Raw genomic sequence first — 57,671 nt, 5'->3', positions numbered from 1 at the left:
CCTTCCCCAACGGTCCGACGTACCTGAAGGACATGCTCAACTGGCCCAAGGGTTACGAGGGCCCGTACAAGTCCAAGGACGTCGACTTCAGCTCCGCGATCGAGACGCCCGACGACAAGACGATCATCTTCCACCTGACGCAGCCGTACAGCGGCTTCGACTACCTGGCCCAGATGTCGCCGACGATGCCGGTGCCGAAGGCCAAGGACACGGGCGCGAAGTACCGCGAGCACGTGATCTCCTCCGGGCCGTACATGTTCGAGAAGAACGAGATCGGCAAGGGCTTCACGCTGGTCCGCAACCCGCACTGGGACCCCGCGACCGACCCGAACCGCCCGGCGCTGCCCGACCGGATCGAGGTCCAGACCAACGTCAACGCCGACGACCTGGACAACCGCCTGATGTCGGGCGACATCCACATCGACGTCGCCGGCACCGGCGTCCAGCCGGCCGCGATGAGCAAGATCCTGCCCGACCCGAACCTGAAGGCGCAGACCGACAACCCGACGCTGCAGCGTCTGTGGTACACCTCGATCAGCCCGACGGTGAAGCCGCTGGACAACATCGACTGCCGCAAGGCCGTCCTGTACGCCGCCGACAAGACCGGCTACCAGTCCGCGTACGGCGGCGAGTTCTCCGGCGGTCAGATCGCCACCAACCTGATGCCGCCGTCGATCCCGGGCGCGCAGCCGTTCGACCTGTACCCGAGCGGCCCCGACGGCACCGGCGACCTGGCCAAGGCCAAGGAGCACCTCGCGGCCTGCGGCCAGCCCAACGGCTTCGAGACCAACATCGCCTACCGCGCCGAGCGGCCCAAGGAGAAGGCGACCGCCGAGGCGCTGCAGCAGTCGCTGGCCCGCGTGGGCATCAAGCTCACGCTCAAGCCGTACCCGCAGGCCGACTACTTCTCCCTGTACGCCGGCAAGCCGCCGTACGTCGTGGAGAACAAGCTGGGCCTGGCCGTCAACGGCTGGGGCTCCGACTACCCGGACGGCTACGGCTTCCTGCAGCAGATCACCGACAGCCGCGTGATCCGTGAGACCGGCGGCTCCTCCAACATCTCCGTCCGCATCCCCGAGGTGGACAAGATGTTCGACCAGTCCCTCCAGGAGGCCGACGCCAAGAAGCGCGAGCCCATCTGGAACGCCATCGACAAGCGCGTCATGGAAGAGGCGGTCATCCTGCCGGGCGTGTGGGCCAAGAGCCTGCTGTTCCGCCCCAAGGGCCTGACCAACGTCTTCATCAGCGACTCCCAGCAGATGTACGACTACGTCGCGCTGGGCGTCCAGTAACCTTCCTTTTCGCGCAGCAGACACGAGCATTAAGGCAGGTGAGGGCATGAGGGCGGCCGGCACGGGCGAACCCCGCGCCGGCCGCCCCGGCCGCGCACTGTGGTCACATACATCATCAGGCGCCTGATCGGCGCGGTGATCATGCTCCTGATCGTGAGCATGGCCACCTTCGCGATCTTCTTCCTCGTGCCGCAGATCGCGGGCGCGACGCCCGAGGGCATGGCGAGCCGGTACGTCGGCCGCACCGCCTCCGCCGAGACCGCCAAGCTGGCGGCCGAGCGCCTCGGCTTCAACGACCCGCTGATCGTGCAGTACGGCCGGTTCGTCAAGGGCGTCGTCGCGGGCGCGGAGTACGACTACGGACCCGGCGTGGAGAAGTGCCCGGCGCCCTGCCTGGGCTACTCCTTCATCACCCGCCAGCCGGTCTTCCCCGACCTGATGAACCGCCTGCCGGTCACGTTCTCGCTGGCCATCGGCGCGGCGGTGATCTGGCTGCTGGCCGGGGTCGGCATCGGAGTGCTGTCGGCGCTGCGAAGAGGCAGCTTCTTCGACCGGGCGGCGATGACCGTCGCGCTGGCCGGGGTGTCGTTGCCGATCTTCTTCACCGGCCTGGTGTCGCTGCTGGTGTTCGCCTACGGCAACCCGTTCTCCTGGGCGGCGCAGGGCGGCCATTACACGACGTTCCTCGACAGCCCGGTCCAGTGGGCCTACAACCTGATCCTGCCGTGGGTCACGCTGGCGTTCCTGTTCGCCGCGACCTATGCGCGGCTCACCCGGGCGGGCATGCTGGAGACGATGAACGAGGACTACATCCGCACCGCGCGGGCCAAGGGCCTGGGCGAGCGGAAGGTCATCGTCAAGCACGGCCTGCGCGGCGCGCTGACGCCGATCATCACCGTGTTCGGCCTGGACTTCGGCCTGCTCATCGGCGGCGCGGTGCTCACCGAGAGCGCGTACTCGCTGCCCGGCCTGGGCAAGTACGCCGTGGACGCGATCACCAACCAGGACCTGCCCAAGGTCATGGGCGTCACGCTGCTGGCCGCGGTGTTCGTGGTGATCGCCAACCTGATCGTGGACCTGCTGTACGCCGTCGTCGACCCGAGGGTGAGGCTGGCGTGAGCTTCCTGGAACTGAAGGACCTGCGCATCCACTTCCCGACCGACGACGGCCTGGTGAAGTCCGTGGACGGGCTGTCGTTCTCGCTGGAGCGGGGGAAGACGCTGGGCATCGTGGGCGAGTCGGGGTCGGGCAAGAGCGTGACCAGCCTGGGCATCCTCGGCCTGCACAAGGGCGGCCCGGCGCGGATCTCCGGCGAGATCTGGCTCGACGGGGAGGAACTGGTCAGCGCCACCCCCGAGCACGTGCGCGGGCTGCGCGGCAAGAAGATGGCGATGATCTTCCAGGACCCGCTGTCGGCCATGCACCCGTACTACACGGTCGGCGACCAGATCATCGAGGCGTACCGCATCCACCACAAGGTGTCCAAGAAGGCCGCGCGCAAGCACGCCATCGACATGCTGGGCCGCGTGGGCATCCCCGAGCCGTCCCGGCGCGTGGACGACTACCCGCACCACTTCTCCGGCGGCATGCGGCAGCGCGCCATGATCGCGATGGCGCTGTCGTGCGACCCCGAGCTGCTCATCGCCGACGAGCCCACCACCGCGCTCGACGTCACCGTGCAGGCGCAGATCCTCGACCTCATGCGCGACCTGCAGCGCGAGTTCGACTCGGCGCTGATCATCATCACGCACGACCTGGGCGTCGTGGCCGAGCTGTCCGACGACATCCTGGTGATGTACGCCGGCAAGTGCGTGGAGTACGGCAGTGCCGACGACGTGTTCTACCGCCCCGAGCACCCCTACACCTGGGGCCTGCTCGGCTCCATGCCCCGCCTCGACCGCGAGCCCACCGACCGGCTCATGCCGATCAAGGGCACGCCGCCGTCGCTGATCAACGTGCCGCCCGGGTGCGCGTTCCACCCCCGCTGCCCCTACTCCGACCGCACCGCGGGCCGGGCCTCCACCGAGGTGCCCGAGCTGCTGGAGACCGAGGGCGGGCACAAGGTGCGCTGCCACATGCCCAAGGCCGAGCGCAGGTCGCTGTGGGAGAACGAGATCAAGCCCGTCGTGCACTGGGAAGACGAGATCACCGCCGTGGAGACCCCATGAGTGAGCCGCTGCTGTCGGTAACCGGCCTGGAGAAGCACTTCCCGGTCACCAAGGGCCTGCTCAAGCGGCAGGTCGGCGCGGTCAAGGCCGTCGACGGGGTCGATTTCGACGTCTACAAGGGCGAGACCCTGGGCCTGGTGGGCGAGTCGGGCTGCGGCAAGTCCACCACCGGGCGCCTGGTGACCCGGCTGCTGGAGCCCACCGGCGGCAGGATCGTCTTCGAGGGCCAGGACATCACCCACATGCGGCAGGGCCGGCTGCGCCCGCTCCGCCGCGACATGCAGATGATCTTCCAGGACCCGTACTCGTCGCTCAACCCGCGGCACACGGTCGGTGCCATCGTGGGCGCGCCGTTCCGCATCCAGGGCGTCAAGACCGAGCACGGCGTGCGCAAGGCGGTCCAGGAGATCCTGGAGCTGGTCGGGCTCAACCCCGAGCACTACAACCGCTACCCGCACGAGTTCTCCGGCGGCCAGCGCCAGCGCATCGGCATCGCGCGCACGCTCGCGCTCAAGCCCAAGCTGATCATCGCCGACGAGCCGGTCTCCGCGCTCGACGTGTCCATCCAGGCCCAGGTCGTCAACCTGCTGGAAGACCTGCAGAACGAGCTGGACCTGACCTACGTCGTGATCGCGCACGACCTGTCGGTGGTGCGCCACATCAGCGACCGGGTGGCGGTGATGTACCTCGGCAAGATCGTGGAGATCGCCGACCGCAAGAGCCTGTACGCCTCGCCGATGCACCCCTACACCAACGCGCTGCTGTCGGCGGTGCCGATCCCCGACCCCAAGGCGCGCCTCGGCCGCGAGCGCATCCGCCTGTCGGGCGACGTGCCCAGCCCGCTCAACCCGCCGCCGGCCTGCCGCTTCCACACCCGGTGCTGGAAGGCCCAGGAGGTGTGCAAGACCGTCGAACCGCTGCTCACCGAGCTGGCCAGCGGGCACCGGGTGGCCTGCCACTTCCCCGAGAACGCCCCGGAGAACACCCCGAAGCCGGCGAGCACGGCCGAGACGGCGCCCAACGAGACGGCGGCCGGCAAGACGGCGCCCGGCGAGACGGCGCCCGGCGAGACGGCGCCCGGCAAGACGGCGGCCGGCGAGACGGTGGCCAAGCCGTAGCGTCAGAAGATAACGTCAGGAGATCGCCCCGGGCGTGATCAGCCCGGTCTCGTACGCCAGCACCACCGCCTGCACCCGGTCGCGCAGCGCCAGCTTGGTCAGCACGTTGCCGACGTGCGTCTTGACCGTCGTCTCGCTGACCACGAGCTTGGCGGCGATCTCGGCGTTGGACATGCCCCGGGCGATCAGCCGCAGCACCTCCAACTCGCGCTCGGTCAGCCGGTCGAGCCGGGCGGGGGTGGCCTGCTGGTACGCCGACGGCAGCCGCGCCGCGAACCGGTCCAGCAGCCGCCGGGTGACGCTGGGCGCCACGATGGCGTCGCCCGCGGCGACGACCCTGATGGCCTGCACCAGCTCGTCCGGCGGCACGTCCTTGAGCAGGAACCCGCTCGCGCCCGCCCGCAGCGCCTCCACGATGTACTCGTCCAGGTCGAACGTGGTCAGCACCAGCACCTTGGGCACGTGCGCCCCCGCCGACGCCTCGCGGACGATCCGGCGGGTGGCGTCGATGCCGTCCACGCCCGGCATGCGGATGTCCATCAGCACCACGTCGGGCAGCAGCGCCCGCGACTGGTCCTGCGCCGCCTTGCCGTCGCCGGCCTCGCCGACCACGGTCAGGTCGGGCTCGGCCTCCAGGATGAGCCGGAAGCCGGTGCGCAGGAGCGGCTGATCGTCCACCAGCAACACCCGGATGGTCACAGCCACACCTCGTACACCATGCGTTCGCCCGTCATGCGTCATCCTTGAGCGGGAATCTGGCCCTCACCTCGAACCCGCCTCCCGGGCGCGGGCCGATTCTCAGAATTCCACCATAAAGCGCCACTCGCTCGCGAATTCCCACCAGGCCGTGGCCGGTGCGGCGGCCGCCGTCGGGGGAGGTGACGGCCGGCGCGCCCGCCTTCATGCCGGTGCCGTCGTCCTCGATGTGCACGCTGAACTCGCCCGGCTCGTGCCGCACCGTCACCCACGCCCGCGCGGCCGGCCCGGCGTGCCGCAGCGTGTTGGTCAGGGCCTCCTGGACCAGCCGGTACGCCGCCAGGTCGATGCCCGGCGGCAGCGGCACCCGCTCGCCCTCCACCCAGAGCTGGGTGTTCAGCCCCGCCTCGCGCATCTGCTCCACCAGGGCGGGCAGCTCGCGCACCCCCGGCTGCGGGCCGCGCTCGGCCGGCCCGTCCTGCCCGTCGGTGCGCAGCACGCCGACGATGCTGCGCATCTCGGCCATCGCGGTACGCCCCATCTGCTCGATCGCCGACAGGGCCTCCTCGGCCCCCTCGGGGTTGCTGGTCAGGATGCGCCGCGCCGCCGCGGCCTGCACCGTCATCACGCTCACGTGGTGGGCCACCACGTCGTGCAGCTCGCGGGCGATGCGCGAGCGCTCCTCGGCGCGGGCGGCCCGGGTGTCGGCCTCGCGGGCGCGCTCCAGCCGCGCCGCCCGGTCCCTCAGCTCGCTCAGGTACGCCCGGCGCAGCCGCACGCTGCGTCCGACGACCCACGCCGTCATGGTCAGCACGACCCCGAACACCTCGCCGGTCAGGTTCAGCCCGCCCCCGCTCACGGCGAGGACGAGCAGGAACGCCACCAGGTCCAGGGCCAGCGCGGTCAGGCTCAGCGCCAGCCCCTTGGCCGACGCCACGGTGTAGATCAGGACCAGCAGGGCCACCCCGGCCAGCGAGGCGTTGTGGTGCAGCGCCGTGAGGACGGTGTGCGCGGCCTCGGCCAGGCACAGCATCGCGAACGGGCGCCGCCTGCGGAAGGCGAGCGCCAGGCACGCCACGGCGATCAGCGTCAGGCTGAGCGCGCTGGGCGGGCGCGGGTCCGGCCACTCCGGCGAGGGCGGCGCGCCCGCGACGAACGCCAGCGGGATGGCGGCGGCGGTCAGCAGGACCGCGAGGACCGCGTCGGGGACCAGCGGATGCTCGCGAAGCCAGGCCCTCGGGCCGCCGTGGGTGGTGCGCACGCTCCTAAATCTAGAACTTCGGTCCGTACGGCCACCCTGCTCAGGGCGGATAACGCCCTCATCCTCCGGGAGGACGCGGCGCGCGGCCTCACAGCTCGTCGGTGGCGGCCCGCGGGCGGCGGGTGGAGGCGACGGTGTCGCCGGGGCTGCGCGGCGGCAGCGGCGGGGGAGTGCCGCCGAACTCGGGGCAGATCGCCTGGTGGTCGCACCAGTCGCACAGCCTGCTGCGCCGCGCCCGCCACTCGCCGGTGGTCAGCGACCGCTCGATGGCCTGCCACAGCGCCATCACCTTGCGCTCGGTGGCGCGCAGGTCGGCCTCGTCGGGCGCGTAGCGCAGCACCTCGCCGTTGCCGAGGTACATCAGTTGCAGCAGCCGCGGCACGGTGCCGTGCAGCCGCCACAGCACCAGCGCGTAGAACTTCATCTGGAACAGCGCCCTGCCCTCGAACTCGGGCCCCGGGGCGCTGCCGGTCTTGTAGTCGACCACCCGCACCTCGCCGGTGGGGGCGACGTCGAGGCGGTCGATGTAGCCGCGCAGCATCAGCCCGCTGTCGAGCACGGCCTCGACGTACAGCTCGCGCTCGGCCGGTTCGAGGCGGCGCGGGTCCTCCAGGTCGAAGTAGCGGCGCAGCATGCCGCGGGCCTGGTCGAGCCACTGCGCCTGCCCCTCGGCGTCGGGGAACATCGCGGCGTACTCGGGCTCGGCCTCCAGCAGGCGCAGCCACTGCGGCTCCAGCAGCCCCAGCGCGGCCTCCACCGTGCGGGCGCCGGCCGGCAGGTCGTACAGGCGCTCCAGGACCGAGTGCACCACCGTGCCGCGCACCGCGGCCGGGGACGGCTTCTCCGGCAGCCGGTCGATCACCCGGAACCGGTACAGCAGCGGGCAGGTCATGAAGTCGCCGGCCCGCGAGGGCGACAGCGCCCCCACGACCTCCCGCGGCCGCACGCCGGTGACCTCCGGCGGCCGTACGCCGGTGACGGCCTGCTCGGGCGGCTCCGCGCCCTCGGCCGGCAGCGGGGCGCTCATCGCCCGCTCCCCGCGCCGCCGGTCCGCCGTGACCCCCGGCCGCCCCCTTCGGTACGGCGGGTACGGGGCCGGCGGGGGAGGGTTCGCAAGAGCATGCACCGCACTGTAGGCCACCCGGCCGACACTTCGTGCGCCGCGTACGGCGGAATGCCGCCCGCGAGGCGCGTAGCATCAAGGCCAAAGGTCATATGGTGGCGCGGCAGAAGGCGGAGCAAGGCAAGTGAGCAGCGAGAGCCCACGTCAGGATTCCCCCGGACTGCGGATGGGCCGCCCGTTCGGCATTCCCGTCTACGTTTCGCCGACCTGGTTCATCGTCGCGGCGTTCATCACCTTCACCTACAAGGACAGTGTGCAGATCAGCCTGCCCGGCCTGAACGAGGCGGCCAGCTACGCCGTCGCCTTCGCGTTCGCGGTGTTGTTGTACGTCTCGGTGCTGCTGCACGAACTGGCCCACTGCGTGGTCGCCAAGAGCTACGGCCTGCCGGTGCGGCGGATCACGCTCTACCTCCTCGGCGGCGTCTCCGAGATCGAGCGCGAGCCCGACTCGCCCGGCAAGGAGTTCCTGGTCGCCTTCGCCGGGCCGCTGCTGTCGCTGGCCCTGGCCGCCGCGGGCTTCCTGCTCGACGTGTTCGTGATCCCCGACGACGGCATCCTCGGCGTGCTGACCTGGCAGCTCTGGGTGGCCAACCTGATCGTCGGGGTGTTCAACCTGCTGCCCGGCCTGCCCCTCGACGGCGGCCGCATGCTGCGCGCCGGGGTGTGGAAGGCCACCCGCAGCCCCGGCTCGGGCACTGTCGCCGCGGCCTGGGTGGGCCGCGGCCTGGCCGTCGCCATGGTGGTGGTGCCGTTCGCCCTGTCGCTGTCCAGCGGCCAGGCGCCCAGCACGTCCTTCGTGCTCTGGTCGGTGCTGCTCGCGGTGTTCATCTGGTACGGCGCCACGCAGGCGCTCCGCTCGGCCCGGGTCCGGGCCCGCATCCCCCAGGTGAACGCGCGCAGCCTCGCCCGCCGCGCCATCCCGGTGACCGCCGACGTGCCGCTCGCCGAGGCGCTGCGCCGCGCCGCGCAGGCCCAGGCGGGCGCCATGGTGGTGGTGGACCACGACGGCCGCCCGATCGCCATCGTCAACGAGGCCGCGGTCGAGGCCACCCCCGAGCAGCGCAGGCCGTGGGTGACCGTCGGTTCCCTGGCCCGCACCCTGGAGCCCTCGCTGGTGCTGGCGGCCGACCTGTCCGGCGACTCGCTGATCGACGCCATGCGCGACACCCCCGCGGGCGAGTACCTGTTGGTCGAGCGCGGCGGCGAGGTGTACGGAGTTCTGTCCACCGCGGACGTCAACAAGGTGTTCAGCGGAGTGTGACGAGAACCCGCGAACCATTACTCTTCTTTAGACGTCTGATCAGTAGTGCTAGGGACAGAGGGGGATGGTGCGGGGGGAAGATCGCACCGTTTTGTCCCACTCGTTTTCAGCACGCTCCAGGACTAGTGTTTTGGTCAACCGATCAGGTTGGCCAGGTTACTTAGGGAACGAATTTGGCTACCCCCCACGTACCGGCCGCGGCCGGAGACCTGACGCCGGAGTTGCTCGGCACACCGGAGTGGACCGACCAGATGGTCGCCGCCGCCGGCATCCCGATGCACGACATCCCCTTCCTGACGGCAGGGGGTGGCATCGGCTCCTTCGTAACGGTCGACTACCTGCGCATCTACGGTGTCCCCACCTCGCACATCCGGGTGGTTTCCAACATCGACTACCCGTGGCAGACCTACGAGTTCCTCACCCGGTGCTCGCAGATCCCACGGCCCGAGCGCATCCGCTCCGACTCCTCCTCCCGCCCCGACAACATCTGGGGCTTTCCCTCCTACGCGCTTGAGGAGGCGTGGAAGGAGAAGAACCCGCGCTACCTGTGGAATGTGCTCACCGAGCCGCTCCTGAACGACTACTGGACCCCGCGCGCCGGCACCGTCTTCGAGAACCTGGAGCGCGAGGCCAAGCGCATCGGCTACTGGGACATGCTGGTCAAGGGCCAGGTCCGCATGGTGCGCAAGCGGGTCGGCGGCGGCTACTTCACCGTGGTCACCCCGCCCGAGGGCACCGCGCCGACCAAGCGCATCGTGTTCCGCTCGCGCTTCGTGCACCTCGCCGTCGGCTACCCGGGCCTGAAGTTCCTGCCCGACCTGCAGGAGTTCCGGCAGAAGTACGGCGACTACCAGCACGTGGTCAACGCCTACGAGCCGCACGAGCAGGTCTACGAGTTCCTCAAGACCCGCCCCGGCACCGTCGTGATCCGCGGCGGCGGCATCGTGGCCTCGCGCGTGCTCCAGCGCCTGTTCGACGACCGCGAGAAGTACAACCTGCAGACGCAGATCGTGCACATCTTCCGCACCTTCATCACCGGCTCCCACGGCCCGCACATCTGGATGCGGCGCAAGGGCGGCGACGGCTGGGCCTACCAGGGCTTCAACTACCCCAAGTCGGTGTGGGGCGGGCAGCTCAAGGCCGAGATGCGCAAGCTCGAAGGCGCGGCGCGGGCGCAGAAGTACAAGGACATGGGCGGCACCAACACCCCCAAGCGGCGCCGCTGGCAGGAGCAGATGGCCCAGGGCCGCGCGGGCGGCTACTACCACGCCTTCCAGGGCGTCGTCGAGAAGGTGGAGCCCGCCCCCGACGGCCGGCTGGTCAGCCACGTCCGCAGCAAGGACGGCACGATCCGCCAGCCGGTGGCCGACTACATCATCGACTGCACCGGTCTTGAGGCCGACATCGCCGAGCACCGGGTCTTCGCCGACCTGCTGCAGTACAGCGGCGCCTACCGCAACCCCGTCGGCCGTCTGGAGGTCGAGCGGCACTTCGAGGTCAAGAACACCGCGAGCGGCGACGGCGCCCTGTACGCCTCGGGCTCGGCCACTCTCGGCGGCTACTTCCCCGGCGTCGACACCTTCCTCGGGCTCCAGGTCGCGGCCCAGGAGATCGCCGATGACCTGGCGAGACGCGGCTTCTGTCGGAAGATGGGACCAGTGCGGTCAACGACGCAGTGGTTCAAGTGGGCCTTCAACTCGCCGGTGTAAGGGAGATACGACCGTGGTTCCGACCTTGTTCGGCCGCATTCAGACGCGGCTGTTCCTCCTCGCCACCGTGGGCGTGATCGTCACCCTCATCATCGTGCCCTTCCTGCCGGGCACCAGCGGCCCGATCGGCGACCTGTACGCCACCGGCTTCATGGTGCTCGTGTCCGTGGCGGTCCTGGGCGTCATCTGGGAGTTCATCTACCACTTCCTCATGCAGTTCCGCTGGGAGAAGGACTGGCCGACCCTGTTCGGCCTGCTCACGTTCATCAACGAGGGCCTACTACTGTTCTTCTTGCTGAGGACCGGGATACTGGACTCCATCGCCGACGCTCCGCCCGCCGGCGCGTTCTGGACGCACTTCATCGTCGTCTGGCTCTGCGTGTGGCTGGTGGCCAACGGCCCCATGCGTGTCCCGTTCATCCGGTGGCGTTTCCGGGGAGGGAGAGTTCTGTGACCGACCAGGGCTTCGGAGTGGTGCGTCCGCTTCCGGGCAACGGGCTGGTCGCCCATGTGGGCGGCCTGCTCCTGGTGTGCGACGCGGCCGAGGCCGTCGTGTCCGAGCTGCTCGGCGCGGTGCGCGAGACGGCGGCGTCCGGAGGCGACGGCAGGGCCCTGGCCCGCCGCGCCGCCCAGGTGCTGGCCCGGGCCATGGCCGCCGCGGCCGAGCCCGCGTCGTGTGCGGTCGCCGGGCCCGCCGCCGGAGGGGTCGCCGTGCTCGTCAGCGGCGAGGCGTCCGCGACGGTCCTGGCCGCCTCCGGTGAGGTCGCCCTCGCCGGGCACGACTCCCTCACCTGGACCGACCGGCTGGTCCCCGGCCCGGTCGAGCGCGTCGAGCTGCGCCTCCCCGGCGCGGGCGAGGCGCACCCGCAGGTGCGTCTCGACGACGGCGTGGTCGTCGGCGGCGGCGCGGCCTGCGACTACACCGAGGCCGGCGCGGCCCGGCCCGGGGCGATGAGCGCCGGCCAGGATCAGATGGCCCGTGACAACATGCACGACCACATGCATGACCACGTGCATGACCACATGCATGACCACATGGGCCAGGACCACATGCACGACCACGCGGGCCGTGAGCACGAGGCCCCCGCCCAGCCGCCCATGCCGGTGACCGGGGCGTCGGCCGCCATGCCCGACCCGCAGCCCGTGCGCGACTCCATGCACGGGGCCGAGCCCGAGCGCCAGCCCATGATGCAGGCCCCGCCGCCCGCCCCGGTCCAGCAGCCCCAGCCGCAGCGGCAGCCTCCCTACCCGCTCGGCGGGGCGGGCGACCCGATGGGCCCCGGCCCGGCGCCCCAGCCGCCGGTTCCGATGCCCCAGCCTCCGGTCCCGATGCCTCCGCCGCCGCAGCAGCCGCCGGCCGGTGGCCCGGCCTACGGCCCGCCGCCGTCCGAACCCTTCCACATGCCGCCTCCCCAGGCGCCGGCGGAGCCCGCCCGCGCCATGGCACACGAGGAGGGCGAGCACGCCGGCGCCAACGGTGCCCCCGGCGAGGGCAACGAGCGTCCGTTCGAGTCGGTCCTGCTGCTGCCCGACGGCGGCGGTTCCGAGCCCGAGCCCGAGGCCCCGGCCGAGCACTCCGAGCCGGAGTCGCGGCCCCTGGTCTACGGCGTCGACTGCAAGAACGACCACTTCAACGACCCGCGCGTGCCCTACTGCGCGGTGTGCGGCATCGCGCTCGTGCAGCGCACGCTGGTCCCCTACAAGGGCCCGCGCCCGCCGCTGGGCGTCCTGCTGCTCGACGACGGCATGACCCTGCGCCTCGACACCGACTACCTCCTGGGCCGCGACCCCGAACGCGCCGCCGAGGTCTCCTCCGGCGCCGCCAGGCCCGCCAAGGTCACCAGCCCCGACGGCTCGGTCTCCCGCCGCCACCTCCGCGTGGCCCTGGACGGCTGGGACGTCAACCTGATCGACCTCGGCTCGGTCAACGGCACCCAGATCCAGCCCCCCGGCGACCCCAACTTCTACGACATCCCGCCGAACGAGCCGGTCGCCATCGCCCCGGGCACCACCGTACGCATCGGCGTCTCCCGCACGATGCGCTACGAGTCCCACCGCAACCGCTGACCCCCGCCCCCCGCCGCCCTCCCCCCGAGCCTGCCCTCCCCGGCAGGCTCAGCCTGCCCTCCCCGCCGAGCGCCCGTCTGCCTCCCCGCGGACGCGCGCTCCCGCACGTCCACGGCCGCCACCTCCTCCCTTCATGCGCAGGACGCCAGGACGCGCCGTGCAGGGCGGCCCGCAGCGCCACGCAGAGGGCCGCACCCGCCAGTGGGTACATCTCCACCCGCTCCATCACACGGAGCCCTCACGCGCCGCCACGCCCCCAGGCAGGGCACGTCGCCGCGGTCGCGTGCACCCGCTTCAGCCGGCGAGCAGCCCGGAGATCGCGGCCTCCAGCCGGGAGGCCCGCCCGGCCGGGGTCCTGGCCTTCAGCAGTGGCAGGATCAGCAGGTAGCGGGCCGTCTTGTCCAGGGCGTCGAAGCGGGCGGCGGCCTCGGGGCAGGCTGCCAGCGCCTCGGCCAGATCGGGCGGGACCACGGCATCGCGCTGGGCGGCGTACGCCGCCGCCCACCGGCCGTCGGCGCGCGCGGCGGCCACCTCGGCCAGACCGGCCGGACGCATGCGCCCGGCGGCGGTCAGCGCCTCCACCCGCTCGACGTTGATCCGGGACCAGGGGCCGCCCTTGCGGCGGCGTGAGTACCGCTGCAGGTAGAAGTGCTCGTCGTACGCCCGGCGGTGACTGTCGATCCAGCCGTGGCACAGCGCGGCCTCAAGGGCCTCGGTGATGGTGACCGAGGCGACGGGCGCCCCCTTCTTGGCGATCTTCAGCCAGGCGCCGCCCCCGTCCGCGTGGTGCGCGGCCAGCCACGCCTCCCACCCCGCGGCGTCCGCGAAGTGCATCACCGGCTCAGGGCCCCGATCCGGGAAGCCGCCGGCGGCCGGTCCTCGCTCCATGTCCTGCTCCTTTCGTCGTCACCGACGTTAGGAGCCGTTGCGGAACGTGCGTTTCCGCAATGTCCCGGCCGCCGCGGCAGGTCAGGTCGCGGCGGTGGGGGCCGGGCGGAGCGCGGTCACGGCGGCGGCCCAGTCGACCGGGTCGGCGTCCTGCTCCGGGCGGACCAGGAGGTGGACGCCCTCGGGGGCCGGGTCGTCGCCGTCGAGGGCGATCACGGCCGCGCCGGGCGGGGGCTCGGAGGACGAGGTGGCCTCGACGCCCAGCTTGGCCAGGCGCTGGGCCAGGGCGTTCGCCCGGCCGCCGCCGACGATGACCAGGGGGCGAGACTCGCTCAGGGCCAGGATCAGGGCGACGTGGGCCGGGGCGTCGGCGGAGGTGTGGTGGACCGCGATCGGGCCGGTGGCGCCGGGGGCCAGCGGGGCGTACGCGGGCGGGGGGACCGTCAGGACGGTTCCCCCGGCGGCGGGCTCGGCGGTCGCGGTGGCGGAGACGGCCAGGGCGTCGGGGCGCACGGTCAGGACGCGGCCGGGGGTGTTGGCGCGGATCTCGGCGTAGCCCGGGGCGCCCTCCAGCAGGAGCACCAGGTCGGGCTGGGCGGAGGCGACCAGGGTGGGCAACTCGGCGGCGGTGTCGCCGGAGAAGCGGCTGACCACGCGGGCCTCGGCGCCCTGGGCGCGGGCGTGGGCGGCGAGGTTCTCCAGGTCGCCCATGCTCTCGGCCATCTCGGCCAGCTCGGACGACAGGCCGGTGCCGACCTCGATGCGACCCGCCGGGAACGGGTGCAGGTGGCCGATGATGACCTCGGCCGGGGACTTGGCCTTGGCCAGGTCGGCGGCCAGATCGACGATCGGGGTGCCCTCGGCGGGGCGCTCGGGCACCACGGTGAGGACGCGGTGGGCCGCGGTGACCCCGAGGGCGGCCCGCTCGGCGTCGGCGATGTCGCGGGCCACGCGGCGGTCGGGGTAGACGCGGCGCAGCAGCGGCCCGGTCATCGCCGTGGTGACCAGGGCCATCACGACCATGAGCGAGTACAGCTCGCTGCTCAGCACGCCCTTCTGCAGGCCGACGCTGAGGATGACGATCTCGGTCAGGCCGCGGGTGTTGAGCAGGGTGGCCAGCGCCCACGACTGGCGGCCGGGCAGGCGCTGGCTGCGCGCCGCCGCGTACGAGCCGATCATCTTGCCGCCGATGGCGACCGCCAGGATCGCGGCCAGCACGCCGAAGCTGGAGACGTCCAGCTCGCGCAGGTTCACGTTGAGCCCGGCCACCACGAAGAACATCGGCAGCAGCAACAGCACGGCGAGCTGCTCCAGCCGCTCCAGGATCTGGTGGTTGAGCCGCTCGGCCCCGGTGCGCGGCATCACCGCGCCGAACAGGAACGCGCCGAAGATGAAGTGCACGTGCATCCACTCGGTGGCCCAGGAGGAGGCGAGCAGGCCCACGAGCACGATGGCCAGCATCTGCGGGGTGAGGCGCCCCTCGCGCTCGAAGACGGGCACCAGGCGGGCCAGCAGCGGGCGTACGACGAAGAACATCACCAGCGCGTACGGCAGCGCCAGCAGCACCTTCCACTGCCCCTCGGCCTCGCCCGCGCCCGCGATGGCGACCACGACCGCCAGGACCGTCCAGGCCAGCACGTCGATCACGGCGGCCGAGGCGAGCGAGAGCCCGCCCAGCGTGGTGCGGTGCATGCCGCGGTCGGTGAGGATGCGCGCCAGCACCGGGAACGCGGTCGCCGACATGGCCGCGCCCAGGAACAGCACGAACGGCAGTGTGCGGCCCGGCTCGGCGTGGTCCTCGGCCAGCATGTAGGCCAGCCCGAGCCCGAGCACGAACGGCAGCATCGTGGACCCGAGCGCCACCGTCGCGGCGATCTTTCCCTTGCCCTGCACCAGCTTCTGGTCCAGTTCCAGGCCCACCACGAACATGAACAGCACCAGGCCGACGTTCGCCAGCGCCTGCAGCGGCGCGCGCATCTCGTCGCCGAACAGGTCATCGCCGATCCACGGGCCGAGCAGCGTGGGGCCGAGCAGGATGCCCGCCACGATCTCGCCGATCACCGGCGGCTGGCCCAGCCGTCTGGCCAGCGCGCCGAACAGCCGTGCCGCGGCCAGGACGATCACCAGATCCAGCAGCAACACATCGACTTTGAGCATCGGCTACTACACTTCCCGCAAAGCAAAGGAATTCCCTGTCAATGACCACGGTGACGTTACCGTGTGGGGGATGCCCGCCGCGACTGAACGCGGGCAGGGGAGGGAGACGCGTCAGTGGAAGGCATCGCTGACTACGAGTTCGTCCGCTCGCTGGGTGCGGGCAATCATGGTGAGTTCTTTCTGGCCAAGCGTCCCGGCAGGCTGCCGGTGGACGCCGAGTACGTCGCAGTGAAGGTGGTGGGCGGCACCGGCCAGGACGCGTTCCGCCGCGCCACCAGGGAGCTGAAGGCCTTCGCGGCCGTCCGCTCGCCCTTTCTGGTGACGCTGTACGACGCCGGCCAGCAGGGGGGAGTGTTCTATTACTCGATGGAGTACCTTCCGGGCGGCTCGCTGGCCAGGCCGGCCGAGCCCCCCGCCCGGAACGCCGCGCTGCGGGCCATCGCCTGCGCCGCCAGGGCCGCGCAGGCGCTGCACGAGGAGGGCATCGTGCACCGCGACATCCGGCCCGGCAACGTGCTGCTCACGCCCGACGGGGGCAAGCTGTCCGACCTGGGGCTGTCCCAGGTGCTCACGCCGGGGGCCACGGTGACCGGCATGGGCGGCATCGGGTCGGTGGAGTTCACCGATCCGGCGCTGCTGCAGGGCGACAAGCCCACCCCGGCCGGCGACGTGTGGTCGCTGGGCGCGACCGTGCACTGGGCGGTGACCGGCATGGGCCTGTACGGCGAGCTGCCCACCCATGACCCGCTGCTCACGCTGCGCAAGGTCTACAGCACTCCGCCGGAGGTGCGGCCCGACCTCGATCCCGAGGTCGCCGAGCTGGTGCACGCGTGCATCGGCGACGCCGCCAAGCGGCCGACCGCCTCGGGGGTGGCCGACCGCCTGTACGCGCTGGCCCTCTGACCGAGTCCGCCGTTATCCGCTGTGAATCCACGCCGAACGAATCCGCGCTGAACGAATCCGCGCTGAATCCGTGCTGAATCCCTGCTGAATCCGGTCTGACCGTCACGGCCGCTCCGGCCGGGCCCCATCCCTCCCCGTTGCCACGGGCCCGGCCGCCGCCTCACGAGGGCGTGGCGGCCAGCCGGTCCAGCTCGGCGGTGAGCAGGCGTTCCAGCCGTTCCGCGCCGAGCACGTCCGGGTAGAGCAGCCGGCGCACGCTCAGCCCGTCCACCAGCGCGAGCAGCCTCTCGGCGACGTCGTCGAGGTCCTCCCCAGTGGTGATCTCACCGGCCTCGGCGGCGGCGCCGAGCAGGCTGCGCACGAGGTAGCGCAGCTCGGCGGCCTCCTCGCGCTGCACCTCAAGCAGCGCGGTGCTGGTCAGGCTGCGGCTCCAGAAGCCGACCTCCAGCCCGGTCTCCCTGGCCCGCTCGTCGTCCAGGGGCAGGTTGTCCAGCAGCAGCTCGCGCAGCGCCGCGTACCCGGTGCGCCCGGCCAGCTTGCCGCGCAGCCGGGCCACGATCCGCCGGTGCGAGGAGCGCAGCGCCGACAGCAGGATCTCGTCCTTGTCGGCGAAGTAGTGGGTGAGCACCCCGTTCGAGTAGCCGGCCTCCCTGGCGATGGCCCGGGTCGTGGCGGCCTCGATGCCCTCGCGCAGGATCACCCGGCATGCCGCCGCCACGACCTCCTCGCGGCGCTCCTCGTGATCGACCATTTTCGGCACCGGCGTCCCCTCCCTCTGTTGACATTTTAGTCGGTCGCCCGTCTATTATCCCGCTACCGTACGCATGACGCGTCAGGAGGCGCCATGGCCGTGGTCACCCTCGGAGTGCACATCGTGGACGTCCTCGCCAGGCCCGTGGAGTCGATCCCCGCCGGGCAGGACACCCACCTCGTGGAGCAGATCAGGATCACCGCGGCCGGCGCGGCGGCGGGCACGGCGGTGGCCCTGGCCAAGCTCGGCGTGCCGGTGGCCAGCATGGGCGCGGTCGGCGACGACGAGCTGGGCGACTTCCTGTTCATGATCATGGCCAGGCACGGCGTGGACGTCTCGGGGCTGGCGCGCAAGCCGGGCGAGCAGACCGCCGCCTCGATCCTGCCGATACGCCCCGACGGCGGCAGGCCGTCCTTCCACTCGCCGGGCGCGAACCTCGGCCTGTCCCCGGCCGACCTCGACCCCGCGCGGATCACCGCGGCGAAGGTGCTCCACCTCGGCGGCATGGACGCCACCTTCGGCCTGTACGACGAGGAGTTCTTCGCCGTGCTCCGCAAGGCGCGCGCGGGGGGGACCGTCATCACGATGGATCTGCTGTCCCAGATGCCCGACCTCATGCAGGGGGCGCGCGCCTTCCTCCCGTACGTCGACTACGTGCTGCCCAACGAGGAGCAGGCGCTGATGATGTCCGGCGCCGCCGACGCCGAAGCCGCGGCCGAGGCGCTGCTGGCCGAGGGGCCGAAGGCGGTGATCATCACCCAGGGCGCGGCCGGCAGCCTGGTCGTCACCCCCGGGGGGACCACCCGCGTCCCGGCGCTGGACGTGCCCGTGGTGGACACCACCGGCTGCGGCGACGCGTACTGCGCCGGGTTCGCAGCCGGGCTCCTCGCCGGGCACGACCCGCTGCGCGCCGCCAGGACGGGCACCGCGGTCGCGGCCCGCGTCGCCCAGGGCCTCGGCTCCGACGCCTGTCTGGACGGCGTGAGCCTGCGCGATCTCGACGCCGCGATCGACGACCACCGGAAAGGGGAGCCCGATGAGTGAGACGAGCACCGACGCCGCGCTGCGGGAGCGGGCGGCGCGCGTCATACCCGGCGGCATGTACGGCCACCTCAACGCCGCGATCTTCGGCGAGGGCTACCCGCAGTTCTTCGTACGCGGCGAGGGCTGCCGCCAGTGGGACGCCGACGGGCGCGAGTACGTGGACCTGATGTGCAGTTGGGGGCCGATCATCCTCGGGCACCGGCACCCGGCGGTCGAGGCCGCCGCCGCGGCCCAGCAGGCGGCCGGCGACTGCCTCAACGGCCCCGGCCCGATCATGGTGGAGCTGGCCGAGCTGCTGGTGGACATGATCCCGTCGGCCGACTGGGCGATGTTCTCCAAGAACGGCACCGACGCCACCACCCAGGCGCTCATGGTCGCCCGCGCGGCGACCGGGCGTACCAAGGTGCTGGTCGCGCACGGGGCCTACCACGGCGCCGACCCCTGGTGCACCCCCAGCCTCGCCGGCACGACCCCCAGCGAGCGCGCCGACCTGATCGAGTACACCTACAACGACCTGGCCAGCGCCGAGGCCGCCGCCGCGAGCGCCGACGGCGACGTGGCGGCGATCATCGCCACGCCGTTCAAGCACGACTCCTTCGAGGACCAGGAGCTCGCCGACCCGGCGTTCGCGCGGGGCCTGCGCGCCCTGTGCGACCGCATCGGCGCCGCGCTCGTGATCGACGACGTGCGCGCCGGGTGGCGGATCGACCTGCGCGGCACCTGGGAGCCGCTGGGCGTGCGCCCCGACCTGACGGCGTGGAGCAAGGCGATGGCCAACGGGTACGCCATCGCCGCCGTGACGGGCGTGGACGCCCTGCGCGGCCCGGCCCAGATGCTGTACTCCACCGGCTCGTTCTGGTTCTCCGCGACCGCCATGGCCGCGGCCAAGGCCACCCTGGAGACGCTGCGCGAGATCGACGGCCCCGCGCTGATGGAGCGCGCCGGCACCCGCCTGCGCGAGGGCCTGGCGGCGCAGGCGGCCGCGCACGGCTTCCAGATCAACCAGACCGGCCCGGTGCAGATCCCGTGGCTGTCCTTCGCCGGCGACTCCACGCTGGAGATGGCCACCCACTGGTCGGTGGCGTGCCTGGCCGAGGGCGTCTACCTGCACCCCTGGCACAACTGGTTCCTCTCGGCCGCCCACACCGACGCCGACATCGACCGTGCCCTGCAGGGCACCGACGCCGCCTTCGCCAAGCTGCGCGCCAGGTTCGGCTGACCCCCGGGAGCGGCCGGGAGCCGTGCCGCCCGGCTGCGGCCGGCTGGGGTGCGGCCGTGCGGGGCCAGGGCCCGGCTACGGCGGCCGGGGCGGCGGCTCCTGGGGCGGGACGGGCGCGAAGGCGTGCACGGCGCGCAGGAGCCGGGCGGCGGCCTCGAAGCCGCTCGCCGCCTCCAGCGCGCGGGCCGCCGCGGCGGCGAAACGCACCAGCAGGTCCTCGTCCTGCTCCCCGAACCGGCGCCCGGCGACCCACAGGTACGCCTGCCGCCGCGTCCCCAGCGGCAGCGGCACGCCGAGGAACCCCGGGTCGTTCAGGGCCGGGTCGCGGGGGAGGAGCACCGGATCGGAACCCGCGGCGAGCATCTTGAGCACCCCGCTGTCGGCCAGCCAGCGGCGCACGTCCAGCGGGTCGCCGGGCGGGGTGAGGGTGTGGACCGGGAAGGCGTGCTCGTCGGCGGGCACCACCTCCACCAGGCCCCCGCAGCCGGTCCCGCACAGCGTCGCCGCGGCGGTGACCAGCGTGGCGGCCAGGTCGTCCGGATCGTGCCCGGCGAACCGTTCGATGAGAACGCGCAGCGGCTCGCGGCCGGGCGCGGGGCGGGCGCGCTCGGATGTGCCCATGGTCGATCCCTCTCTTCGCCGAGCAGGGGCGGGACGCGCCCGGCGGCGGGCTGCCGGGCGCGGCGTGCATGGGACTTCAGGCGTGCATCGGGACTTGTTCGCAGTATCGACGCCGCGCGCCGCCTTGACCACCCCCTGGGCGGCGGCGCGGCCCGGGGGGTCAGCGGCGCGTGCGGGCCCACTGCAGGTCGTCCAGGCGGGTGCCGCCGGGACCGGGGATCAGGCCGCGGATGAGGGCCTCCCTGGTGAACCCGGCGCGCTCCAGCACCCGCTGGGAGGGCGTGTTGTCGGGATTGGTGCCCGCGATGATCCTGGACAGGGAGGTGTGCGCGAAGGCCCACTCGACGAGCAGGTTGACCGCCCGGGTGGTGAAGCCCTTGCCGCGGTGCTCGGCGAGCAGCGAGTAGCCCACCATGGCCTGGCCGAGCGGCGGGATGATCTGCATGAGCTGGATGTGCCCGGCGAAGGCCCCGGTCGCGGCGTCGCGGATGGCCAGCTCGGCCCGCTCGCCGGCCAGCCACCAGGTGCCGGTCCAGCGGCACCGCTCGGTGAGGTCGGCGAGCGGCGGGGTCTCGGGCGGCACGTGGTAGCGCCGTACGTCGGGGTCGCACATCATGCGATGGAACTCCGGGGCGTCCTCCACCGTGATCGGCGTCAGGCGTACGACGCCGTCGGTCAGCTCGCCGCCGGGCAGCGGCGGCAGGAACGACAGCAGCGGGTAGCCCGGGTCGGAGGCGAGCCTGGCGAAGGCCACCAGGTCCTCGCGCCGCCCGTCGCGGGACAGGCCGCCCCCGCGGCGCACGCCCTCGCGGTGGAACCCCGCGCCCATCGCGACCCGCTGGCCGGCCAGGTTCTCCACGTCGGCGAGCAGCTCCACCCGGCCCACCCCGCGCCGGTGGGCCCACTCGGTGACCGCCCGCGTCGCCGCCGTGGCCACGCCCTGCCGGCGGGCCCACGGCGCGACCAGGTAGCCCACCTCGCTGACCGCGCGGGCCCCGGGCGCGGTCAGGCCGATGTTGCCCACCCAGTCACCGGTCGCCGGGTCGCAGATCGCGAACTGGGCCGCCCCGGAGCGCCACCCCTCGGCCGCCGTCTCCAGGTAGGCGCGGGCGTCGCCGAGGGTGTAGGGGACCGGGACCGAGGGGATGTAGCGGGCGATCAGCGGGTCGGAGCAGGCACGGGCGATGGCGGCGGCGTCGCCGTCGCGGTGCGGGCGCAGCTCGACGTGCCCGGCGGGAATGACGTCCTGGGAGAACACCCTCTCTTGCTACCAGTCCCGCATCAGCCGCGCGAATCACTCCATCCGGTAAAGCCCTATAGCCTTTCCCACATGGGTTTTCGCAGGCACGGGCCCTTCCAGCCCGGAGATCAGGTTCAGCTCACCGATCCCAAGGACAAGCGGCACACGGTGACGCTGCGTGAGGGCGCGGTCTTCCACACCCACAAGGGGTCGATCCCGCACGACGACCTGATCGGCCTGCCCGAGGGGTCGGTGGTGCGGTCGTCCGGCGGCACGGCGTACCTCGCCTTCCGGCACCTGCTGCGCGACTACGCGGTCTCGATGCCGCGCGGGGCGGCGGTGGTCTACCCCAAGGACGCGTCCATGATCGTCGGCATGGCCGACGTGTTCCCCGGCGCGCGGGTGGTCGAGGCGGGGGTGGGCTCGGGCGCCCTGACCTGCTTCCTGCTGCGGGCCGTGGGCGAGGGCGGACGGGTGACGTCGTACGAGCGGCGGGCCGATTTCGCCGAGGTGGCCAAGAAGAACGTCGAGAAGTTCTACGGTGGCCCCATGGAGCAGTGGCGGCTGGTCGTGGGCGACTTCGTCGACGCTCTGGACGAGACCGACGTCGACCGGGTGATCCTGGACATGCTGGCGCCGTGGGAGTGCGTGGACGCCGCGGCCAAGGCGTTGACCCCGGGCGGTGTGATCTGTTGCTATGTCGCGACCACCACCCAGTTGTCACGTACGGTGGAGAGCCTCAGGGACCACGGGAGTTTTACCGAGCCGCATTCGTGGGAGACCTTGATCCGCGACTGGCATGTCGAGGGGCTCGCGGTCCGGCCCGACCACCGGATGGTCGGGCACACGGGCTTCCTCGTCACGTCGCGTCGCATGGCGGACGGGGTGACACCACCTCCCCGCCGCAGACGACCGGCGAAGGGGGCATATGGGGATGAAGGCGCCGGAGCCTGACGGTGACGATTCGGCCACGACGGTGAAACGAGTTCGACACGGGAACAGACCGGCGTGTTCGTATGCTGCCAGTACTAAACGCACTTTAGGGGATTAATCACCGACCACCGGTTGTAACTAGACGAACACTGCCCGGCCAGGTTACGGAAAGCCCCGAGATAGGTAGGGTCATTAGTAGTCGCTCTTGACTGGGAAGGAGGTGACGGGGCGTGGCAGCTCGCGACGACGCTGAGGCTCGAGCCGCGCAGCGCGAACGGGAGGTCGCCGATCTCACAACACAGGTCTCCTTCCTCCAGGAGGAGATCACCGCGCTGCGTCGGAAGCTCGCGGAATCACCCCGCCAGGCACGGGTCCTGGAAGAGCGTCTCCATGAGGCACAGGCGAATCTGGCGGCGGTCACCGGCCAGAACGAGCGCCTTGTGGCCACTCTCAAGGAGGCCAGGGACCAGATCGTCGCCCTGAAGGAGGAGGTCGACCGGCTGGCGCAACCGCCGTCCGGGTTCGGCGTCTTCCTGGACGCGAGGGAAGACGGCACCGTGGAGGTGTTCACGGGAGGCCGTAAGCTGCGCGTCAACGTCAGCCCCGCGGTGGATGTGGCGTCTTTGCGGCGTGGCCAGGAGGTCATGCTCAACGAGGCGCTCAACGTGGTCGAGGCGCTCGGCTACGAGACCGTGGGCGAGATCGTGATGCTCAAGGAGCTCCTCGAGGACGGGGAGCGTGCCCTCGTCATATCCCACGCGGACGAGGAGCGCGTGGTCAGGCTCGCCGAGTCGCTGCTCGGCCAGCCGGTGCGCGCCGGCGACTCGTTGCTGCTGGAGCCCCGCTCCGGCTACGTCTACGAGCGCATCCCCAAGTCCGAGGTGGAGGAACTGGTCCTCGAAGAGGTCCCCGACATCTCGTACGACGAGATCGGCGGGCTGTCCAGGCAGATCGAGCAGATCAGGGACGCCATCGAGCTGCCCTACCTGCACGCCGACCTCTTCCGGGAGCACGAGCTGCGCCCGCCCAAGGGCGTGCTGCTCTACGGGCCGCCCGGATGCGGTAAGACGCTCATCGCCAAGGCCGTCGCCAACTCCCTGGCCAAGCAGGTCGCGGAGAAGACCGGCCAGTCCGGCAAGAGCTTCTTCCTCAACATCAAGGGCCCCGAGCTCCTGAACAAGTACGTCGGCGAGACCGAGCGGCACATCCGCCTGGTCTTCCAGCGCGCCCGCGAGAAGGCCTCCGAGGGCACCCCGGTGATCGTGTTCTTCGACGAGATGGACTCGATCTTCCGTACCCGTGGCTCGGGCGTCTCCTCCGACGTCGAGAACACCATCGTTCCCCAGCTCCTGTCCGAGATCGACGGCGTCGAGGGCCTGGAGAACGTCATCGTGATCGGCGCCTCCAACCGCGAGGACATGATCGACCCGGCGATCCTGCGGCCCGGCCGCCTGGACGTCAAGATCAAGATCGAGCGGCCGGACGCCGAGGCGGCCAAGGACATCTTCTCCAAGTACATCACCACGGGCCTCCCGCTCGCCGAGGACGACCTCGCCGAGCACGGCGGCTCCAGGGAAGCGACCGTGCAGGCCATGATCCAGCGCGTCGTCGAGCGGATGTACACCGAGAGCGAGGAGAACCGCTTCCTCGAGGTGACCTACGCCAACGGTGACAAGGAGGTCCTGTACTTCAAGGACTTCAACTCCGGTGCGATGATCCAGAACATCGTCGACCGCGGCAAGAAGATGGCGATCAAGGAGTTCCTGGAGACCGGCCGCAAGGGCCTGCGAGTGGCACACCTGCTGGCGGCCTGCGTGGACGAGTTCTCCGAGAACGAGGACCTGCCCAACACCACCAACCCCGACGACTGGGCCCGCATCTCCGGCAAGAAGGGCGAGCGGATCGTCTACATCCGCACGCTCGTCTCCGGCAAGCAGGGCACGGAAGCCGGCCGCTCCATCGACACGGTCGCGAACACCGGCCAGTACCTCTGATCCCCGGGCCGCACACCACCGCGGCCCCCCGGTCACGAGCAAAGGCGCGGTCCCTCCCAGAGGGACCGCGCCTCCTCGTCTCCCCCCTGCAGTACACCAAGCCCACCCCTGCTTCCGGGGTGTGCCGAACCTGCCCCACCCCGCCCCTCGTGGTGCGCGGAGTCCGCCTCACCCCCGGTGATGTGCCGAGCCTGCCCCGCCCCTGTTTGCGGGGTGCGTCGAGCCTGCCCCCACCCTCGCCTGTCGTGGTGGGCGGAGTCCGCTCCGCCCCCGGTGGTGCGCTGAGCCTGCCCCGCCCTGCGTCGAGCCTGCCCCCACCCTCGCCTCTCGTGGTGGGCGGAGCCCGCCCCACCTCCCGTGGTGTGCCGAGTCTGTCCCATCCCGCCCCCTGGTGCGCCGAGCCCGCCCCATCCCGCCCGCCCTCTCCCGCTTCCGCCCCTGCGGTATGGCGAAGTTCGGCGCCTTCCGCCCCCCGTCGCATGCTTCGTCCGCCGTGCGCTGCCGCCGTTCCCACCGGTCACCCCCGCGCTCCTCCTGCCGCCTCCTGTGCGGCGGGCGGAGTCCGGCACAAAGCGCCCACAATCGCGTGCCGTTCCCCGTCTTGCCCGGCGCTCCGCCGCGCACCATGTGCCGCTTCCCGTCGTATCCCGCGTCCCGCCGCACAGTGCGTGCCGCTTCCCGTCGTGTCCCGCGTCCTGCCGCGCACGGTGTCCCGCTCCCCGCCGGGCCCCGTGCTCCGCCGCACACCGCGTGCCGCTTCCGCCGCGTGCGCTCCCCGTCTCCGCAGCCCTTTCCCGTGCGATCATCCGCAGCGTGCCGTCCCGCCGAGCGCGCTGCCGCCCGCCGTCCCCCTGAGCGCCGGGCAGGGTCCGGCACAAAGCGGGCCCAATCGCCCGTCGCACCCCGTCGTGCTGAGCGGCGGGGCAGGGGTCGGCACAAGCGGGCCCAATCGCCCGTCGCACCCCGTCGTGCCCCTGTGCTCCGCCGCACAGCGCGTGCCGCTTCCGTCGTGTGCGCTCCCAGCCTCCGCCGCTCTCCGCGGCCCTTCGCCGTGCGCGCATCCGCAGTGTGCCGGCCCCGTCGCACGTTGTGGGTGTCGCTCCTTTCGGTGGCTGTGCCCGCGCTCCTCTCGCCGGCCCCTGAGTGGCGGGCGGTGGCGGCGGGGGATATGTCGTTACTGGTGTGACTCGTGGGGAAGTAGGGGAACCGGAGGGAAAGGTAGATCGTCCAAGGGGCGTGGGTGGTGAATTCGGGCCGGTTCGGTCGTGAGCGAGGGGGCCCGGGGGTTATCCCGGGGAGCGGGGCGTGGCGGGCGGCTGGCGGAGCTGGATCTGCTGCGGTTCCTGGCGGCGTTGGCCGTGGTGGCGTTCCACTACCTGGTCGCGTTCGCCTCGGTGTGGGGGCAGCGGCCCAGTTCGCTGTTCCCGGCGGTGGCGGCGCCGGCGGGGCTGGGCATTCTCGGGGTGGAGCTGTTCTTCGTCATCAGCGGGTTCGTGATCCTGATGACGGTCTGGGGGCGGGGGATCGGCGGGTTCGTCCGGTCCCGGGTGGTGCGGCTGTTCCCGGCGTACTGGCTGTCGGTGCTGGCCGTGATGGGCGTGTACGGCCTGACGGGCGCGACCGCGCTGGACCCGAAGCTGTCGCCCGGCGAGTACGCCCTGAACTTCACCATGATCCAGCGTGCCTTCGGGGTGCAGGACGCCAACGGCGTTTACTGGTCCTTATGGGCGGAGCTGAGGTTCTACGTCCTGATCGCGGTGCTCGTCCTCATCGGCGTGACCGTACGCCGGTGCCTGGTCTTCATGGGGATCTGGCTGGCCGGGGTGCTGGTCGCGGTGTTCGCCTTCCCCGGCGACCCGGTGCTCGACCTGCTGCTCATGCCGAAGTACGCGCCGTACTTCATCGCGGGCATGGCGTTGTACCTGATGCATCGCCTCGGCCCGTCGCTGGTCCTGGCCGGGTTCGTGATCGCCGGCTACGCGCTGGCGCTGCGCTCGGCGCTGGACCGGGTGCACGGCAGGATCGAGCTGGCCGGCAAGGCGGCCATGCCGGTCGAGGACTGGATGGTCGTGGCCGTGATCACGGTGATGTTCGCCGTGATGGTCCTGGTCGCGCTCGGCGGCCTGTCCTGGCTGAGCTGGCGCGGCCTGACCACGCTCGGCGGCGTGACGTACCCCCTGTATCTGTTCCACACTCCCGTCGCCGTCCTGCTCGTACCCGCCCTGGGCGGCCTGATGCCCCCCTGGGCGGTGGCCACGGTCACCACGCTGGCCGCCATCGCGATCTCGTACGCGGTCTACCGGCTCGCCGAGCGGCCGGTCCAGCGTCTGTTCCGGCCCCGCCCCCGGCGTGCCGCGGCACGACACGCGGCGCCCCGGAGCCCCTTGCCCGCCGGGGAAAAGGCATCTGTGCCATAACTGTCTGGTCGCAGCCATCGGTGAAGGGTCTAGGCTCGGGGATATATACGGCGGAACGACAGCCCCGGATGAACAGAGGGTGCGCATGACGGTACGGCGGGTGATGGGCATCGAGACCGAATACGGGATCTCCGTGCCCGGACAGCCGGGGGCCAACGCGATGGTGACCTCATCTCAGGTCGTCAACGCCTACCTGGCCGCCTCCGCGGCGCGGGCGCGCCGGGCACGGTGGGACTTCGAAGAGGAGAACCCCCTGCGCGACGCCCGCGGCTTCGACCTGGCCAGGGAGGTCGCCGATCCGAGCCAGCTCACCGACGAGGACCTCGGCCTGGCGAACGTGATCCTCACAAACGGCGCGCGCTTGTACGTCGACCACGCGCACCCGGAGTACTCCACGCCCGAGTGCACCAATCCCCGGGCCGCGGTGATCTGGGACAAGGCGGGCGAGAGGGTGATGCACGACGCCGCGGTGCGCGCGTCGGCGATCCCCTCGAACGCCCCGATCCAGCTCTACAAGAACAACACCGACAACAAGGGCGCCTCGTACGGCTGCCACGAGAACTACCTCATGCGCCGCGCCACGCCCTTCGCCGACATCGTGCGGCACCTCACCCCGTTCTTCGTCTCCCGCCAGGTGGTCACCGGCGCGGGCCGGGTGGGCATCGGGCAGGACTCCCGGGGCGAGGGGTTCCAGATCAGCCAGCGCGCCGACTTCTTCGAGGTCGAGGTCGGCCTGGAGACCACGCTCAAGCGGCCGATCATCAACACCCGCGACGAGCCGCACGCCGACCCGGAGAAGTACCGCCGGCTGCATGTGATCATCGGCGACGCGAACATGTCCGAGATCTCCACCTACCTGAAGCTGGGCACCACGGCGCTGGTCCTCGCCATGATCGAGGACGGCTTCCTGACCCGCGACTTCGCGGTGGAGAACCCGGTCGCGGCGCTGCGGGCGGTCTCGCACGACCCGACCTGCAAGTACGAGATCCAGCTCCGCGACGGCCGCAAGCTGACGGCCGTACAGCTCCAGATGGAGTACCTGGAGCAGGCCCGCAAGTACGCCGAGGAGCGCAGCGGCAACGGCGTGGACGAGCTGACCAAGGACGTCCTGGACCGCTGGGAGTCGGTGCTGACCCGCCTGGCCGAGGACCCGATGCAGCTCTCGCGGGAGCTGGACTGGGTGGCCAAGCTGGAGCTCCTGGAGGGCTACCGGAGCCGCGACGGGCTGTCCTGGGGCCATCCGCGGCTCCAGCTCGTCGACCTGCAGTACTCCGACATCCGGCCCGACCGCGGCCTGTACAACCGCCTGGTCGCCCGCGGGCGCATGCAGCGCCTGGTGACCGAGGAGGAGGTCGAGCGGGCGGTCGAGCAGCCGCCGACCGACACCCGGGCCTACTTCCGCGGGCGCTGCCTGCGCCAGTACAGCGACTCGGTCGCCGCGGCCTCCTGGGACTCGGTGATCTTCGACATCCCGGGCCGCGACTCGCTGCAGCGGGTGCCCACCTTGGAGCCGCTGCGCGGCACCAAGGCGCACGTGGGCGAGCTGTTCGACCGCTGCCGTACGGCCGCCGACCTGGTCGCCGCGCTGACCGGCGACTCCTGACCCTCACACGCACCGCGGGCGGTGTCCGGGCGCACAGGCACCCGGGCGCCGCCCGCGGCATGTGATCTACTTTGTAAAGGCGTCGGGCGGCAGCTCGACCGCCGGCAGCCGGTACGGCGCCATCGGGATGCCCTCGGCGCGCAGGATCTCGGTCAGCAGCACCGAGGCGTGCTCGGCCGGCATCCGGTGGCCCGGGTCGCGGTGCAGCAGGCCCTCGATCACCGGCAGCAGCGGGCCCGCCTTGGTGGGGACCGGCGGCTTCTTGGTCAGCGCCAGGCCGAGCACGGTCACCATGTCGGCGCCGACGTAGGGCGGGCGGCCCTCCACCGCGAAGTACAGGCACGCCGCGAACGACCACAGGTCGGCGGCGGGGGAGACCGGGCCGCCGCGCAGCCGCTCGGGGGCGGTGTAGGCGGGCAGGTCGTCCACCGGGATCGAGTTGGGCGAGGTGTGGTCGCCGTTGAGCGCGGCGATGCCGAAGTCGGTCAGCACCACCCGGTCGCCGGTGAGCAGGATGTTGGCCGGGTGGATGTCACGGTGCAGCACCCCCTCGCCGTGGGCGTGGCGCAGCCCCGACAGAAGCTGGTAGCCGATCCAGGCCGTCCAGTGCACCGGCAGGGGGCCGACGTGCTTGACCGTCTCGTCCAGCGTCAGCGCCTCCAGCAGCTCCATCACGATCCACAGCCGGCCCGCCTCCTCCAGCAGGTCGTGCACCGTGATGATCGCCGGGTGGCTCAGCCGCCCGGCCGCCCGCGCCTCGCGCAGCGCGCGCCGCCGCGCGCCGGTGAGATCGACCTCGTTGGAGCGGAACTGCGGCTGCACCTCCTTGATGGCCACGTCGCGGCGCAGCCGTGCGTCGTGCGCCCGCCACATGATCCCCGTCGCCCCGTGCCTGATCGGCGACAGCAGGCGATAGCGCCCCCCGAGCAGCCGTGCAACGTCCTCATCCATGAACCACCCGTTCCACGCCGAAACCGGGCCCCTCAGTCACCACATCCCCCATTGTGGCGGGAACCCGAGGTGGTTGCGCTCGCTTCGACCACGCGCCGCGGCGGGACGGGCGCGTACGGCGTTCAGAGCAGGCCGATGCCCAGGGTGAACGTGCCCACGGCGAGCCCCGCGCCGCCGAGGGCGGTCAGCCAGATCAGCGGGTTCGGCCTGGTGTCGCGGGGGCGTACCACCGACAGGAAGAAGCCGAGCGGCATCAGGATCGGCGCGGCGACGAGCAGGACCCGGACCATCGTCTTCAGCCCGTCGCTCAGGTCGGTCTGGTCGATGTAGAGCATCGCGACCAGGGCGAACAGCACGAGTACGCTGGCGTGCGCGTGCCCTGCCCGCCAAAGTCCCCTTCTGGTGGGATTGTCCATATAGCCGGGTATGTTGCGCATGATGTGGGCCAGCAGGGACGCGCCGCCGAAGGCGATCGTGGGAACCAGGATCAGCAGCACGCCGGCGGTGCTGAGAGAAGAGGGGGACATGGCGTCTCCGGGACGAGTTGGTTGGGTAGTGGAGCTATCCAAGTATTGGATAGTGCTGCTATCTACGTCAAGCGCGTAAAGATCGCTGGGCCACGGGCGCGCAATCCATCCCACTTCGGGGAAGATAAGACTCAGAGACGTCCCCCAACGGGAGGTAGGACACATGGCGAGCAGGGACACCGGCGGCCAGAAGCAGACCGGCCGCCGCGACACCGAGGTCGAGGAGACCGAGGTCCAGGCGTCCTCGGACGTTCAGGAACGGCAGGAGAAGCTCACCGACGACGTGGACGCCATCCTCGACGAGATCGACGAGGTCCTTGAGGAGAACGCCGAGGAATTCGTCCGCTCTTACGTGCAAAAGGGTGGTCAGTAGGACACACCCTCCGGCAACGCGGCCGCGGCCACCTGGCTGCGGCTCATCGCGGATCGCGAGCCACGCGATCCGCGGGCGCGGCTCCGGCGCGGGCGGCCGGGTTCGCGCGGACACGCGCCGACCGCGACCGAACGCCGGGCGGACCCGGCCGGCCACACCAGCCCCGGCACCGGAGCCGGCCAGCATCCGGTCCCGGCACCGCCCCCGGCCCCGGGCGACCCGGCCAAGGGCTACGAGCGGCCCCGGCCAAGGGCGACCCCGGCCACCGAGGCCGGTGCTCGACCTCGGGACGCCGCACGGCCCCCGGACAGGCCCCGGCCGGACGCCGGCCCCGCCCCGAACCGGCAACCAGCCCTGCACCAGCCCGGCGCTGCCCCGGGACCGATCGAGCGCCCGCCCAGCGCCGATCCAACGCCGCTCCCGGAAACGGGCGGCATGACCCGCCGAGGGCCCGCCACACGCACCGGCCACCGCGTGGCGGGGCCCGGGGCCGGTAAGTCTTCGTCGCGCCGAAGCGCTGAGAGGCGCTCGTGCGGACCCCGGCTGAGCGGTTCGCCCCCGATGACCGGTTGACGGTCCTGCCCCCGGTTTCCCTGAACGACATCCACCGCTCCGGCGACGCCCAGCACACCCTGTTCGGCTGGCCTGGCGGTCTTGGCCCGCTGCTCGCTGGGGTGGGTCTCCGTTGGGGTGGCTCAGCGGCCCTGGCCTTGCTCTTCGCTGGGGTGGTCCCCGGTTGGAGGAGGAGGCGGTGGGGGCGTCGGGCGCGCGCGGTTCCAGCCCTCACCCCCTCCCCGGCATGCGGAGGATCCACGGCTGCCCGGTCACTTCCCCCGCCGCGGCAGAGCGTACCGGGCACCCTCCCGGGTGGCGTCGCCACGGCAGGTGGGAGCGGGCTACGGGCGGAATCCGTCTGGATCGGCCGGCAGTGGGGTGGCCAGGTGCAGGGTCACGATCTCGAACGGGCGCAGGGGGAGACGCAACTCTGACATCGGTGCCGGCGGGGACGACGGCGCCGGGCGTTCCAGGGGCTCTGGCGAGTCGGCGGTGACCGGGGGCGTCGTGGTGAGGGTGAGGGGGAGTGCGTCGCCGGTGGCGCCTACGATGTCGGCGCGGTGGGCGGCGGTGAAGGGGCCGGTGAGGACGGCCTCGGTGGGGGACGGGTGTTCGGCGACCAGGCGGGCCTCCAGGAGGCCGTCGCGTTCGCGCAGGGCGGCGAGGACCACGCCCTCGCCCGTGAGTGAGAGCGGGCCGGTGAGCGGGGCGGGGGTGGGGGCGGAGGGGGCGGTGCCGGGGACGGCCAGCAGGTCGTGGCGGTAGTCCTCGGCCAGGTGGGGCAGGGCCGCCTCGTGCCAGGGGGGCGTGTGCAGGTGGACGGCGAAGCGGGTGGTGATGGGGCCGGGGCACTGGGCGCCGGGGGTGGCCACTTCCGGGCCGGCGGGCTCGTCGCGGTAGGGGTTGCGGTTGCGCGACAGGTGGCCGACCGAGCGGACCAGGGTGATGGCCAGTTCGGGGCCGTCGGGGATCAGCTCGTACTCGGTGGCCTGGTCCAGCAGGAGCGCCAGGCCGCCCGCGGTGACGAAGGACTCGGCGGGGAAGGTGGGCAGCGGGCGCTCGCCGCCTCCGCCCTCGGCGGTGGTGCCGCGGCGGACGACGGCGAACTGGCCGGCGGCGTACGACTCGGCGGCCGGGGCGGGCAGCGGGGCGTGCCAGCGTACGCGGTGGTCCAGCGCGCGGTTGTCGAAGCCGACCTCCAGACGCAGGAACGGCTCGCCCGCGCGCAGTTCCGCCCGCGTGGTCACGACGACCGGGACCGTCTCGGCCGAGCGCTCCTCGGGGGTGGAGGAGCGCGGCCAGGAGTACTCGCGCACGATCTCCGCCGCCCACACCAGCGGGCCGCGGCAGACCTCCTCGACCTTGACCCAGGCCGGGGCGGAGACGAGGCGGTCGCGCGCCGGTGGCGCGTGGTTGTAGGTGTCGCCCGCGTCGCCGCCGTCCACGATCCGCCCGACGCCGCGGGCCTCCAGCCCGTCGCGCGAGCGCAGGGTCAGCGTGCCGTCGTCCTCGATCGCCACCGTGAGCAGGCCGTTGCCGGCCCCCCTTCCGCCCGCCGGGGCGACGGCGCCGATCCCGGCGGGGCCCCGGCCGACCGGCGGCGCCCACGCGGCCGAGGTGAGCGTGGCGCGGCCCAGCGGCGGCACGGTGACCAGCGCGGCCACGGTGACGACCGGCTCGGCCAGCGTGCGCACCGTCCACGGGCCGGGACGGGAGGCCGCGGCCTCCAGCACCGCGGCGCGCAGGTCGGCGTACTCGTACGCCGACGCCGCGTGCCGGCCCACCACGACCGTGAACACGCCCGGCTCGGCCACCTCCCAGGACAGGATCTCAAAGCCGAACAGCTCCCGCTCGTGCACCCGCCCCAGCAGCCGGGTCAGGTCGTCCATGACGGTCTCGTCCAGCAGCGTGGGCGCCAGTTCCAGGCGTTGCAGCGGCACGGGCGCACCGTCGGCGTCCACCAGCCGCGCCCGGTTCTCCGGCAGGTCCGCGAGCACCAGCCCGGAGCGCTCGTACGGGGCGGGGTTCACCACCGTGATCGCCCCTCGGGGCGTGCGCGCGGCCAGGGAGGCGGCGACCATGTCCACCACGGCCTGCCCGATCTGCCCCGCCTCGGCGATCCGCGCCTCGACCTGCTGGGCGGTGTCGTCGGCGCCGCACCCGGTGACGGAGTCGTGCCCGCTGCACGCGATCAGCCTGCGCCAGGCCATGTCCAGCAGCGTGGCCGCAGCGCCGCGCCCGGAGCCGCCCAGCCACAGCGTGGCCAGCGGCTCGGCGTAGCGGGTGACGACGCGCTCGGCGCGGGCCATGGCGGCCTTGGCGGGCACGCGGGCCGACAGCACGCCGGGCAGGATGTTGGCGCGGGCGTGGGAGCGCAGCTCGCCGCGTACGACGGGCAGCCCCTCGGCCGAGGGCGGCTGCGCGGTCACGTACTCGCCCAGCGTGGCCAGGCGCAGCCCGGCGGCGGTGATGCCGGCGGCGGGGGCGCTGTGGTCGGCGCCGTACATCGCCAGCATGGGGCCCTCGGGCCGCCACGGGCGCATGGCGGCGGCGAACGCGGCGAGCCGGTCGGGCAGGCCCTCGGCGGGGCCGCCGAACAGCGCCACGGCGTTCCCGTAGCCGCCGGGCAGGTACTGGGTGCGGATCACGGTGCCGTCGGCGCCGGTCCAGGCGAACGCGTCGCGGTCCACGCCCGCGGGCACGCCGCGCCACACGCAGGCGTGCTCCAGCCCGGCCAGGGCCAGGATCTGCGGCATCTGCGCGCAGTGCCCGAACTGGTCGGGCAGGTAGCCCACCCGCATCGCGGCCCCGGCCCCGCCGGTCAGGGCGGCGACGCCGCGCACGCCGTACTCCAGGTTGCGCACCAGCGTCTCGCCCGAGCACAGGAACTCGTCGGCGAGGATCAGCCACGGCCCGGCCGCGAGGCGGCCCTCGGCGATCAGCCCGGCCAGCTCGCCCCGCCGCTCGGGGCGGATCTCCAGGTAGTCCTCCAGCGCGGCGAGCTGGCCGTCCATGGTGAACCGGTAGCCGGGGTCGGCGGCCATCGTTTCCAGCACCTCGTCCAGCATGCGCACCAGGCCGAGCCGGAAGCGCTGGAACGGCAGGTACCACTCCCGGTCCCAGTGGGTGTGCGGGACGACCACGATGTCGCGTGCGTCAGGGTTCAACGGCCTCTCCTCCGATGGGCAGCCCCGCCGACTCGGCGTACACGCGCACGATGCGCTGGGCGATCACGATGTCGGACAGCGCGCCGTCGAGGCCGGTGAGCGGGGGCCGCCCCTCGGTGACCAGCGCGTGGAACGCCACAAGTTGCAGCTCGAACGCCTCCGACACGTCGCGGTGCACGGTGCGGGTCTCGGCGGTGCCGTCGCGCGCGGAGGCGGTGAGGGTGGTGGGGGCGTTCATCAGGTACGGCGATGGGAAGACCAGCTCCAGCGAGCCCTGCTCGTGGTGCACGGTCACGGTCTCGCGGTACGCCGGGTGGTCGGCGAGGTAGTGCCAGCGCATCCCGTACCTGCCGCCCGCGGGCAGCCGGCCGGTGACCTCGACCGACAGCGGGGCGGAGCCCTCGGGCCAGACCGCCACGTGGTCCACGCCCGCGGGCGGGCCGGTGAGCATCCGGATCAGCGACAGGTCGTGGCACATGCTGCCGAGCACGATGTCGGTGTAGAGCGCGCGCAGGCGCGGGGTGGCCGGGCCGAGGGCCACGTCGAGCGCCCGCTCGTCCCGTTCGATGTGCGGGGCCAGCGCCTCGGGGGTGGGCCGCGCGGGCCGCAGCCGGGCGAATGCGAGCTGCGACTCGCCGGTGGGGTGCAGCACGGTCACGTCGAGGTGCCGTACGGCGCGCGGCCCGCCCAGGGTCGCCAGCAGGGCGGCCAGGCGGGTGGTGGCGGGGTCGTACTGCTTCATGTAGCCGGTCATGAACCGCGGGCCGTCGCCGCCCGCCTTCTCCAGCACCTCGGCGATCCGGGCGGCCTCGGCCCGGGTGTAGGCCAGCGGCTTCTCCGACAGCACGTGGTAGCCGCGCCGCAGCGCCTCGGCCACCAGGGGGCCGTGGGTGCCCGCGGTGAGCACGATCAGCGCGTCGAAGCCGCCCTCGTCGAGCATCCGCGCCGCGTCGCCGGAGCAGCGCTCGGGCGCGAGCCCCAGCTCCAGGCCGATGGCGCCGGCGTGCCGCGGGTCCAGGTCGCACACCGCGGTCACCTCGAACAGGTCGCGGCGCCGGGTCAGCAGGGGCAGGTAGACGGCCTGGGCCGCCGCCCCGAGCCCGGCGATGGCCACTCTCATCTTCATGCCCTCCCATCGTCGCCCGCGCCGCTCACGTGCACAGCGCCATCACCTCGTTGCGTTCGGTCTCCAGCCGGTGCGGGCCCGGCCGGGCGGGCAGCCGCACCCTGTCGCCGCGGACGACCGTGCGGTGGCCGGGGCCCCACAGCACGAGCCCGTCGCCGTCCAGGATCAGGAAGTCCTCGCCGTGCCGCAGCAGCAGCGGCCCGTCCGGGCCGGCGCTTACGGCCGTGCGGCCCGCCCGTATGCCCGCCAGGATCCCGTCCGGGTCGCCGGGGTCGGCGGTGAGCACCCAGGTCGCCGGGGCGCCGGGCGGGTGGCCCTCGCCGGAGTGGTGGAAGTCGCCGCCGCCGAGCAGCACCACCTCCGGCGACCAGGCGGCGGCCCAGGCCAGGGGCGCGCCCCAGGTGCGGTCCCACCAGCTCCAGTGCCACACCTCCGCCAGCCGGGGCCGCACCGGCAGGGGGTGCCGCCACGCGCAGTCCGCCGCGACCGGGTGGTTGACCGACAGCAGCCCGCCCCGGCGCTCGGTCTCGCGCACCCACTCCCGCGCCGGCAGCCGGAAGTCGATCCAGCCGATGTCGCTGAAGGCGTTGGCGTGGCCGAGGTCGGTGGTGACCTCCTGGCCCGGGACGAGGGTGATCCCGGCGGCGCGGCCGGCGGCGGGCAGCTCGGCGTGGTGGCTGACCGTGTTGTGGTCGGTGACGGCCAGGAAGTCCAGCCCTTGCTCGCGGGCGAGCGCGGCCAGCTCGGGCACGGTGAGGGCGCCGTCGGAGTGCACGGAGTGCGCGTGCGGGTCGCCCACGGCCCAGGTGAGCCCGTCCAGCGCGGGCAGCCCGCGCCGCCGGGCCGCGGCCGGGCGCTCCCCGGCGGGCGGCGGTGGCGGCGGCTCCGGGGGAGGCGGCGGCTCCCGGTGCGCCGTCACCTCGATCCGGTACTCCAGCCCGTCGCGCGGCACCCGGTACAGCCCGAGAAGCACCTGCCACACCCCCGGCTCCACCGGGCCGGGCAGGTACCCGGGGGTGGCCCAGCCCGGCGCGATCGTGTACTCCTCCCGCGCCCCGCCCGACCATCCGCGAAAGCCCTCCGGCCCGGCGCAGCCCAGGTCCAGCACGCCCGCCGCCCGGTCGTACGACAGCCGCACGGTGATCGCCGCGGTGCCCGGCGGCACCTCGAAGGCCACCTCCCGCACCGGGTCGCCCACCCGGTCCTCCAGGGTCCACCGGCCGCGCAGCACGGTCATCGGGCCGCCCTGTCCGGGGCGCGGGTGAGGAGCACGTCGTCGTGGTAGACGAGGGCGCGCTCGTGCCTCGGGGCGGCCCACACGGCCTCGCCCAGCGCCGGCTCCCCGCCCTCCGGGACCACCGCCTGCACGGTGGCGCCGCCGGGCTCGGAGCCGGCGGGGGGCTCGCCGTCCTCGGCGGGCACCTCCAGGGTGACGAGGTGCGCGGTGCCCAGGTTCTCCAGTACGGCCACCCGCCCGGCGAAGGCGCCGGGACGCGGGGCCGGCGACAGGTCCACGTACTCGGGGCGGACGCCGTAGACGACGCCGGCGCCCTCGGGCAGGCCGGCGGCCTCCTGCGGCAGGGGGAGCCGCGCGCCCGCCACCCGCAGCCCGCCCCCGCGTACCTCGCCGGGCAGCAGGTTCATCGGCGTGGACCCGATGAAGGAGGCCACGAAGGTGCTCGCGGGCCGCTGGAACACCTCCGCGGGCGTGCCCACCTGCATGATCCTGCCGCCCGACATGACCGCGACCCGGTCGGCCAGCGCCAGGGCCTCGCCCTGGTCGTGGGTGACGAACACGGTGGTGACGGCCAGGTCGCGCTGCAGCCGTTTGAGGAACGTGCGCGCCTCCAGGCGGAGCCGGGCGTCCAGGTTGGACAGGGGCTCGTCGAACAGGAACGCCCGCGGGTGGCAGGCGATGGCGCGGGCCAGCGCGACGCGCTGCTGCTGCCCGCCGGAGAGCTGCCCCGGGCGGCGCGCCAGCAGCTCGGCCAGGCTGAGCCGGGCGGCCGTCTCGGCGGCCCTGGCCCGGCGCTCGGCCCGCGGCACCTTCCTGATCCGCAGCGGGTAGGCGATGTTGTCGGTGACGTCCATGTGCGGGAACAGGGCGTAGTCCTGGAAGACCATGGCGACGTCCCTGCGGCCCGGCGGGGTCGCCGTCACGTCCACCCCGCCGATCGCCACCCGCCCCCGCGTCGGGGTCTCCAGGCCCGCGATCGTGCGCAGCAGCGTCGTCTTGCCGCAGCCGGACGGGCCGAGCAGGGCGAAGAACTCCCCGTCGGCGATCTCCAGGTCCAGTGCGTCGATCGCGCGGACCCCGCCGGGGAACTCCTTGGTCAGGCCGTGCAGGGAGATCACCGTTTGATCCCTCCGTGGAAGCGGAAGCCGTACCTGGTGCTGACGAACAGGTACATCAGCACCACCGGCAGCGAGTACAGCAGCGAGAATGCCGAGAGCAGGGACAGGTCGGGCTGGCCGCCCTCGGTGTAGAGCGTGTACAGGACGACCGAGCCGGGGGCGCGCTGCGGGTCGCGGATCAGGATGAACTGCAGCAGGAAGCCGCCCCACACGTTGGCCACCGCCCACACCGCGATCGTGGCCAGCCCGGGGCGTACCAGCGGCACCGCCACGTGCAGCAGGATCTGCACCGGCCCGGCCCCGAACACCCGGGCCGACTCCTCGTACGACGTGGGCGTGGCGTCCATGAAGTCCTTCAGGATGAAGATCGCCGCCGGGAGCAGCCCGCCGGAGACGGTCAGGATCACCCCCAGATGGGTGTCGATCAGGTTCAGCCGGGTGGCCAGCTCGAAGATCGGCACCATCGCGGCGGTGCCGGTCACGATCGAGGACAGCAGCAGCAGGACGTACAGCAGGGCGTCGCGGCCGGGCACCCGCACCCGCGACAGCGCGTACGCCGCCGTCGCGGCCAGCGTCACCACCACCAGGGCCGCGCCGCCCGCCTGGAGCACCGAGTTGCCGAGGGAGCCCAGCGCGTACGGGTTGTCCAGGATCGCGCGGAAGTTGGCCAGGGTGAACTCCGGCACCGACACGGTGATCGAGGGGTTCGCGTCGAACGGCGCGGTGGCCAGCCAGAGCATGGGCAGCGAGAAGAAGGCCAGCACCACCGAGAAGAACGCGAAGACCCCGATCCGGCGCACCATGTGGCCGGCGTGCGCGCGCCCGCCGCTCATGCCGCCGTCCTCGTCGCGGCGCGGGCGGGGGCCGGCACGTCGGCGTCGCGGCCACGGGCGCGCAGCAGCCGCAGGTACACCAGCGCGAACACCAGGTTGACCGCCAGGATCAGGAACGACACCGCCGCGCCCACGCCCAGCTCGCCGTCGCGCAGCGCCACGATGTAGACGTACACCGGCAGCGTCTCCGAGGCGCCCTCCGGCCCGCCCGCGGTGATCAGGAACGGCGTGAAGTCGTTGAACGTCCACAGGCTGATCAGCAGCAGGTTGGTCAGCACGTGGCCGCGGATGCGCGGCAGCACCACGTCGCGGAGCTGCTGGAAGGCCGAGGCGCCCGCGAGCCGCGCCGTCTCCAGGTGGGAGGGCGGCACGCTCTCCAGCGCGGCGGCGTAGAGCATCATCGAAAAGGCGGTACCCCGCCAGGTGTTGAACACCACGAGCGAGAGCATCGGGTGGTCCAGCAGCCAGGCCGCGCCGGGGGTGTTCAGCAGCGCGTTCAGCGTGCCGCCGTCGCGGTCCAGCAGCGCGATCCACAGGTACGCCACCACCGAGCCGGGCAGGATCCACGACAGCAGCACCACGCCCTCGACGACCCGGCGCAGCGGCCCGCGCCGGTCGCGCACCAGCCACGCGATGGCGAAGCCCAGGCACGCCTGCCCGATCACCGCCGAGCCGAGCACGTACTGCACGCTCAGCCAGGTCGAGCCGAGGAAGCGCTCGTCGCCCAGCGCGTCCAGGTAGTTCGCCGGGCCGACCACCTGGGGATCGGCCGCCGCGAGCCCGGTCAGCCGGTAGTCGGTCAGCCCCAGGTAGATCGTCCACAGCGCCGGGAACACCAGGAACACCCCGATGAGCACCAGCGCCGGCAGGACGAGCGCCGCCGCCCCGCCCCGGCCCAGCCCGGACGGATCACTCGTCACTGGCCCGCGACCTTGTCCGGGCCGCCGGCGATCCGGATCACCTTCTCCTGGTACGCCGCCGCGGCCTCCTCCGGAGTCCGGCCCGCCACCACGTCCGCGGTCGCCTCCTGCAGCGCGGCCGACACCTGCGGGTAGACCGCCAGCGGCGGCCGGTACGCCGTCAGCGGCAGCACCTTCTCCGAGACGAACGACAGCATCGGGTCGCCGGCGAGCATCTTGTCGTTGACGTCGGCGCGCGCGGTGATCCGCGCCTCGCCGGCCATCGTCAGCTCCGCCTCGGTCGCTTCGGCGGAGTGCATGAACGACAGCAGCTCCCAGGCCGGGCCGGGGTTGCCGGAGAACGGGTTCAGCACCCGGGCCGAGCCGCCGGACATGCTGACGAAGTCCTGGCCGCGGATGCCCGCCCCGGGCTCCCTGGCCGGGATGAGCGCGTAGCCGACCTTGGCGTCGCGGTCCTTCATCGGCGCCACGCCGGCCTCGGGGGCGATCACCGAGCGCCAGAAGTAGTCGCCCTCGGCCAGGATGCCGATCTTGCCCTCGGCGAACTCGGCGAAGGACTTGTCGCGTCCCTTGGCCTCCTGCTGCAACCGGGGGTCGCCCAGGCCGCCGCCGTAGATCTGGCGGTAGAAGCCGAGCACGTCCCGGACCGCCTGCGAGCCGCCGAGCCACCTGCCGCCGGAGTACACCTCGGCGCCGGCGCCCGCCAGCAGCGGCAGCGCGCCCTGCATGGTGGTGGCCTCGCCCATCGCGGTGCCGGCGTTGATCTGGATCGGGGTTACGCCGGGCAGCCTCTTCAGGGCCGTGCCCGCGTCCAGGATCTCCCGCCAGCTCTCCGGCTGCCAGTCCTGCGGCAGCCCGGCCCGGCGGAACAGGTCCTTGTTGTAGTAGAGCACCCGGCCGTCGGTGCCGACCGGCAGGGCGTACTTCTTGCCCTCGAAGACGCCCAGGCCCTGCACCGCCTGCGGGATCTGCTCCCAGCCCTCCCAGGCGTCCACCGCCGCGCCGGCCACCTCGGTCAGCGGCTTGAGGTAGCCCGCCTGGGCGAACTCGCCGATCCAGATGCCGTCCAGGTCGATCACGTCTGCGCCGCCGCGGGACTTCAGGTCCAGCGCGACCTTGGTCTTGTACTGCTCGTCGTCCACGCCGTTGGGCTGGAACAGCACGTGCACGTTGCGCCCGGCCGCCTTCTGCGTCTCCTCGAAGCGCGGGATCACCCAGTTCTTGATCCAGTCGGCGGTCGCGGAGTTCTTGCCGCCGGAGATGGCGTTGGCGGTGATCGTCAGCGTGACCGCGCCGTCGCCGGAGCCCTCCTCGGCGCCGCAGGAGGTGAGCGCGAGGGTCACGGCGGCCAGCAGGGCGAGAGTCGTCGCAGGTCGGCGGGGGAGTCTCATGTGCGACCTCCTCGGGGAGGCAATGGCATGGACATTCAGGACGTGCAGACATACCGACAATCGCACGCCCGATCTCACGCGTAAAGATTGGCGCGGTTTAACGGTCAGATCATGGGACGGCATGCGAAATGGTTCGCCCTGAGCTGATCGTGGGAAGTGCAAGCAGCGGACCAAGATGAGTAGGGTCGCCCTATCGGATCGTCTGATTGGGAGGGAGTCGCGTGGCATCGCACAGGGACCTGCCCGCCGGCTTGAGGGACAGCATTTTCCTGGACACCGGTAGCTCGTCGTTCACCGAGTTCCTCACGGCCTACGCGCCGCATCTGCTGCCCGGACGCCGCGAGGGCATCGCCACGCCGATCGGCGACGCGATCCCGCACGCGACGACCATCGTGGCCGCCACGTGCGCCGGCGGCGTCGTGATGGCCGGTGACCGGCGGGCGACCTCCGGCAACATGATCTCGCAGCGTGACGTCGAGAAGGTGTACCGCACCGACGACTACTCGTGCATGGGCATCGCGGGCACCGCGAGCACCGGCATCGAGATGGCCCGGCTGTACCGCGTGGAGCTGGAGCACTACGAGAAGCGCGAGGGCCGCACGCTCTCGGTCGAGGGCAAGGCCAACCGCCTGGCCACCATGATCAGGGAGAACCTGCCCAACGCCATGCAGGGGCTGGTCGTGGTGCCGCTGTTCGCCGCCTACGACCCCGACCGCGACGCCGGGCGCATCTTCGGCTACGACGTCGGCGGCGGGCCGTACGAGCAGCAGCAGTTCCACGCCATCGGCTCCGGCTCGATCTTCGCGCGCGGCTCGCTGAAGAAGCTCTACCGTGAGAACGCCTCGCCCGCCGACACCGTGCTGGCCTGCCTGCAGGCGCTCTACGACGCCGCCGACGACGACTCGGCCACCGGCGGCCCCGACGTGACGCGCAAGATCTGGCCGATCGTCGCGACCATCACCGACGAGGGCTTCCGCCGCCTGCCCGACGACGAGGTCGCCGAGCTGGTGCAGGGCATGCTGGAGGGCCGGATGACCGACCCCGACGGGCCCGTCGCCCCGCTGCGCTGAAACCTTAACGAGGAGAGGAACGCCACCGGTGTCCATGCCGTTTGGATATGTCCCCGCAGAGCAGCAGATGCGGGACAAGGCCGACTACGCGCGTAAGGGCATCGCGCGCGGCCGCAGCTCCGTCGTGCTGCAGTACGAGCACGGCATCCTGTTCGTCGCGCACAACGCGTCGCGGGCGCTGCACAAGATCAGCGAGATCTACGACCGCATCGGCTTCGCCGCCGTGGGCCGCTACAACGAGTTCGAGGCGCTGCGCCTGGGCGGTATCCGCTACGCCGACATCAACGGCTACACCTACGACCGGGGCGACGTCACGGCCCGCGGCCTGGCCAACCTGTACGCGCAGAACCTCGGCATGATCTTCACCGACTCGATCAAGCCGTACGAGGTGGAGCTGGTGGTCGCCGAGGTCGGCGAGACCAGCGACGCCGACCAGCTCTACCGGCTCACCTTCGACGGGTCGGTCACCGACGAGCACGGCGCGGTCGCGCTGGGCGGCCAGGTCGACGCCGTCGCCGGGCGGCTGAAGGAGCACTACCGCGAGGGCCTGTCCCTGGCCGAGGCGCTGCGGGTCGGCGTCACCGCGCTGACCGAGCCCGACGGCGAGCGCCCGCCCACCTCCCAGCTCGAGGTCGCGGTGCTCGACCGCAACCGGCCCCACCGCAAGTTCCTGCGGCTGACCGGCGCCAGGCTGGAGCGCCTGCTCGCCGAGGGCACCCCGGCCGCCCCCGAGGCCGCCGAGGCCCCCGAGGCGCAGGAGCGGCAGGCCGAGCCGCCCGCCCAGGCCGCCCCGCCGCCCGCGCCGGGGCCCGACGTGCCGCCGACCGCGCCCGAGGGCGACATCGACACGGGCTCGGGCGGCTGACGCCACGCCCGGCGCCCGCCCCCGTGCATGCCGCGGGCGCGGGCGCCATCGGAAACGCGGGCCATGGATGGCTCCCACCACGCGAGCGAGGGGACTAGTGTGAGGTGATGGATCGTCGCATCTTCGGCCTGGAGAACGAATACGGCGTCACCTGCACGTTCCGGGGGCAGCGCAGGCTGTCGCCCGACGAGGTGGCGCGGTATCTGTTCCGGCGGGTCGTGTCCTGGGGCCGATCGAGCAACGTGTTCCTGCGCAACGGCGCGCGCCTCTACCTGGACGTCGGCAGCCATCCCGAGTACGCCACTCCCGAGTGTGACAACGTCGTGGAGCTCGTCACCCACGACAAGGCGGGGGAGCGCATCCTGGAGGGCCTGCTCGTGGACGCCGAGAAGCGGCTGCGCGAAGAGGGCATCGCAGGCGACATCTACCTGTTCAAGAACAACACCGACTCCGCCGGCAACTCCTACGGCTGCCACGAGAACTACCTCGTCGGCCGCCACGGCGAGTTCGGCCGCCTCGCCGACGTGCTGATCCCGTTCCTGGTCACCAGGCAGATCATCTGCGGCGCGGGCAAGGTGCTGCAGACGCCGCGCGGCGCGGTCTACTGCGTCTCCCAGCGCGCCGAGCACATCTGGGAGGGCGTCTCCAGCGCCACCACCCGCAGCAGGCCCATCATCAACACCAGGGACGAACCCCACGCTGACGCCGAGCGGTTCCGCCGCCTGCACGTCATCGTGGGCGACTCCAACATGAGCGAGACCACGATGCTGCTCAAGGTCGGCGCCACCGACCTCGTGCTGCGCATGATCGAGGCCGGCACCGTGATGCGCGACCTGTCGCTGGAGAACCCGATCCGGGCCATCCGCGAGGTCTCCCACGACATCACCGGCCGGCGCCGGGTCCGCCTGGCCAACGGGCGCGAGGCGTCCTCGCTGGAGATCCAGCAGGAGTACCTGTCCAAGGCCAAGGACTTCGTCGATCGGCGCGGCGGCGACGACATCGCCCACCGGGTGCTGGAGCTGTGGGAGCGCACCCTGCGCGCCGTCGAGACCGGCGACCTCGACCTGGTCTCCCGCGAGATCGACTGGGTGACCAAGTACCAGCTCATCGAGCGCTACCGCAAGAAGTACGACCTGCCGCTGTCCTCGCCGCGCGTGGCCCAGCTCGACCTGGCCTACCACGACGTGCACCGGCGCCGCGGGCTGTACTACCTGCTGCAGCGGCGCGGCTCGGTGGAGCGGGTCGCCTCCGACCTGAAGATCTTCGAGGCCAAGTCGGTGCCGCCGCAGACCACCAGGGCCCGCCTGCGCGGCGAGTTCATCCGCCGCGCCCAGGAGAAGCGCCGCGACTTCACCGTCGACTGGGTCCACCTGAAGCTGAACGACCAGGCCCAGCGCACGGTGCTGTGCAAGGACCCGTTCCGCGCGGTGGACGAGAGAGTGGACAAGCTCATCGCCGGCATGTGACCGACGCCCTGCGGCACGGGCCTGCCCCGCACCGGCCGCAGATCCGGCGGCCGGTGCCCGGCAGGCGGTTCCGGCGGAAGGACGCGGTGACGGTGGTGTGCGCGCCACACCTGGGCGAGGAGCGCGGGGAGCCGCGAGCCGGAAGAGGCGGACGCGCTCCCCGGTGCCGGAGCGCGCGGAGCACGGTCATGAGCGCGATGCCGGCTCCGCCTGCGGGGGCATGGGGCCGAGATGTGGGCCGCCCGGCCCCTCCCGCTGGGGGAGACCGGTGGTGGGGCGGCCGGTGTCCGGCACGACCGCCGGGTCAGGCCGCGTCGGGAGTGCGGAGAGCGGTGAGGCGGACGCTGCTCCCCGGTGCCGGGGCGGGAGTGGTGTCCGGCGGGGAGTGGTGGGAGTGGGCCGACCCAAGTGACCGAGCGCACCCGACCCGGGTGACCCGAGCGACCAAGCGCACCGGAGCGACCGCCGTGACCCTAGCGACGAGCGCACCGGCGCGACCCCAGCGACGCTAGCGACCAGAGCGACCACAGCGACCAGCGAGGACACGGCCCTCGGTACGGCCGAGCCCGGTGTACTTCGAAGCGTTCGCAAGGAAGACGGCGGTTTTGTAAAAGATCGTCGCCGCCTTAACTCGGCTGTATGCGGGTGTCGGGTAGGGTTGCGCGAACCTGATGTCTGTTCGAGGGATACCCTATGCGACGCCGCCTGGCCGTACTCGCCGCCGTCCCATTGCTGTTCGCCGCCGCCTGCGGCACGGACGTCAAGGACACCGGCGGGGCCGCGGCCACCACCACGGGGGCCGCTTTGACCGTCACCGGCGAGACCGGTGAGAAGCCCACCGTGAAGTTCCCCGCCGGCAAGCCCGCGGCGACCTCCAGTTTCAAGGTCGTCAAGGAGGGGTCGGGCACGCCGGTGAAGATGGGCGACTCCGTTGTCGCCAACCTGACCGTCTACACGTGGGACGGCAAGACCAACGCCCTGGGCGGCTCGACGTACGACGCGGGCGCGCCCGAGCTGGTACCGCTCAGCACCCAGTTGCCCAAGGTCGTCCAGGACGGCTTCGTCGGCGCCAAGCCGGGCGGGCGCTTCTACGCCGTGGTGGCCGCCGACAGCTACACCAAGGAGCAGATCGAGCAGGCCAAGCAGCAGGGCACCGACACCTCCATCGCTCAGGTCTTCATCGTGGACGTGATCGACGCGCCGCAGGCCAGGGCCGCCAGCGGCAAGGCCCTGGACGCCGAGGTCCCGGGGATCAAACTGGAGAACCCCGGCGGCGACCAGGCGCCCAAGCTGACCACCAAGACCGACGAGAAGGCCTCCAAGAAGCTGGTCGCCGAGACCGTGATCCAGGGCGACGGCCCGAAGATCAAGAAGGGTCAGGCGGTCCTGGTGCAGTACGTCGGCAAGATCTGGGGCACCGACGTCGAGTTCGACAGCAGCTGGAGCAAGGGCGGCCAGCCGGTGCTGTTCCAGATCGGCACCGGCAAGGTGATCAAGGGCTGGGACGAGGGCCTGGTCGGCCGCAACGTCGGCAGCCGCGTCCTGCTGACCATCCCGCCGGACCTGGGCTACGGCGAGCAGGGCCAGGGCGAGCAGATCAAGGGCACCGACACCCTGGTCTTCGCGGTGGACCTGCTGGCCGCCTACTGATCCGCCGGCCCGCTCGGGGAGCGCGGCGCGGGCCGCCGGTGCGGCCCGTGCGGCCCGTGCGGCCCGCGCGCGCTCAGCGGAGGATCCGGTCCCACCGCCGCTGCCACTCCTCCAGCTTCGGCGCGGCCACGGCGTAGTCGACCCACTTGAACCTGGCGAAGATCTCCGGGCCGTGCGCGATCCGCTCCTCGAACTCCCTGCTGTACTCGATGTCGTCGTTCGCGGCGGCGTACCAGGTGCTCTCGGCGAACCGCCGCTGGGTCTCCGCCGCGCTCAGGTGGTTCAGGAACATGTACGCCAGGTCGGTCCTCGCCGTCCCCTCGGCGATGAAGTACGACGTGAGCGCCCCCACCGGGCCCGAGGCGGGGTAGCTGAACCCGACCGGCACGCCGGCCGCCTCCATGGCGAAGGCCCGCCCGTCCCAGAACGGCACGATCCAGGCCGTGCCGGTGCGCACCGCCGCCACCACGGCGCCCGCGTCCTCGGGGAAGGACGACACGCAGCCCCTGAGCCCCTTCAGCCGCTCGAACGCCCGGTCCACCGCCGCCGGGTCGGACAGCCTGCCGCCGCCCTGCTCCACCAGGGCCGTGAAGAAGTCCAGGCCCGGCTGGTACGTCAGCGGCGGCAGCGCCACGCGCCCGCAGTACTCGGCGTCGAAGATGTCGTCCCAGTCATCGGGCCGGGCGACCTTGTCGCGGCGGTACGTCAGCCCGGTGGAGCCGGTGGTGAGCGGCACGCCGTACTGCTCGCCGTCGTGGGCGGCCTTGCCCAGCAGGATGTCGTCGAGCTGGTTGTAGTGCTCCAGGCGGCCGATGTCCAGCGGCTGGAGCAGGCCGGTGGCGGCGGCGGGCCCGGAGGCGCCGGGGGTGAAGGCGATCACGTCGTACGGCGGGTTGCGGCCCCCGGCCGCGCGCAGCCTGGTCAGCCACTCGGCGTCGGCACCGTGGACCAGGTCCACCCTGGCGCCGGTGTCGCGCTCGAAGGGCGCCACGATGGACGTGCGGAACTGCTCGCCCCACGTCCCGGTGTAGGCGGTGACGGTGAGCCGCCCGCCCTTGGCGGAGGGGTCGTGGCCGCAGGCGGTCAGCGCCACGACCAGGACCACGGCCAGGATCACGGCCGGCACCGCGCCGGACACCTTGCTGAACACCCTGCCGAACACCGTGGCCGTCACCGCCGTCGTGGTGCGCCTGACTGTGCCCCTCATCTGTCTCACTCCTCGGGCGGTGCCGGGCCGAGGGGGGCGGTGATCGGACCGGCTCCACCGGTCGAGTCGTTGTCAGACTAGCCGTCCGGTCCCTGCCGCCGCGAGCCAGGGGTCCGCCGTGGATCGGCCCAGGTTGTCGCCGGGGGACAACCGATTATCGGGTCGTGTCGCGGCGGGACATTGAGCGGGATGTCGCCGGTGGCCGATGCTTCGGGCATGCAGGGGAGCCGTCTCATCACACAGGAGGACATCGCGCCGCTGGCCCGCGGCTGTGCGGTGCTCGGCACCGGAGGCGGCGGCGACGTGCGCACCGGTGCGATAGCGGTGCGCCGCGCGGTGCGCGAGCACGGTGACGTGCCGCTGATCACGCTGGCCGACCTGCCCGGGGACGCGCTGGTCGTCCCGCTGTCGGGCATCGGCGCGCCCACCGTGGGGCACGAGATGATCCAGTCGGCCGAGGAGCCCCTGCTGATCCGCGACGAGATCGAGCGGATCTTCGGCCGGCCGCCCAGCGCGATCATGTCCAGCGAGATCGGCGGCGGCAACGGCGTGATGCCGGTCGCCTGGGCCGCCCGGCTCGGCCTGCCGCTGCTCGACGCCGACGCCATGGGCCGCGCCTTCCCCGAGGTGCAGATGGTCTCCATGTACGTCGCCGGGCTCCCCGCGAACCTCGTGGTCATGGCCGACGTGGTGGGCAACGTGGTCAGCATGCGCCCGGTGGACGGGCTGTGGGCCGAGCGCATCGCCCGCGCCGTGTGCGTCGCCGCGGGGTCCAGCGCGCTCATGGCCGACTACGTCCTGACCGCCGCCCAGGCGCGCGGCGCGGTCATCGAGGGCACGGTCTCCCGCGCCATCGAGATCGGCCGGGCCACCCGGCACGAGAGCGACCCCCTCGGCGCGCTGGCGCGTACGCTCGGCGCCAAGCGCCTGGTCGCCGGCAAGGTGACCGACGTGGACCGGCGCACGACCGGCGGCTTCGCCCGCGGCACCGTCACCGTGGAGGGCGTGGCGGAGGACAAGGGCCGCACGCTGACCCTGGAGATCCAGAACGAGAACCTGGTCGCGATCGAGGACGGGCGGGCGCTGGCCATGGTCCCCGACCTGATCACCGTCGTGGACGCCCAGACGGCCACGGCCGTGCAGACCGAGGGCCTGCGCTACGGCCAGCGCGTGGCCGTGCTCGCCTGGCCGTGCGACCCGCTCTGGCGCACCCCCAGGGGCCTGGAGACGGCCGGCCCGCGCGCCTTCGGCTACGACCTGGACTACACCCCCGTCGAGGAGATCGCATGAGCCGGGCTCAGGCGCCCGAGCCCGCGCGTGCGGAGCACGGGCCGTCGGCACACGGTACGTCGGCACACGGTACGTCGGCACACGGGACGTCGGTGCGCGTCGGGATCGACGTGGGCGGGACCAACACCGACGCGGTCGCGCTCGACGACGGTGACCGCATCCTGGCCAGGGCCAAGCGGCCCACCAGCCCCGACGTCACCGGGGGGCTCAGGGCGGCGCTGGCCGCGGTGCTCGATGAGCTGGGCGAGCGGGCGGCGGCCGTGGGGCGGGTGATGCTGGGCACCACGCACGCCACCAACGCGATCCTGGAGCGCCGCGGGCTCGGCCGGGTCGCCGTGCTGCGCCTGGGCGCGCCCGCCACCACCGCGATCCCGCCGCTGGAGGGCTGGCCGGACGACCTGCGCGAGGCCGTGTCGGCGGGCGCGGCGATCGTACGCGGCGGCAACTTCGTGGACGGCGGCCCGATCGCGCCGCTCGACGACGCCGCCGTGCGCCGCTTCCTCGCCGAGACGGCGGCGAACGCCGACGCGGTCGCGGTCACCGGCGTGTTCAGCCCGGCCTCGGAGGAGCAGGAGCGCCGGGTCGCCGAGATCGTCCGCGAGGAGCTGGGCGAGGGCGTCCCGGTCTCGCTCAGCCACGAGATCGGCTCGCTCGGCCTGCTGGAGCGCGAGAACGCCACCGTGCTCAACGCCGCCCTGTACGCCGTCGCCCGCGACGTCACCGGCGCGCTCGGCGCCGTCCTGGCCGAGCGCGGCCTGAGCGTGGAGACCTACTTCGCGCAGAACGACGGCACGCTCATGGCCGTGGAGTACGCCGCCCGCTATCCGGTGCTGACCATCGGCTCCGGCCCGGCCAACTCGCTGCGCGGCGCCGCGTTCCTGTCCGGCGTCACCGACGCGATCGTGGCCGACGTCGGCGGCACGTCCACCGACCTCGGCGTGCTGGCCGGCGGCTTCCCCCGCGAGTCGGCCGCGGCGGCCGAGATCGGCGGCGTCACCACCAACTTCCGCATGCCCGACATCCTGGCCATCGCCCTGGGCGGCGGCACCGTGGTGAGCGAGGACGGCTCGCGGGTCGGGCCGCGCTCGGTCGGGTACCGCATCGCCGCCGAGGCGCTGGCCTTCGGCGGGAGCACCGCCACCATGACCGACGCCGCGGTCGCCGCCGGGCGCGGCGCGGTGGGCACCCACCCCGTGGCCCGGGACGCCCGGCTGGCGCGGGCGGTGCGGGAGGCCGACGCCATGGTCGCCGACGCCGTGGACCGGGTCGCGCTCGGCCGCGCCGACCGGCCGCTGATCGCGGTCGGGGGCGGGGCGTTCATTCTGCCCGATACGCTGCCGGGGACGAGTGAGGTCGTACGCCCCGCCCACGCGGACGTCGCCAACGCGGTCGGCGCCGCGATCGCGCTCGCCAGCGGCAGGTTCGACACCATCGCCCCCGCGGGCGCGGGCCGTCGGGCCGCGATCGAGCGGGCCAGGCAGGAGGCGGCCGACCGGGCCGTCGCCGCCGGAGCCGACCCCGGCCGGGTGGAGATCGTGGACCTCGCCGAGGTGCCGCTCGCCTACCTGACCGAGCCCGCCGTGCGCGTGCACGTCAAGGCGGCGGGTCCGCTCAGGACGCGGCCGGCCTGACGCGCCCGTACCCCCTCTACGAAAGGACCCCCACATATGCGCTGGCACAAGCGGCTGCTGGTCGCCGGAGCCACCGCGGCGCTCGCCCTGACCGCCGCGTGCGGCGGCGGCCAGGTCAGGGGCGCGGGCGGCACGGCCACCCCGGCGGCCGGCACCGGCACCGGTACCGGCACCGCCCCGGCGGCCTCCGACGCCACCTTCACCTACGTGCCCAACCTCGACGTCGTCACCGACTGGGACCCCGCGACCTCGTACTCCAACGAGATCATCGCGATGCAGAACATCTACGAGTCGCTGACCAAGTACGACCCGGTGTCGCAGAAGCCGGTGCCGCGCCTGGCCACCTCGTGGACGTCCTCGCAGGACGGCAGGACCTGGACGTTCACGCTGCGCGAGGGCGCGACCTTCCACACCGGCAAGCCGGTGGACGCCGAGGCGGCCAAGAAGTCGATCGAGCGCACCAAGGAGGAGGGCGGCGGCCCGGCCTACATCTGGGACTCGGTGAAGTCGATCGAGGCCACCGACGCCACCACGCTCACCTTCACCCTCAAGTACGCCGCGCCGCTGGACCTGATCGCCTCCTCCGACTACGGCGCCTACATCTACGACACCACGGCCGCCGGGTCGGGCGACCTGAAGAAGTGGTTCGCCGAGGGCAAGGACGCCGGCTCCGGGCCGTACACGATCGACACCTGGCAGAAGGGCAAGGAGACCGAGCTCACGCTGAAGGCGTACCAGGACTACTGGGGCGGCTGGGACGGCCCGCACTACACCAAGGTCGCCTTCCGGGTCACGCCCGAGCTGACCACCGCCTGGCAGCTCCTCCAGCGCGGCGAGGTGAGCTTCGTGCAGCGCCTCAACCCGCAACTGTTCGCCCAGGCCCAGGGCAGCGGGCTGCAGACCACCGAGACCCCGTCGTTCCAGAACCTGCTCGCGCTGTTCAACACCGCGAGCGGCCCGATGAAGGACGTGCGGGTGCGGCGGGCGATCCAGAAGGCCATCGACTACCAGGGCCTGGTGGTCGCGCTCAAGGGCTCGGCCGTGGCCGCCAGCGGGCTGGTGCCGCAGGGCCTGCTCGGGCACGTCGAGGGCCGGGTGCCGCAGCAGAACCTCCAGGAGGCCGCCGAGCTGCTGCAGGAGGCGGGCTACGGGCCCGACCAGCAGGAGCTGAAGCTGACCATGACCTACGCCCAGGGCGATGACGACCAGCAGCTCTTCGCCACGACGCTCGCCTCGACGCTCAAGGGCATGAACGTCACGCTGAACGCCAAGCCGCTGCAGTGGAACACGCAGTGGGACCAGGGCAAGTCGGCCGACCCGGCCAAGCGCCAGGACATCTTCGTCATGTACTGGTACCCGGACTACGCCGACGCGTACTCGTGGTTCGTCAACGTCTTCCGCTCCTCCGACACCCCGTCGTTCAACCTCAGCTACCTCAAGGACGCCAAGGTGGACGCGGCCATCGACGCGCTGCCCGAGCAGACCGCGACCGACCGGGCCGCGGCCGAGAAGTCCTACGCCGATCTGCAGACCATGCTGATCGACCAGCATGCCGCGGTGGCGGTGCTGTTCACGCAGAACTACCAGCGGGCCTTCGCCAAGGGCGTCCAGGGCTACGTGGACAACCCCGCCTACCCCAACGTCGTGTTCGTGCACGACCTGAAGCCGGGCGCGTAACGCGTGACGGGGTACCTGATCCGCCGGCTCGGCCAGGCCGTCCTGGTCGTGGCCGGCGTGATCGTGCTCACCTTCGCCATCATGCGGCTGGTGCCCGGCGATCCCGCCGTCGCCTACGCCGGGCCGAAGGCGAGCGCCGCGGAGCTGGCGGCGGCGCGGGCCAGGTTCGGCCTGGACGACCCGCTGTGGGTGCAGCTCTGGAACTACGTGCGCGACCTGCTGTCGGGTGAGTGGGGGACCAGCCTGCACACCCGGCAGCCGGTGGCGAGCGACCTGACCACGGTGTTCCCGGCGTCGCTGGAGCTGGTGGGGGCGGCGCTGATCGTGGCGGTGGCCGCGGGGGTGCCGCTCGGGGTGCTGGCTGCCCGCTATAAAGGGAAATTTCCGGATTTCTCGGTGCGGTTGTCCTCGATGCTCGCCGTGTCCGTCCCGGTCTTCTGGCTGGCGCTGGCCGTGCAGACCGTCTTCGCCAGCAACCTCGGCTGGTTCCCGGTCGCGGGCGAGTACGACGCCACGCTGGACACCACCAGCCCGCTGCGGGTCTACACCAACATCACCGCCGTGGACGCCCTGTTCACCGGCAACTGGCCGATGCTGACCAGCACCCTGGAGCACCTGGTGCTGCCCGCGCTGGTGGTGGCCGCGTACCCGGCGGGGGTCATCGCCCAGATGACCAGGGCCGCGCTGATCGAGGAGGCCGGTCAGGACCACGCCCGCATGGCCCGCGCGCTCGGCTTCGGCGAGACCGCCGTGCTGACCCGGTTCTCGCTGCGCCCGGCCGCGGGCCCGGTGCTGTCGCTGATCGCGCTGGTGTTCGCGTACGCGATCGTGAACGGCTTCCTGGTGGAGGCGGTCTTCAACTGGCCCGGCCTCGGCCGGTACGCCGCCGACTCCATCCGCTCGCTGGACACCCCCGCCATCGCCGGGGTGACGCTGGTCGTCGCCCTGCTGTACGTACTGGCCAACCTGGTCGTGGACCTGCTGCAGAGCCTGCTCGACCCGAGGGTGAGGAAGGCAGGATGACCGCCGTCGAACTGAGACGGACCCCGCTGCGCCGGGCCGCGGACCTGGCCCGCGGCGACGTCCTGGCCGCCACCGGGCTGGCCGTGCTCGCCCTCGTCGCGCTGGCCGCGCTGCTCGCCCCGTGGATCGCCCCCTACCCCGAGGACGGCGGGACCGCGGTGCACCTGACCGAGGCCCTGCGCCCGCCCGGCGCCGAGCACTGGCTCGGCACCGACCAGGTCGGCCGCGACGTGCTCAGCCGCATCCTGTACGGCGCGCGCACCTCGCTGTTCATCGCCGTGGCCGTGCTCGCCCTGGCGGCGGCCGTCGGCGTCACGCTCGGCGTCGTCGCCGGGTACGCCGGCGGCCTGGTCCGCGATGTGATCATGCGGATCACGGACGTGTTCCTGGCCTTCCCCGCGCTGCTGCTCTCCCTCGCGCTCGCCGTGGTGCTCCAGCCCAGCGTGACCACGGTCGTCGTGGCAATCGCGGCGACCTGGTGGCCCTGGTACGCCCGCCTCACCGCGTCGGTGGCCCAGTCGGTCGCCCGGCGCGGCTACGTGGACGCCGCCCGCTGCCTGGGCGTGCCCGCGCCCGTGATCGTGTTCCGGCACGTGCTGCCCAACTCGCTCACGCCGGTGCTGGTGCAGCTCTCCCTGGACGCCGGCGGCGTGATCCTGACCGCGGCGGCGCTGTCGTACCTGGGGCTGGGCGCGCAGGAGCCGGAGGCCGAGTGGGGGCTGATGGTCGAGCAGGGCCAGAGCCTGTTCACCACCGACTGGTGGGTGGTGACCTTCCCCGGGCTGGCGATCCTGGTGACCGCGTTCGCGTTCAACGTGCTCGGCGAGGGCCTGCGGGCCGCGCTCGACCCGCGCAGGAGGCCACGGTGAAGACGCCGGCGAAGGGGTGGACCGGCACGCGGCCGGCCGGGACGGCGCTGATCGAGGTGCGCGACCTGGAGGTGCGCGCCGGGGGCCGGGTGATCTCCAGCGTGCCCGAACTGGACCTCGGGCCGGGGGAGTGCGTGGCGATCGTCGGCGAGAGCGGGTCGGGCAAGACGACCGCGCTGATGGCGACGATGGGCCTGATCGAGGGCGCCGACGTGTCCGGAAAAATCACTGTATGTGGGACGGACGTGCTGTCCGCGAGCCCGCGCACCCTCCGCGCCGTGCGCGGCGCCCGGGTCGCGCTGGTCATGCAGAGCCCGCAGGCCGCGCTCACGCCCACCATGCGCCTCGGCACGCTGATGCGCCGCGCCCTGGCCCGGCACGGCGTCAAGGGCGCCGAGGCCGCCGAGCGGGCCCGCGACGCGGTCGGCGCGGTGCTGCTGGGCGAGGAGATCCTGCGCCGCTACCCCCACGAGGTCTCCGGCGGCCAGGCCCAGCGCTTCGCCATCGCCCTGGCCATCGCGCTCGGCGCCGAGGCCGTGGTCGCCGACGAGCCGACCAGCGCCCTGGACGTCACCGTGCAGGCCGAGGTCGTGGCGGTGCTGCGCCGCCTGCGCGCGGAGCACGGCCTGGCCGTGCTGCTCGTCTCGCACGACCTCGCGCTGGTCTCCCGGATCGCGGACCGGGTGCTGGTGATGCGCGAGGGCCGCGTCGTCGAGTCCGGCCAGGCGCGTACGGTGTTCGCCGCGCCCGCCGACCCGTACACCCGCGAGCTGATCGCCGCCGTCCCCGAGCTGCCCGGAGGCGCCCCATGACCACCCCGCCTCCCGCGCCGCTGGCCGCCGAGGACGTCACGCTGGGCTACGGCGGGCGCGCGGTGGTGCACGGCGTCACCCTCGCGGTGGACGAGGGCGGCGTCGGGCTGATCGGCGAGAGCGGCTCGGGCAAGACCACGCTCGCCCGCGCCCTGCTCGGCCTGCTCCGCCCGCTCTCCGGCCGGGTCCTGTACGAGGGGCGCGACCTGGCCGGGCTGGGCCGTCGCGAGCTGGCCGGGTTCCGCGGCGCCGTCCAGCCGGTGTTCCAGGACGGCAGCGAGGCCCTGGACCCGCGCATGCGCGTCGGCTCCTCGATCGCCGAGGCCCTGACCGCGCACCACCGCATGGGCGCGGCCGAGCGGAAGGCCAGGATCGCCGAGCTGCTGACCGACGTGGGTCTCGACCCCGAGCACGCCGGGCGCAGGCCGCACCAGCTCTCCGGCGGCCAGCGCCAGCGCGCCGTCATCGCCCGCGCCCTGGCCGTGCGCCCCCGGGCGCTGGTGCTCGACGAGCCGACCAGCGCCCTGGACGTGACCGTCCAGGCCAGGATCCTGGACCTGCTGTCCCGGCTGCGCGAGGAGCACGGCCTGGGGTACCTGCTGATCACGCACAACCTGGCCGTGGTGGACCGCCTGTGCCGGACCTCCCACGTGCTGTTCGCGGGCCGCGTGGTCGAGTCGGGCCCCACCCGCGACCTGCTCACCCGCCCGGCGCACCCCTACACCCACGCGCTGCGCGCCGCCGTACCGACCCTGGCGAGAGCGTCCGATCCCGGCGAGCCGGACGAAGCCGGCGGGCCGGGCGGGCCGGATCTGGGGCGTGCGGTACGGCTCGCGGAGGCCCCGGCCGCCGACGCGGGCTGCGCCTTCCGGCACCGGTGCCCCTTGGCGATACCACGATGCTCCCAAGAAACCCCCATACTGGACAAAATGGACGGTCGGCGGGTCGCCTGCCATCGCGCGGAGGAGGTGCTCGCGGGTGCTCTACGTCAGTGACCTGATGCGCGCCCCCGCGGGCCGGCGGCTCACGCTCGTCGCCGGGCCCTGGGACGCGCGCGAGGTCACCGGCGTGCTGCTGGTGGACGACCCCGGCGATCTGGAGGCGGCCCCGCCCGGCGCGGTCGCGGTGCTGTCGCGGCACGCGACCCGGGCGGGCGCGGGCATGGCCGTGGCCGAGGTCCTGCGGGCCGCCGGGCGCAGGGACCTGGCCGGGCTGGTGCTGCCGGGGCCCTCGGGCGCCTCGCCGGACATCGTGGAGCTGGCCCGCCGCGTACGGGTGGCGCTGCTCGCCGGGCCCGGGGACCAGACCCTGTCGGAGACGGTGTTCGGCCTGCGCGAGGCCGTGCGCGCCGACCCCGACGCGCTGCTGCGCCGCACCCGCGAGGCCATCGAGCGCCTGGGCGCGGTCGAGGGCGCGGGCGAGGACGTGATCCTGGCCGCGGCGTCCGAGGCGGTCGGCGTCGCCTACGGCGTGGCGCAGGTCGCGGCCTCCCCGGCCACCTCCGCGGTGATCAGGGTGGACGGGCGCGCCGACGGCTACGTGTGCTGGGCCGGCGAGGACCCCGCCGCGGCGATCGTCGCCGGAGTGGTCGCCACCACCCTGGGCCGGGTGCGCGCCGCCGCCCGCGCCGCCGAGACCGCCCGCGCCGAGGCCCTGCTCGCCCTGCTCCGCGCCCCGGCCCGCGACCTGCCCGCGGCCACCCGCCGCGCCCGGCTCGCCGGGGTCCCGGTGGACGGCTGGCACACGGCCGTGTTCGTCAGGCCCGCCGGAGGCACGGCCGGGACCGGCGGAGGCGCGGCCGGGCCCGGCGGAGGCGCCGCCGGGACCGGCGGCCCGTACCGCCCGGACGAGGACCTGGGCGGCGCGGTGCTGACCACCCCCTGGCAGGACGGCACGCTGCTGATCCGCACCACCGACGAGCGCCCGCAGGACGACCCGCTGGACCCCCGCCTGGTGGCCAAGACCCTGCCCTCCGGGTCCGCCGCCGGCCTGTCCACCTGCCGGCAGGGCCCCGACGGCCTGCGCCGCGCCGCCGCGCAGGCCAGGGCCGCCGCCTCCCGCGCCCCCGAGGGCGACGCCGAGCCGTTCGACCGCCTGCGCGTCCACGAGATCCTGGCCGAGCTGGCCGGCAGCGACAGCGCCCTGATGGCGGCCAGGGACATGCTGGCCCCCCTCGACGGCCTGGGCGCGCTCGCGCCCACCGCCGTGCCCACGCTCAAGGCGTACCTGGACACCTGGGGCTCCCGGAACCGCGCCGCCGAGCTGCTCAGCCTCCACCCCAACGCTGTCGCCCACCGCGTGCGCCGCATCTCCGAGGCCCTGGGCCTGGACCTCACCGACCCCCAGACCCGCTTCGCCCTCCAGCTCGCCTGCCACGTGGTGACCGAAGCGGCGTCCTGAGGGGGTGTCGCCCGGGGACAACGGCGGTGCGGGCGTCGTTGTGAGGGGACATCGACCCGGGACGGGCGGGAGCCTAGGTTCTGCGGCATGAGCACCGTCATCGGGGTTGATGTAGGCGGAACCTTCACCGACCTCGTGCTGCGCGACGCGCGCACGGGGGAGATCCGGGTGGCCAAGCGGCCCACCACGCCCTCCTCGCCGGAGGCGGGGGTGCTGGCGGTCGTGGACGCCGCGGCCGGGCCCGAACTCCTGGCGCGGTGCGCGTACTTCGTGCACGGCACCACGGTGGGCCTGAACGCGCTCCTCGAGCCCGCCACCGCCACCGTGGGACTGATCACCACTGCCGGGTTCCGGGACGTGCTGGAGATCCGGCGCGGCGACCGGGACGACCCCTACGACCTGTTCTGGACCCCGCCGCCGCCGCTCGTGCCGCGCAGGCTGCGGCTGGAGGTCGCCGAGCGGGTCGCGGCCGACGGGAGCGTGGTCGCCCCGCTCGACCCGCAGGACGTGCGGCGGGCCGCCGCGGTCTTCGCGGCCGAGGGCGTGGACGCGGTGGCGATCGTGCTGATCAACGCCTACGCCAACCCGGCGCACGAGAACGCGGTGCGCGACCTGCTGCGCGCCGAGGGGTTCGACGGCGAGGTGTCGCTGTCGCACGAGGTGTCGGGCGAGTACCGCGAGTACGAGCGCACCTGCACCACCGTGGTGGACGCGCTGGTCCGCCACCGGATGGGCCCCTACCTGACCGACCTGGACCGCGAGCTGCGCGCCCGCGGGTTCGCCGGGCGGCTGCTCGTCACCCGCTCCGGCGGCGGCGCCCTGGAGCTGGACGAGGCGACCGCGCGCCCGTTCGAGACGATCCTGTCCGGCCCCGTGGCCGGGGCCGCGGCCACCGCCCGCCTGGTCGAGGCGCTGGGCCTGGACACCGCCATCGCCGCCGACGTCGGCGGCACCAGCTTCGACACCGCCCTGATCGAGGACGGCCGGCTGCCCATGCTCTACCAGGGCCGGGTCAGGGGCCTGCCGCTGCAGAGCCCGTGGGTGGACG

General features: G+C 72.9%; 47 protein-coding genes (2 of these 47 running past the window's edge). 29 read left to right on the top strand and 18 right to left on the bottom strand.

Translation table 11 applies throughout. The features are described 5' to 3' along the window. The 4 genes from HNP84_RS27270 to HNP84_RS27255 all read left to right on the top strand — a co-directional run. Nucleotides 1-1,292, top strand: partial view of an ABC transporter substrate-binding protein gene (locus tag HNP84_RS27270; protein WP_185052771.1) — the 3' portion only. 475 nt of this gene lie to the left of the window's left edge; the window shows 1,292 of its 1,767 coding nt (coding positions 476-1,767); its start codon lies beyond the left edge, outside the window; the stop codon is at nucleotides 1,290-1,292. A 99-nt stretch (nucleotides 1,293-1,391) separates the two neighbouring features. Further along, nucleotides 1,392-2,411 carry an ABC transporter permease gene (locus tag HNP84_RS27265; protein ID WP_185052770.1) on the top strand — a complete coding sequence of 340 codons (1,020 nt, stop codon included), beginning with the start codon at nucleotides 1,392-1,394 and terminating at the stop codon, nucleotides 2,409-2,411. Continuing rightward, nucleotides 2,408-3,460 (top strand): ABC transporter ATP-binding protein, encoded by a 1,053-nt coding sequence (locus tag HNP84_RS27260; protein ID WP_185052769.1) that lies wholly within the window; start codon nucleotides 2,408-2,410, stop codon nucleotides 3,458-3,460. The genes HNP84_RS27265 and HNP84_RS27260 overlap by 4 nt, the downstream gene beginning before the upstream one ends. Next, a complete protein-coding gene (locus HNP84_RS27255) occupies nucleotides 3,457-4,578 on the top strand; it encodes an ABC transporter ATP-binding protein (RefSeq protein ID WP_185052768.1) in 1,122 nt (373 codons plus the stop codon). Before HNP84_RS27260 ends, HNP84_RS27255 begins: the two co-directional genes overlap by 4 nt. Nucleotides 4,579-4,593: 15 nt before the next feature. Here the strand turns inward: HNP84_RS27255 and HNP84_RS27250 are convergent, their stop codons facing one another. From HNP84_RS27250 to HNP84_RS27240, 3 genes are all read right to left on the bottom strand, one after another. Then, nucleotides 4,594-5,277, bottom strand: coding sequence for a response regulator (locus tag HNP84_RS27250; RefSeq protein ID WP_185052926.1), 684 nt, complete (start codon nucleotides 5,275-5,277; stop codon nucleotides 4,594-4,596). Nucleotides 5,278-5,308: 31 nt separating this feature from the next. Further along, on the bottom strand, nucleotides 5,309-6,535 hold the full coding sequence (locus tag HNP84_RS27245; RefSeq protein WP_185052767.1) for a sensor histidine kinase: 1,227 nt from the start codon (nucleotides 6,533-6,535) through the stop codon (nucleotides 5,309-5,311). Nucleotides 6,536-6,623: 88 nt separating this feature from the next. Continuing rightward, nucleotides 6,624-7,562, bottom strand: a complete 939-nt coding sequence (locus HNP84_RS27240) for a RecB family exonuclease (protein ID WP_185052766.1) — start codon at nucleotides 7,560-7,562, stop codon at nucleotides 6,624-6,626. 262 nt (nucleotides 7,563-7,824) lie between these two features. Here HNP84_RS27240 and HNP84_RS27235 point away from each other — a divergent pair, with 262 nt between their 5' ends. From HNP84_RS27235 to HNP84_RS27220, 4 genes are all read left to right on the top strand, one after another. Then, a complete protein-coding gene (locus HNP84_RS27235; RefSeq protein ID WP_185052925.1) occupies nucleotides 7,825-8,919 on the top strand; it encodes a site-2 protease family protein in 1,095 nt (364 codons plus the stop codon). 173 nt (nucleotides 8,920-9,092) lie between these two features. Further along, nucleotides 9,093-10,628: a hypothetical protein gene (locus HNP84_RS27230; protein ID WP_185052765.1), complete on the top strand. Its 1,536-nt coding sequence runs from the start codon at nucleotides 9,093-9,095 to the stop codon at nucleotides 10,626-10,628. A gap of 13 nt (nucleotides 10,629-10,641) precedes the next feature. Beyond that, entirely contained in the window at nucleotides 10,642-11,082 is a 441-nt protein-coding gene (locus HNP84_RS27225; protein ID WP_185052764.1) for a hypothetical protein, read from the top strand. Further along, complete coding sequence (locus HNP84_RS27220) at nucleotides 11,079-12,695, top strand: FHA domain-containing protein (RefSeq protein WP_185052763.1); 1,617 nt, start codon at nucleotides 11,079-11,081, stop codon at nucleotides 12,693-12,695. The genes HNP84_RS27225 and HNP84_RS27220 overlap by 4 nt, the downstream gene beginning before the upstream one ends. A 294-nt stretch (nucleotides 12,696-12,989) precedes the next feature. Here HNP84_RS27220 and HNP84_RS27215 read toward each other — a convergent pair whose 3' ends face one another. Next, on the bottom strand, nucleotides 12,990-13,583 hold the full coding sequence (locus HNP84_RS27215) for a YdeI/OmpD-associated family protein (protein WP_185052762.1): 594 nt from the start codon (nucleotides 13,581-13,583) through the stop codon (nucleotides 12,990-12,992). An 81-nt stretch (nucleotides 13,584-13,664) separates the two neighbouring features. Then, entirely contained in the window at nucleotides 13,665-15,740 is a 2,076-nt protein-coding gene (locus HNP84_RS55245; RefSeq protein ID WP_185052761.1) for a cation:proton antiporter, read from the bottom strand. A gap of 114 nt (nucleotides 15,741-15,854) precedes the next feature. Between HNP84_RS55245 and HNP84_RS27205 the strand changes: the two genes are divergently transcribed. Further along, a complete protein-coding gene (locus tag HNP84_RS27205; protein ID WP_185052760.1) occupies nucleotides 15,855-16,643 on the top strand; it encodes a serine/threonine-protein kinase in 789 nt (262 codons plus the stop codon). A 160-nt stretch (nucleotides 16,644-16,803) separates the two neighbouring features. On the opposite strand, the gene HNP84_RS27200 is transcribed toward HNP84_RS27205, so the two are convergent. Continuing rightward, the gene (locus tag HNP84_RS27200; protein ID WP_221336824.1) at nucleotides 16,804-17,394 is read right to left on the bottom strand and encodes a TetR/AcrR family transcriptional regulator; all 591 of its coding nucleotides are present in this window, start codon (nucleotides 17,392-17,394) and stop codon (nucleotides 16,804-16,806) included. A 93-nt stretch (nucleotides 17,395-17,487) separates the two neighbouring features. Here HNP84_RS27200 and HNP84_RS27195 point away from each other — a divergent pair, with 93 nt between their 5' ends. Both HNP84_RS27195 and HNP84_RS27190 read left to right on the top strand, forming a co-directional pair. Next, nucleotides 17,488-18,438: a carbohydrate kinase family protein gene (locus HNP84_RS27195; RefSeq protein ID WP_185052758.1), complete on the top strand. Its 951-nt coding sequence runs from the start codon at nucleotides 17,488-17,490 to the stop codon at nucleotides 18,436-18,438. Next, nucleotides 18,431-19,657 carry an aminotransferase class III-fold pyridoxal phosphate-dependent enzyme gene (locus HNP84_RS27190; protein WP_185052757.1) on the top strand — a complete coding sequence of 409 codons (1,227 nt, stop codon included), beginning with the start codon at nucleotides 18,431-18,433 and terminating at the stop codon, nucleotides 19,655-19,657. The genes HNP84_RS27195 and HNP84_RS27190 overlap by 8 nt, the downstream gene beginning before the upstream one ends. Nucleotides 19,658-19,732: 75 nt before the next feature. Here the strand turns inward: HNP84_RS27190 and HNP84_RS27185 are convergent, their stop codons facing one another. Together HNP84_RS27185 and HNP84_RS27180 are read right to left on the bottom strand one after the other, a co-directional pair. Then, nucleotides 19,733-20,278, bottom strand: a complete 546-nt coding sequence (locus HNP84_RS27185) for a hypothetical protein (protein WP_185052756.1) — start codon at nucleotides 20,276-20,278, stop codon at nucleotides 19,733-19,735. Nucleotides 20,279-20,438: 160 nt separating this feature from the next. After that, nucleotides 20,439-21,536, bottom strand: coding sequence for a GNAT family N-acetyltransferase (locus HNP84_RS27180; protein ID WP_185052755.1), 1,098 nt, complete (start codon nucleotides 21,534-21,536; stop codon nucleotides 20,439-20,441). 72 nt (nucleotides 21,537-21,608) lie between these two features. On the opposite strand from HNP84_RS27180, the gene HNP84_RS27175 reads away from it, so the two are divergent. The 4 genes from HNP84_RS27175 to dop all read left to right on the top strand — a co-directional run bounded on the left by HNP84_RS27175 (nucleotide 21,609) and on the right by dop (nucleotide 28,465). Continuing rightward, nucleotides 21,609-22,472: a tRNA (adenine-N1)-methyltransferase gene (locus HNP84_RS27175; RefSeq protein ID WP_185052754.1), complete on the top strand. Its 864-nt coding sequence runs from the start codon at nucleotides 21,609-21,611 to the stop codon at nucleotides 22,470-22,472. Between the two features lie 209 nt (nucleotides 22,473-22,681). Continuing rightward, nucleotides 22,682-24,445 (top strand): proteasome ATPase, encoded by a 1,764-nt coding sequence (gene arc, locus HNP84_RS27170; RefSeq protein WP_185052753.1) that lies wholly within the window; start codon nucleotides 22,682-22,684, stop codon nucleotides 24,443-24,445. 1,265 nt (nucleotides 24,446-25,710) lie between these two features. Then, nucleotides 25,711-26,862 (top strand): acyltransferase family protein, encoded by a 1,152-nt coding sequence (locus tag HNP84_RS27165; protein ID WP_312925777.1) that lies wholly within the window; start codon nucleotides 25,711-25,713, stop codon nucleotides 26,860-26,862. Between the two features lie 85 nt (nucleotides 26,863-26,947). Beyond that, nucleotides 26,948-28,465, top strand: coding sequence for a depupylase/deamidase Dop (dop, locus tag HNP84_RS27160; protein WP_185052752.1), 1,518 nt, complete (start codon nucleotides 26,948-26,950; stop codon nucleotides 28,463-28,465). A 66-nt stretch (nucleotides 28,466-28,531) separates the two neighbouring features. Here dop and HNP84_RS27155 read toward each other — a convergent pair whose 3' ends face one another. Together HNP84_RS27155 and HNP84_RS27150 are read right to left on the bottom strand one after the other, a co-directional pair. Continuing rightward, nucleotides 28,532-29,416, bottom strand: coding sequence for a serine/threonine-protein kinase (locus HNP84_RS27155; RefSeq protein WP_185052751.1), 885 nt, complete (start codon nucleotides 29,414-29,416; stop codon nucleotides 28,532-28,534). A gap of 122 nt (nucleotides 29,417-29,538) precedes the next feature. Next, complete coding sequence (locus tag HNP84_RS27150; RefSeq protein WP_185052750.1) at nucleotides 29,539-29,943, bottom strand: hypothetical protein; 405 nt, start codon at nucleotides 29,941-29,943, stop codon at nucleotides 29,539-29,541. A gap of 163 nt (nucleotides 29,944-30,106) precedes the next feature. Here HNP84_RS27150 and HNP84_RS27145 point away from each other — a divergent pair, with 163 nt between their 5' ends. Further along, complete coding sequence (locus tag HNP84_RS27145; RefSeq protein WP_185052749.1) at nucleotides 30,107-30,316, top strand: ubiquitin-like protein Pup; 210 nt, start codon at nucleotides 30,107-30,109, stop codon at nucleotides 30,314-30,316. 896 nt (nucleotides 30,317-31,212) lie between these two features. Here HNP84_RS27145 and HNP84_RS27140 read toward each other — a convergent pair. The 7 genes from HNP84_RS27140 to HNP84_RS27110 are packed head-to-tail and all read right to left on the bottom strand — an operon-like array spanning nucleotide 31,213 to nucleotide 40,663. After that, complete coding sequence (locus HNP84_RS27140) at nucleotides 31,213-34,038, bottom strand: glycoside hydrolase family 38 N-terminal domain-containing protein (protein ID WP_246518742.1); 2,826 nt, start codon at nucleotides 34,036-34,038, stop codon at nucleotides 31,213-31,215. After that, nucleotides 34,028-35,164, bottom strand: a complete 1,137-nt coding sequence (locus HNP84_RS27135; RefSeq protein WP_246518741.1) for a Gfo/Idh/MocA family protein — start codon at nucleotides 35,162-35,164, stop codon at nucleotides 34,028-34,030. Before HNP84_RS27135 ends, HNP84_RS27140 begins: the two co-directional genes overlap by 11 nt. Before the next feature lie 25 nt (nucleotides 35,165-35,189). Beyond that, nucleotides 35,190-36,401 carry a CehA/McbA family metallohydrolase gene (locus tag HNP84_RS27130; protein WP_185052748.1) on the bottom strand — a complete coding sequence of 404 codons (1,212 nt, stop codon included), beginning with the start codon at nucleotides 36,399-36,401 and terminating at the stop codon, nucleotides 35,190-35,192. Beyond that, nucleotides 36,398-37,519, bottom strand: coding sequence for an ABC transporter ATP-binding protein (locus HNP84_RS27125; RefSeq protein ID WP_185052747.1), 1,122 nt, complete (start codon nucleotides 37,517-37,519; stop codon nucleotides 36,398-36,400). Before HNP84_RS27125 ends, HNP84_RS27130 begins: the two co-directional genes overlap by 4 nt. After that, on the bottom strand, nucleotides 37,516-38,352 hold the full coding sequence (locus tag HNP84_RS27120; protein WP_185052746.1) for a carbohydrate ABC transporter permease: 837 nt from the start codon (nucleotides 38,350-38,352) through the stop codon (nucleotides 37,516-37,518). Before HNP84_RS27120 ends, HNP84_RS27125 begins: the two co-directional genes overlap by 4 nt. Next, nucleotides 38,349-39,272 (bottom strand): carbohydrate ABC transporter permease, encoded by a 924-nt coding sequence (locus HNP84_RS27115; RefSeq protein ID WP_185052745.1) that lies wholly within the window; start codon nucleotides 39,270-39,272, stop codon nucleotides 38,349-38,351. The genes HNP84_RS27120 and HNP84_RS27115 overlap by 4 nt, the downstream gene beginning before the upstream one ends. After that, complete coding sequence (locus tag HNP84_RS27110; protein WP_185052744.1) at nucleotides 39,269-40,663, bottom strand: extracellular solute-binding protein; 1,395 nt, start codon at nucleotides 40,661-40,663, stop codon at nucleotides 39,269-39,271. Before HNP84_RS27110 ends, HNP84_RS27115 begins: the two co-directional genes overlap by 4 nt. A gap of 221 nt (nucleotides 40,664-40,884) precedes the next feature. On the opposite strand from HNP84_RS27110, the gene prcB reads away from it, so the two are divergent. The 4 genes from prcB to HNP84_RS27090 all read left to right on the top strand — a co-directional run bounded on the left by prcB (nucleotide 40,885) and on the right by HNP84_RS27090 (nucleotide 45,714). Then, a complete protein-coding gene (prcB, locus tag HNP84_RS27105; RefSeq protein WP_185052743.1) occupies nucleotides 40,885-41,733 on the top strand; it encodes a proteasome subunit beta in 849 nt (282 codons plus the stop codon). 34 nt (nucleotides 41,734-41,767) lie between these two features. Continuing rightward, entirely contained in the window at nucleotides 41,768-42,598 is an 831-nt protein-coding gene (gene prcA, locus HNP84_RS27100) for a proteasome subunit alpha (RefSeq protein ID WP_185052922.1), read from the top strand. Nucleotides 42,599-42,705: 107 nt separating this feature from the next. After that, complete coding sequence (pafA, locus tag HNP84_RS27095) at nucleotides 42,706-44,064, top strand: Pup--protein ligase (protein ID WP_185052742.1); 1,359 nt, start codon at nucleotides 42,706-42,708, stop codon at nucleotides 44,062-44,064. A 693-nt stretch (nucleotides 44,065-44,757) separates the two neighbouring features. Beyond that, the gene (locus tag HNP84_RS27090) at nucleotides 44,758-45,714 is read left to right on the top strand and encodes an FKBP-type peptidyl-prolyl cis-trans isomerase (protein WP_185052741.1); all 957 of its coding nucleotides are present in this window, start codon (nucleotides 44,758-44,760) and stop codon (nucleotides 45,712-45,714) included. Between the two features lie 73 nt (nucleotides 45,715-45,787). On the opposite strand, the gene HNP84_RS27085 is transcribed toward HNP84_RS27090, so the two are convergent. Continuing rightward, on the bottom strand, nucleotides 45,788-46,921 hold the full coding sequence (locus tag HNP84_RS27085) for an ABC transporter substrate-binding protein (RefSeq protein WP_185052740.1): 1,134 nt from the start codon (nucleotides 46,919-46,921) through the stop codon (nucleotides 45,788-45,790). 216 nt (nucleotides 46,922-47,137) lie between these two features. Here HNP84_RS27085 and HNP84_RS27080 point away from each other — a divergent pair, with 216 nt between their 5' ends. The 9 genes from HNP84_RS27080 to HNP84_RS27040 form a co-directional block, all read left to right on the top strand. Further along, on the top strand, nucleotides 47,138-48,211 hold the full coding sequence (locus HNP84_RS27080; protein ID WP_185052739.1) for an S-methyl thiohydantoin desulfurase family protein: 1,074 nt from the start codon (nucleotides 47,138-47,140) through the stop codon (nucleotides 48,209-48,211). A 92-nt stretch (nucleotides 48,212-48,303) separates the two neighbouring features. Further along, nucleotides 48,304-49,842, top strand: a complete 1,539-nt coding sequence (locus HNP84_RS27075; protein WP_312925771.1) for a hydantoinase/oxoprolinase N-terminal domain-containing protein — start codon at nucleotides 48,304-48,306, stop codon at nucleotides 49,840-49,842. A 36-nt stretch (nucleotides 49,843-49,878) separates the two neighbouring features. Beyond that, nucleotides 49,879-51,519, top strand: coding sequence for an ABC transporter substrate-binding protein (locus HNP84_RS27070; protein WP_185052737.1), 1,641 nt, complete (start codon nucleotides 49,879-49,881; stop codon nucleotides 51,517-51,519). Between the two features lie 3 nt (nucleotides 51,520-51,522). Next, complete coding sequence (locus tag HNP84_RS27065; RefSeq protein WP_185052736.1) at nucleotides 51,523-52,542, top strand: ABC transporter permease; 1,020 nt, start codon at nucleotides 51,523-51,525, stop codon at nucleotides 52,540-52,542. Then, nucleotides 52,539-53,411, top strand: coding sequence for an ABC transporter permease (locus HNP84_RS27060; RefSeq protein WP_185052735.1), 873 nt, complete (start codon nucleotides 52,539-52,541; stop codon nucleotides 53,409-53,411). The genes HNP84_RS27065 and HNP84_RS27060 overlap by 4 nt, the downstream gene beginning before the upstream one ends. After that, nucleotides 53,408-54,223 carry an ATP-binding cassette domain-containing protein gene (locus HNP84_RS27055; protein ID WP_312925769.1) on the top strand — a complete coding sequence of 272 codons (816 nt, stop codon included), beginning with the start codon at nucleotides 53,408-53,410 and terminating at the stop codon, nucleotides 54,221-54,223. The genes HNP84_RS27060 and HNP84_RS27055 overlap by 4 nt, the downstream gene beginning before the upstream one ends. After that, entirely contained in the window at nucleotides 54,220-55,218 is a 999-nt protein-coding gene (locus HNP84_RS27050; protein WP_185052734.1) for an ABC transporter ATP-binding protein, read from the top strand. Before HNP84_RS27055 ends, HNP84_RS27050 begins: the two co-directional genes overlap by 4 nt. Then, a complete protein-coding gene (locus tag HNP84_RS56215; protein WP_185052733.1) occupies nucleotides 55,202-56,623 on the top strand; it encodes a helix-turn-helix domain-containing protein in 1,422 nt (473 codons plus the stop codon). The genes HNP84_RS27050 and HNP84_RS56215 overlap by 17 nt, the downstream gene beginning before the upstream one ends. A gap of 87 nt (nucleotides 56,624-56,710) precedes the next feature. After that, nucleotides 56,711-57,671, top strand: the 5' end (the start) of a protein-coding gene (locus tag HNP84_RS27040) for a hydantoinase/oxoprolinase family protein (protein WP_185052732.1). Its footprint extends 1,055 nt past the window's final position; only the first 961 of its 2,016 coding nucleotides appear in the window; its start codon is at nucleotides 56,711-56,713; the stop codon falls past the right edge of the window.

Source organism: Thermocatellispora tengchongensis, assembly GCF_014202315.1.
Lineage (GTDB): Bacteria > Actinomycetota > Actinomycetes > Streptosporangiales > Streptosporangiaceae > Thermocatellispora > Thermocatellispora tengchongensis.
This window is presented reverse-complemented; position numbering and strand designations above follow the sequence as displayed.

What these genes read in the sequence shown, in the direction of transcription:
- HNP84_RS27130 (WP_185052748.1), bottom strand. Translation starts at nt 36,401, where the DNA reads ATGACCGTGCTGCGCGGCCGGTGGACCCTGGAGGACCGGGTGGGCGAC.
- HNP84_RS27080 (WP_185052739.1), top strand. Translation starts at nt 47,138, where the DNA reads ATGCAGGGGAGCCGTCTCATCACACAGGAGGACATCGCGCCGCTGGCC.
- pafA (WP_185052742.1), top strand. Translation starts at nt 42,706, where the DNA reads ATGGATCGTCGCATCTTCGGCCTGGAGAACGAATACGGCGTCACCTGC.
- HNP84_RS27195 (WP_185052758.1), top strand. Translation starts at nt 17,488, where the DNA reads ATGGCCGTGGTCACCCTCGGAGTGCACATCGTGGACGTCCTCGCCAGG.
- HNP84_RS27185 (WP_185052756.1), bottom strand. Translation starts at nt 20,278, where the DNA reads ATGGGCACATCCGAGCGCGCCCGCCCCGCGCCCGGCCGCGAGCCGCTG.
- HNP84_RS27240 (WP_185052766.1), bottom strand. Translation starts at nt 7,562, where the DNA reads ATGAGCGCCCCGCTGCCGGCCGAGGGCGCGGAGCCGCCCGAGCAGGCC.
- prcA (WP_185052922.1), top strand. Translation starts at nt 41,768, where the DNA reads ATGCCGTTTGGATATGTCCCCGCAGAGCAGCAGATGCGGGACAAGGCC.
- HNP84_RS27235 (WP_185052925.1), top strand. Translation starts at nt 7,825, where the DNA reads ATGGGCCGCCCGTTCGGCATTCCCGTCTACGTTTCGCCGACCTGGTTC.
- HNP84_RS27085 (WP_185052740.1), bottom strand. Translation starts at nt 46,921, where the DNA reads ATGAGGGGCACAGTCAGGCGCACCACGACGGCGGTGACGGCCACGGTG.
- HNP84_RS27215 (WP_185052762.1), bottom strand. Translation starts at nt 13,583, where the DNA reads ATGGAGCGAGGACCGGCCGCCGGCGGCTTCCCGGATCGGGGCCCTGAG.
- HNP84_RS27120 (WP_185052746.1), bottom strand. Translation starts at nt 38,352, where the DNA reads ATGAGCGGCGGGCGCGCGCACGCCGGCCACATGGTGCGCCGGATCGGG.
- HNP84_RS27155 (WP_185052751.1), bottom strand. Translation starts at nt 29,416, where the DNA reads ATGGATGAGGACGTTGCACGGCTGCTCGGGGGGCGCTATCGCCTGCTG.
- HNP84_RS27060 (WP_185052735.1), top strand. Translation starts at nt 52,539, where the DNA reads ATGACCGCCGTCGAACTGAGACGGACCCCGCTGCGCCGGGCCGCGGAC.
- HNP84_RS27145 (WP_185052749.1), top strand. Translation starts at nt 30,107, where the DNA reads ATGGCGAGCAGGGACACCGGCGGCCAGAAGCAGACCGGCCGCCGCGAC.
- HNP84_RS27175 (WP_185052754.1), top strand. Translation starts at nt 21,609, where the DNA reads ATGGGTTTTCGCAGGCACGGGCCCTTCCAGCCCGGAGATCAGGTTCAG.
- HNP84_RS27150 (WP_185052750.1), bottom strand. Translation starts at nt 29,943, where the DNA reads ATGTCCCCCTCTTCTCTCAGCACCGCCGGCGTGCTGCTGATCCTGGTT.
- HNP84_RS27190 (WP_185052757.1), top strand. Translation starts at nt 18,431, where the DNA reads ATGAGTGAGACGAGCACCGACGCCGCGCTGCGGGAGCGGGCGGCGCGC.
- HNP84_RS27135 (WP_246518741.1), bottom strand. Translation starts at nt 35,164, where the DNA reads ATGAAGATGAGAGTGGCCATCGCCGGGCTCGGGGCGGCGGCCCAGGCC.
- HNP84_RS27255 (WP_185052768.1), top strand. Translation starts at nt 3,457, where the DNA reads ATGAGTGAGCCGCTGCTGTCGGTAACCGGCCTGGAGAAGCACTTCCCG.
- HNP84_RS55245 (WP_185052761.1), bottom strand. Translation starts at nt 15,740, where the DNA reads ATGCTCAAAGTCGATGTGTTGCTGCTGGATCTGGTGATCGTCCTGGCC.
- HNP84_RS27110 (WP_185052744.1), bottom strand. Translation starts at nt 40,663, where the DNA reads ATGAGACTCCCCCGCCGACCTGCGACGACTCTCGCCCTGCTGGCCGCC.
- HNP84_RS27090 (WP_185052741.1), top strand. Translation starts at nt 44,758, where the DNA reads ATGCGACGCCGCCTGGCCGTACTCGCCGCCGTCCCATTGCTGTTCGCC.
- HNP84_RS27050 (WP_185052734.1), top strand. Translation starts at nt 54,220, where the DNA reads ATGACCACCCCGCCTCCCGCGCCGCTGGCCGCCGAGGACGTCACGCTG.
- HNP84_RS27200 (WP_221336824.1), bottom strand. Translation starts at nt 17,394, where the DNA reads ATGGTCGATCACGAGGAGCGCCGCGAGGAGGTCGTGGCGGCGGCATGC.
- HNP84_RS27070 (WP_185052737.1), top strand. Translation starts at nt 49,879, where the DNA reads ATGCGCTGGCACAAGCGGCTGCTGGTCGCCGGAGCCACCGCGGCGCTC.
- dop (WP_185052752.1), top strand. Translation starts at nt 26,948, where the DNA reads ATGACGGTACGGCGGGTGATGGGCATCGAGACCGAATACGGGATCTCC.